The organism is Bradyrhizobium sp. (assembly GCF_050014615.1).
Taxonomy (GTDB): Bacteria; Pseudomonadota; Alphaproteobacteria; order Rhizobiales; family Xanthobacteraceae; genus Bradyrhizobium.
This window is the reverse complement of record NZ_JBEKCZ010000030.1, coordinates 1-55,691: the sequence shown is the minus strand read 5'-3', so window position 1 is coordinate 55,691 and position 55,691 is coordinate 1. Positions and strand designations below refer to the sequence as shown.

Sequence of the window (55,691 nt, the reverse complement as noted above, 5' to 3'; positions counted from 1 at the left end):
GTGCGGGCTGTGGCCTGAGGATCTCGGTCCTTCAATCAAGGACAAGAGCTATTCCGACAACACGGATTATCACAATTTCGGCTGTGCCTATCAGCGCAATATGGCGGCGATGATCGACAATCCAGCGGATCTCGTGCAGCCGCGGTCTGAAACTCCCGCCGATACCATGCGGCGCTCGGAAGGCTTCGAGAAGTATCGCAAAGGCAACTCGACCGCGACCACTTATCCAGAAGCCGACAGGGCCAAACTCAGCGATACAGGCAAATGAGCAGCAACGCGCGTCAAAACTCCAAAGGGCAGCCGGACGCCCCTCCGCCATCGCCACAGGATTACATCAGTCCGGCACCGCGGGTGTCGGTGCAGGCCTTCTGCGTGACCGCGGAGACTTCGGCGGCGATAGAGGCGGCCGGCGTCGACCGACGCCTCGGCAAGGCCCATCTGACCATCAAGAAGGGCGGCATGGCCGCTGCCATCGAAACCTATCGCACGGTGCCCACGCCGAACGTGATCATTATCGAGACCGAGGGCAACAGCGATATCCTTGCCGGCCTCGACCAACTCGCAACCGTATGCGACGCCGGAACGCGCGTCGTCGTGATCGGCAATGAGAACGATGAGGCGCCCTATCGCGAACTGGTGCGTCGCGGAGTCAGTGATTACGTGGTCGGACCGGTCGATACCCTCGATGTCGTCCGTTCGATATGCGGCTTGTTCTCGGTCGCGGAGGAAGTCGCTGTCGGCCGCATGATCGCCATCGTCGGCGCAAAAGGCGGCGTCGGCGCATCCACCGTCGCGCACAACGTCGCCTGGGCCATCGCACGCGATCTCTCGCTGGATTCCGTCGTCATCGATCTCGACCTCGCGTTCGGCACTGCCGGGCTCGACTTCAACAAGGATCCGTTGCAGGGAATCGCGAACGCCGTGTTCGCGGCCGAGCGGCCCGATACCGCCTTCATCGAGCGGTTGCTGGCGAAATGCACCGACCACCTCAGCCTGCTGGCGGCGCCGGCGACGCTCGATCGGGTCTATGACTTCGGCGAGCAAGCCTTCGATGCGATTTTCGATACATTGCGCATGACGACGCCCTGCATTGTGCTCGACGTTCCCCATCAATGGTCGGGGTGGACCAGGCGCGCGCTGATCGGCGCGGATGATATTCTGATCGTTGCCGAACCGGACCTCGCCAACCTGCGCAATACCAAGAACATGCTGAACATGCTGAAGACATCGCGGCCCAATGACCGGGCACCGCTGTATTGTCTCAGTCAGGTCGGCATGCCCAAGCGCCCGGAAATCACCCCGCGCGAATTCGCCGACGCCGTCGAGAGCCCGCCGATCGCGTCTATTCCGTTCGACCCGCGAATGTTCGGCACCGCGGCCAATAACGGCCAGATGATCGCGGAAATCTCCGCCGGTCATCGCGCCAGCAAGATGTTCGTGCAGATCGCGCAACAGATGACCGGCCGCGGCGACGCTAAAAAGCCGCGGGGATCGTTCCTGTCACCGATCATTAGCAAGCTGCGCTCCAAAAAGTAGCAAGCTGCGCTCCAAAAAATCGTAGTCTGGCGCAGCGCGACGCGTCGTCAGCCGCAACAACCGCTGACGCGGCGCGGTGACCTCAATCGGCTCGCGCGGCGGCTTTCGGCGCGACGTTATCCGCCTCGGTCCGCGCATTCGCCTTCAGAGCCAACATGCGCTTCAGATAGGCGACATCCGCCGCCGCTTCCGCGGCCGGCCGATCGGCCTTCAAGATGCTTTCAGCCTCGGCGACCCGGCCCCGCAGGCCAACCACCAAGGCGAGATTCTGCCGCACCCGCGGATCCGCATTCGGGCGGCCATGCGCGCGGCGTAAAGTCTCCTCCGCCTGGGGCAGATCTTTCGCAAGGAGATATGAAAGTCCGAGATTGGACAGCACTGAAGGTTCTTCGGGCGCGATTCTCAGCGCGCTCGCATAGTACTGCCGTGCTTCCTCGCCGCGGCCGAGTTGATCGAGCACCGCGCCCTGAGCCGAAAGAATCCGCCAATCCGGATTTTCCGGGGTATGGGCGCGGCTGAGGACATCGAATGCCTGCTCGAAATTGCCATTGTCCGCCAGCGCCCGCCCGTAGCCCGCCAGCAGGGCTTTGTCGCTGGGGTGAGCGATCGTGGCCTGTTCGAGCACTGCGACCGCCTGGGACCGCTGCCCCGCCGCCCGGAGCGCCTTTCCGTATTGCAGCGCCGCCTCGGTGTCCTCGGGATGGGCCCGAAAGCGATCACGATAGAATTCCACCCGGTGCGCGGGTTCAACGGCGCTGCTGGTTTCGGTTTTCTCGCCCAGCGACCCCGTGATATCCGACATGCCGTCGGTCTGGCAGCTGCAAAGCCCCAGCACCACAATCGCCGACCATGTGGTCGACGCGAGAATTCTTGCGAAGCGATGTCGCTGGAGTAATTTCTGGAGCATTTACTTGACCTGCGGCCGGTGACCGACCCGGAAAAATGCTCACAGGTTAATGCTAATTTTCGATTAAGCTGGCGCCAGGCTCCGACTCTGGCGGCTGCAACTTAGTCGATAAATTGAGCGCCGAATTCATGGCCGATCCGCCATGCCAGCCGACATTGGCGTGGACGGCTTGTCGACAGGATGATGGTGAATTCGGGAGGGATATCGAGATCTTCGGCGATCACCTTGACCCCGCCATCCGATACGTCCGTGACCGTGCAATCGCGCGGCAGCGAACCGGTACCGAATTGGATCTTCGCGAAACTCCTGCACAGGCGCCGCTCGCTTTGACGTCGATTCATTAACATGTCGATCCTTCGCCGTTCCGGTTATGGCTTTTCCAGCACCCCGACAGGTTTACAGAGGAATTATTGGAATCTGCCTAGCGAGATCGCTCGCAATCTATCGGTTCTTTTTGAGTTCTTTTTACCGAGTTGCCCCGATCTGCCCAAAACCCGCGTAAACGGCCTAAAAAGCCGCCGTAAAGATCCCGCCGCTATTCCCGGGCTGCAAATATCCTGAATACAGCAATGCTTTTTACCTTGATGCGTTAACGCTGGATTGCGCTTAGGCAGCGGATTTCCACGGTCGGCATTTTTTCGCCGAGGAGGCCCCTGGGTCCGGTCTCCGACCGCGCGCCAGTGCCCAACGTCGGTGTCGCGCCTTGCCCGACGAACCGCCCCGGATCGCCTTGCGAGAGCGTCGCGCTGCTACATGTTTTGAGCGAATATGCTACAGGGTCGACATCCCGCGCCGGAGACCCGAGTATGACATCCCAGCCCGAACGCCTTGAAGGCACCGTCGATCCCAAATTGCTGGAAATTCTGGTCTGTCCGCTGACCAAGGGTCCGCTTGAATTCGACGCGGCCCGGCAGGAACTGATCTCGCGCAAGGCGAAGCTCGCTTATCCGATTCGCGACGGCATTCCGATCATGCTGCCGGAAGAGGCGCGGAAGATCGAGTAACCCATGCGCGCCAGGACACTCCTTGCTGCGCTCGTTGGTGCGCTCGCTATTCTCGGCCTCTGTGGTGCGATGGCCGGCGCCGGCGCCGAAGAAACAAAAATTCGCGTCGGCGCCATCGACGCCGTGCTGACGACGCCACCCGACGTCGAACGGCCGCCGGTCGTGCTTCTGATCGCGGGCTCCGGATCGACCGACCATGACGGCAATGGACCGCAAGTCAAACCGGCGACGCTGAAGAAACTCTCGGAGCAACTGGTCGCGCGCAAGATCGCAACGCTTCGCTATGACAAGCGCGGTGCCGGTGGCTGGAAACCGGAATTCGGACGACCGGAAGATTTCCGCTTCAAGGACTTTGTCGAGGATGCAACTGCGCTGGTGAACTATCTGCGCAGCAGCGGAAAGTTCTCGCGGATCGTCGTGGCCGGACATAGCGAGGGCGGCCTGGTCGCCATCCTGACCGCGCGGCGCGTACCGATCGACCGCCTTGTTTTGCTGGTGACCGCGGCGCGGCGGCAGGGCGACCTGGTCAAGGCCCAGCTTGAAAAGAAGCTCAGTCCCGACCGACTTGAGCCGATCGTGAAGGCGATCGACGCCATGATGGCCGGGCAGATCGTCGATCCGCCGCCGCAGGGACTGGCGATCGCGCCGTCGATGCAACCCGGCATCGCTTCGGCGTTTACCGAAGACCCGATCGATCCTCTGAAGCTGATCGAACGGCCGACGCTGATCGTCGGAGGCGGCCGTGACCGGCAGGTGGCACGGCTTGATTTCATAGCCCTTTCCGCCGCATCTCCGCTGGCGAAAACGCTGTGGCTCCCGGAGATGAACCACGTCCTGGTCGACGTCACCGATGAGGACGACGATCTGGCCGCCTACAATCAGCCGGAGCGGGCGCTCGACCCGGTCCTGATCGATTCGGTTGCGAATTTCATCCTGGCGAACGACGCGCGCTGATCTTGCTGGATATCGTCCCGTACGTCGTCTCGCATTCGCAGGGCGACTGCGCCTACAGCGCCTCGCCCTTCAGCAGCCGCGGCACCTCGCCCGATAGCCCCGCGGCCTGGCGGATGAACAGATTTTTCAGCGGCGGCGCACGATCGACCAGTCCCAATCCGATGTCGCGCACGGTGCGCAACAACCTTGATTCGTTCGAGAACAGAAGATTGAGCGAATTGGTCGCAAGCCCCATCGCCATGGTGTCGAACCGCCGCCAGCGCTGATAGCGATCGAGCACGTCGGCCTGGCCGAGATCGATGCCGAGCCGCGCCGCATCGACAATCACCTCGGCAAGGGCTGCGACATCCTTCAGGCCCATATTGAGCCCCTGCCCGGCGATCGGATGGATCACATGCGCGGCGTCGCCGACCAGGGCCAGCCGCTCGCCGATAAAGGAGCGCGCCACGAAATAGCCGAGCGGAAACGCGCGCGGGCTGTCCAGCGCCTTGATCTCGCCGAGATGCAGGCCAAAGCGCCGTTCGAGTTCGCCGTGAAATTCGTCCTCGCCCAACGCCACCATGCGCGCCGCCTCGGCGCGCTTCTCGGTCCATACCAGTGACGAGCGTTTGCCGCGCAGCGGCAGGATCGCAAACGGCCCGGAGGGGAGGAAATGTTCTTCGGCGCGGCCATGATGCTCGCGTTCGTGGCCGACCGTAACGACGATGCCGGATTGATCGTAGTCCCAGCCATGGGTGGCGATCCCGGCCCGTTCGCGCAGTTTCGAGCGCGCGCCGTCGGCCGCCACCAGCAAGCTCGCCTCGATCACGCTGCCGTCGGCCAGCGTCACATCGACGCCATCGCTGCGTGCTGCAAAATCCGTCACCGCCGTGGCCCTGAGATCGATACCCTCGGCCGTGGCGCGCTGCACCAACACATCGATCAGATGACGGTTTTCGATCATATGTGCGAACGGCTCGCCCGGCTCGACATTGCCCGCAAACGTCAGAAACACCGGACGGGTCGCGTCATCGAGCCTGGAGTCGGTGACGACCATGTCGAGAATGGGCTGCGCGTCGGCGGCGACCTGATCCCACACCCCGATGGCATCGAACAGCCGGCGGCAGGCGGCAACGATGGCGGTGGCGCGCGGATCGCGGCTCGGCCTTGTCCCCAGCGCCGGATCGGCCACGATGATCGGAAGCTCGGCGCCAAGGCCCTGACGCAGCGCCAGCGCCAGCGCCAATCCGGCAAAGGCGCCGCCGCCGATGACAATACTTCGCTGTGCCGCCATAGTGGACCCTGCTCACGCCAAAAACCGGACTTGGAAACCGGATTTGAGACTTGGAAACTGGACTTGCTACCTGATTATAGCTGGGCGAAACAGGTGCAGGAAACAAGGCCTTGTATCCCTTGATCGTCATTCCCGGCTCAAGGCTTGGTTTTGTCCCGGAATGACTGGGAAACGAAAGCGCTTCGATGTCCAAAGGACTGATCGACCTGATTTCCATTCTCGATCTGGAGCCGATCGAGGTGAATATGTTTCGCGGCAGCAGCCCGAAGACGAGCTGGCAGCGGGTGTTCGGCGGGCAGGTGATTGGACAGGCGATGGTGGCGGCCTGCCGCACCGTCGAGGGCCGGCTGCCGCATTCGCTGCATTGCTATTTCATCCTGCCGGGCGATCCGCAGATTCCGATCATCTACGAGGTCGAACGATTGCGCGACGGCAAGAGCTATTCGACCCGCCGGGTCACCGCGATCCAGCACGGCCACGCGATCTTCTCGATCATGGTGTCGTTTCATGTGGAAGAGCACGGCGCGTTCGACCATCAGGACAAGATGCCCGACGTACCGCCGCCGGAAAAACTGACCGCGGAGGAAATGGCAAAGCAGCCGATGTTCCGTGAGATGCCGGAGTTCATCCGCCGCTATTATGAATCCGATCGTCCGATCGAATTGCGGCCGGTCGAGCTCGGCCGCTATTTCGGCCAGAAGATCGAGGACGGCCGTATCCATGTCTGGATCCGCACCGCGTCAAAACTGCCGGACGATCCGGCGCTGCATATGTGCGCGCTGGCCTATGCGTCGGATTTTTCGCTGCTCGATGCGGCGATGGCGCGCTACGGCCGGACGCTATTCGACAAGCGCATGATGCCGGCGAGCCTCGATCATGCGATGTGGTTTCACCGGCCGTTTCGCGCCGACGAATGGCTGCTTTACGCCCAGGACTCGCCGAGTGCGCAAGGCGGGCGCGGCCTGACCCGTGGCCTGATCTTCAAGCAGGACGGCACGCTGGTGGCCTCGGTCGCGCAGGAAGGCTCGCTGCGCGAGCGCAAGTAGGCGCGGCCTAAGCCGCTGGTTCGACCAGCGCGACTTGCGAGACGTACCATCGCATGTACCAGCGTACCAGCCAGGGAATCGGGATCACCAGCACGCAGCCCCAGCTGAACAGCACGGTCCGCCACAGCATCGCCCATCCGGTCGCGTTGAACACGACCTCACGCCGCGTGCCTTCAATGTGACGGCACATCCATCGAACCTGCGCGGTATAGACCCACGCCCAGCCGATGACGGTGACGACGGACAGGAATCCCAGGATAATCCAGCCCAGATAGCCCCAGATCGACCCCGAGAAGCTGAGCCCGAGCGGCTGCCCGTTCGACGCGATGTTGGCGACCAGCCATTTGATGGCGAGCCAGTACAGTGCGAACTGGATCAGAATCGAGAGGGCGTTGACATACTGGTTTCCGGTCAGGCCGAGACAGATCGAGAGCACAATCGCGCCGAAGTACCACGGAAGAAGGGTGACCGCCGTGCCCGTGAAGGTGAGATTTGGCCGCGCCGGGACGTGGATGCAGGAAACCATCCACCTGCAATACATGACAAAGACCCACGGGAGCGGGATGATGAGCAGAGCGCTAACGATGAGCACCACCGAGCGCCAAATGAACTGCCAAATTCCGAAATCGATCGCGAGCGATCCGTTACCCCAGCCCCCGGCGCTTACCGGCGGCCCACCCGAATCAGACACCGCCGGCGGGCCTGAGGCCGCCGAGAACAGGCCCGGGATAGCCCCCGCCGGCTGCCAGTTCGCCATGCCCTCGCTCCAGACCAGGGTGGTCGCCGTAACGATGCCTCTGGCGATGAAACCCTGGAGCTGAGCCTGCGAGTAAGGGCCTTGCTGCTGGCCTTGGGATGCGAAGAACCAGGCTTGGTTTGACATTCCGTCCCCCCATGGCGTTTTCAGGCGAAACCTGCCCCGGAGCAATATCCGGGGCGGATACCGGTTCGCGCAGAGAAAACGCGTCAAAACGAGAAATTAGAGTATCGCGGGCAGCCGGGCCAGCGAGACGCTGGCCAGAACCTCCAGCCAGGGCCACTGGCAATCAGATCGCATCTTGGCGGATGATCCCCTCACCTGTACAGCAGGCTACCGAGCGAAAGCTCGCCGCCGCAATTGTTTTTCGGTCGGGCCGGCAACTTTTTGTGCCATTGGTGCGGAAAGATGCCAGACTTGCGCGGGACGCAAATCCAGGCGTGACTGACCTTTCGAATCTGAAAAATGAAGGCCTGAACATGAAGCTCGTTGTCGCCATCATCAAACCCTTCAAGCTTGACGAAGTACGCCAGGCGCTCACCGCGATCGGGGTCAGCGGCATGACCGTGACCGAGGTCAAGGGTTACGGCCGTCAAAAAGGTCACACCGAAATCTATCGCGGCGCCGAGTATGTGGTGAATTTCCTGCCGAAGTTGCGGATCGAGATCGCCGTCGCATCGGATCTCGCCGACAAGGCGGTCGAGGTCATCAGCGCCAGTGCGCGCACCGGACAGATCGGCGACGGCAAGATATTCGTGACGCCGATTGATCATGCGTTGCGGATCCGGACCGGCGAAACCGACAGCGACGCGCTCTGATTTCCTGCCCTTCCGTCCCACCCGGCAACCGCGCCTGGCGTGTGATTGATCTGATCACGACAGACCGGAGAAGCTGGAGGCAGCCGTCCCGTGACGTTTCTCGGCGCCGGGGGGCACAGGCCTGAAGGCCTCGATATTTCGCAACACCATATGGCGGGGCGGGAAATTCCCCATCCAAATACCTTTTGTCTGCCCTCCCCATGTGCATCATTATGTCGGCAGCCTGTCATGCCCTCTTTTTAGGCGGCCCTGGCTAGGCTTTAGGCGCGACCGAATAGCGCAGTTTCGAAGGGACCCGACAAACCCCGAAAAGGTCCGCGTTCATAGTCCGTTAGGGAATGCAGCCGATCTGGCACGGCATTTGATTCTACCAGTTCTGGCTGTGCCCGCGTAGTGAACTTCTCCGTGGTGAACCTCAGTCGAGAACGCTCGATCAAGTCGGGATTGGGCCCAAGCGGGGATACGACCCATGAAAATTGTTATGGCGATCATCAAGCCATTCAAGCTCGAAGAAGTCCGTGACGCCCTGACCGCCATCGGCGTTCACGGTCTAACGGTGACGGAAGTCAAGGGATATGGCCGGCAGAAGGGCCATACGGAAATCTATCGCGGCGCTGAATATGCGGTGAGCTTCCTGCCCAAGATCAAGATTGAGGTCGCTGTCGCTACCGATCAGGTCGACAAAACCATTGACGCAATCACGTCAGCTGCAAAAACCGGACAAATCGGCGACGGTAAGATCTTCGTCATCAACCTCGACCATGCGGTCCGCATCCGCACCGGCGAGGCCGATGCCGCGGCCCTCTGATTTCGCGCTCACCCTTATTCAATCAGGAGTAAAATCAATGACGTTCAAGCGTCCCTATAGCGCGGGATTGGCGGCCCTCGCAGTCGGTCTGTTCGCCGCGACCGCTGCCTATGCGGAGCCAACTGTCAACAAGGGCGACAATGCCTGGATGCTGACCTCGACAGTGCTGGTGCTGTTGATGACGATCCCCGGCCTTGCGCTGTTCTATGGCGGCCTGGTCCGCTCCAAGAACATGCTCTCGGTACTGATGCAGGTGTTCTACACCGTGTGCATGGTCACTATCCTCTGGGCGCTTTACGGCTACAGCCTCGCCTTCACCGGAGGCTCCGACTTCATCGGCGGCTTCTCGAAAGCCTTCCTGATGGGCGTGACGCCGGACTCCAAGGCCGCGACCTTCAGCGTCGACGCCAATATCTCCGAGCTGGTGTATGTCTGCTTCCAGATGACCTTCGCGGCCATTACCCCCGCGCTGATCGTCGGCGCCTTCGCCGAACGCATGAAATTCTCCGCGGTTGCCCTGTTCATCCCGCTCTGGGCGACCCTGATCTATTTCCCGATCGCGCACATGGTTTGGTACTGGGCCGGACCGGACGCGATCTCCGATGCGGTCAAGGCTCTTGCTGCGGCCGGTGATGCGGCGGCGAAGACCGCGGCGCAAGCCAAGCTCGATGAAGTCAACGCCGACGCCGGCTGGGTCTTCAAGAAGGGCGCGATCGACTTCGCTGGCGGCACCGTGGTGCACATCAATGCCGGCATCGCAGGCCTCGTCGGCGCGCTGATCATCGGCAAGCGTACCGGTTACGGCAAGGATCTGATGGCCCCGCACTCGCTGACCATGTCCATGATCGGCGCGTCACTGCTGTGGGTCGGCTGGTTCGGCTTCAACGCCGGATCGAATCTCGAAGCCAATGGCGGCGCCGCGCTCGCCATGACCAACTCCTTCGTCGCAACCGCGGCGGCGGCGCTGTCGTGGATGTTCGCGGAGTGGATGATCAAGGGCCATCCCTCGGTGCTCGGCGCCATCTCGGGCGCCGTGGCGGGCCTCGTCGCGGTCACCCCCGCGGCCGGCTACGCCGGTCCGATGGGAGCGATCGTGCTCGGCCTCGTCGTCGGTGTGGTCTGCCTGTTCTTCGTCACCGTGGTGAAGAACGCGCTCGGCTACGACGACTCGCTCGACGTGTTCGGCGTCCACTGCGTCGGCGGAATCATCGGCGCGCTTGGCACCGGCATCCTGGTCAATCCGGCGCTCGGCGGCGCCGGCATCATGGACTACACCACCGGCAAGATCGCCGACTACGACTTCACGGCGCAGATGATCTCGCAGTGCTGGGGCGTCGGCACCACGCTGGTGTGGTCGGGCATCGGTTCGGCGATCCTCTACAAGGTCGTCGACGTCATCGTCGGCCTGCGTGCCAATGTCGAGAGCGAACGCGAAGGTCTCGATATCACCGAGCACACCGAGCGCGCCTACAATATGTGAGTTCTCCCGGGACGCGATCTCCTGAGATCGCGCCCAGAACTACGGTTTGGGCACATACCCGGCAATGCCCCGACCGTTGAGGGGCTCCAGCGCAAGTTGGAGCCCCTTTCTTTTTGAGCAATAAGCATCACTTATGTTTCATCCGCCTGCGGCGCGATCAACCTCGCTGTCGGAAAATAATTTCGATACCGCCGAGCATCGCGCGTCAGCAACGGCAAGCGCTCGACATCAGCATGAGCGCCGATAAACAAGTCCGGTAGTACGCCCGTGCGAATGCCCCCGGCACTGCGGTATTGCGTGAAGGCTTTGCCTGCGAGAAAGAGTGCCATTCGCGGGATTGGCACGACCTTGATGCCCGCAGTGGCCAACGCTGCATCAAAATCTTCGATGCTTCGAAAGCGGACTGAGGTCTCGGCATAAATCACATCATTGATCAGCAGCGGTCCATTAAGGTCCGCGGCCTCCAGCTGCTCCGAGGACCAGCTATACCAACGAGGATCGTCGGTGAAGACGTCGATCAGGACGTTCGAATCCACCAATGTCACGGGGACTACTCCCCGCGGGTCATCGCCATGATCTCATCGGTGGAAAGTCCGGGACCGGCAATGCCGCGCAGCTTCGCGAGTCGGCTTGGCTGACGCGTTCCGTCGGCCTTCTCAATGACGATGCTGCCGTCGGCGGCACGCCTGAACGCGACCTGACTGCCGGGGCCGATTCCCATATGATCGCGGACCGGTTTTGGGATTGTCACTTGGCCCTTGCTCGTGACCGTGGTTGCCATCGCAAGCCTCCAAAAGTAATACTTCGAATTGATATGGTAATACCGAGCAAATTGTCCAGTTCCGTCGATGGTTAATCGTGTCTTAACCTCGCCGTATCTATGGTGGTTTGATCCATTTCCGGCCGGTCTCACCCTACGATCGGCGGCTTCAAGAGTGCTGGCGCGACAAGTATGGCCATGACCGCTTCATCCCGCGCGCCGCAGGGCGCCGGAAGTCCGGAAAGCGAACGCTCGCCATTCGCGCGGTTGACTGAATTGCTGGCGCCGTATCAGCCCGCCAAGCCCTTGATAACGCTATCATTGGGCGAGCCGCAGCATCCGGTGCCGGACTTCGTCGGCCCGGTATTGGCCAGGCACATCGCCGATTTCGGCCGCTATCCCATCGCCAGGGGTATCGAGCCGTTCCGGAAGGCGGCCGCGAACTGGCTTTCCACCCGATTTGACCTGCCGCGGGGAATCGATCCCGAAACCGAGCTTCTGGTGCTCAATGGCAGCCGCGAGGGATTGTTTTTCGCAGCGATCACGGCGGCCCGCTACGTCGGCGAGCGTAAGGGCAGACCGGCCATCCTGCTGCCCAATCCATTTTACCCGGCCTACGGCGCCGGGGCCCGCGCCGCGGGTTGCGAGCCGATTTATCTGCCGACCACGCTGGCCAACGGCTTCCTGCCCGATCTCGATGCGCTCGATGACGCGACGCTGGCCAGAACCGTGGCGATCTACATTGCGTCGCCGGCGAATCCGCAGGGCGCGGTGGCCTCAAGGGAATATTTCGGCCAGCTGAAAAAACTCGCCGATCGCTTCGGCTTCATGATCCTGAGCGACGAATGCTATTCGGAGATCTATACCCAACAGGCGCCCGGCAGCATGCTGGAATGCGCCGGACCCGACTTCACCAATGTGGTCGCGTTTCAGTCGCTCTCGAAGCGCTCGAACCTGCCGGGCATGCGGGTCGGCTTTGCCGCCGGCGATAAGAAATTCCTCGGCATGTATCACGAACTGCGCAATGTCGCCGCGCCCCAGGTGCCGGTACCGCTGCAGCACGTCGCCGTCGCCGCCTATGGCGACGAAGCGCATGTCGAGGAGAATCGAAGACTCTACCGTCTCAAATTCGATCTCGCCGACCAGATCCTCGGCAATCGTTATGGCTATCGTCGCCCGGCCGGCGGGTTCTGCGTGTGGCTCGATGTGTCGGCCCATGGTGGCGACGAAGCCGCGACGGTGAAGCTGTACAGGGACGGCGGCGTGCGCGTGGTGCCCGGAAGTTACCTGGCGCGGCAGCAACCCGACGGCAGCAATCCCGGCGCCGGCTACATTCGGCTGGCGCTGGTACAGGACCGTGAAACAACAGCCGATGCATTGCACCGGCTGGTCGAAATTCTCGATTAATCGCGGGGCCCCATGAGCATGCCAGCGATCGAACGTGTCATCCCCCTGGTCGGCCAGTTGCCGGCGGCCATCCGCGAGGTGCTGGCGCGACGGCTGCGCGAGCTCGCCGGTCTGGGATTGCTGGTACTGTCCGGCGCCACGGCGGCGGCGCTGATGACATGGTCGGTGCAGGATCCGAGCCTCAGCCACGCGACATCGCGCGCGATCCGCAATATCGCCGGCTATCCCGGCGCCATCGGCGCCGATCTCCTGATGCAGATTCTCGGCCTTGGCGCGATCATGCTGATCCTGCCGGTGGCTGTGTGGGGTTGGCGCATGCTGACCCACCGCAGCTTCGACCGCGAAGCCTTGCGGATCGGATGCTGGATCTTGTGCACGGTGATAGCGGCGGGCTTTGCAAGCTGCTGGCCGCACGGCGGAGCATGGCCGCTGCCGACCGGGCTCGGCGGCGTAGTCGGCGACGCGCTGGTGCGCGCGCCCGCGGTCGTGTTCGGCCCTCCCGGGTTTATCTATTGCCTGGTGCTCGGAATCATCCTGGGCGCGGCGATGGTCGCGACCTTCCTCATCGCCAGCGGCATGGGTTCACGACCGCAGGAAGAGGAATTGACGCCGATCGAGGACGACGACACGCCATTCGCAGAAGAAGAAGACGGCGGCTCGGTCTCGCTGGGATGGCTATTCCACGCCGCGATGAGCGCGAAGGCACGGCTCGGATGGTTGCTGTCCCTGGCTTACGGCAGGCTGGTCGCAAGTTCGCCGGCGCCGCGCGCCGCTGCTTTCGAACGCCAGGAACCAAATCTTGGCGGCCGTACGGCTCCCTCGCTGGCACCGCAGGCCGAAGAAGATTCCGAAGACGAGGAAGAGGACGAAATTCCCGCGGCACGCACGCCGCGCAAGAAGGCCGCGCCGAAGGCACCTCAGCGCAAATCATCCGACAGGTTCGAGCTGCCCTCGGTGTCGGTGCTGACGGCCCCCAAGGCCTCGGACCGCCAGCCGCTCAGCAAGTCCGAACTGGAAACCAACTCGCGGGCGCTGGAAGGCGTGCTCGGCGATTTCGGCGTCCGCGGCGACATCGTCAAGGCTCATCCCGGTCCGGTGGTGACATTGTACGAACTCGAGCCCGCGCCCGGCATCAAATCGTCGCGCGTGATCGGGCTGGCTGACGACATCGCGCGTTCGATGAGCGCGCTCTCGGCCCGCGTCGCCGTCGTTCCCGGCCGCAACGCCATCGGCATCGAACTGCCGAACGCCCATCGGGAAAAGGTCTATTTGCGCGAATTGCTGGCGGTCAAGGATGGCAACGAATCCGTCGCCAAGCTTCCGCTCTGTCTCGGCAAGAACATCGGCGGCGAATCCATCATCGTCGATCTCGCGCGCATGCCGCATCTGTTGATCGCCGGCACCACCGGCTCCGGCAAATCGGTCGCCATCAACACCATGATCCTCAGCCTGGTCTATCGGCTGCGGCCGGATCAGTGCCGGCTGATCATGGTCGATCCCAAGATGCTCGAGCTCTCCGTCTATGACGGCATCCCGCATTTGCTGACCCCCGTCGTGACCGACCCGAAGAAGGCCGTGGTCGCGCTGAAATGGGCGGTGCGCGAGATGGAGGAGCGCTACAAGAAAATGTCCAAGCTCGGGGTGCGCAACATCGACGGCTACAATGCGCGTCTGGTGGAAGCCAGGTCCAAGGGCGAGGAGCTGACGCGTACGGTGCATACCGGCTTCGACAAGGAAACCGGCAAGGCGGTCTATGAGGACGAGAAGCTCGATCTCGACCCGCTGCCCTATATCGTCATCATCGTCGACGAAATGGCTGACCTCATGATGGTCGCCGGCAAGGATATCGAAGGCGCGGTACAACGGCTGGCGCAAATGGCGCGTGCCGCCGGGCTGCATGTGATCCTCGCCACCCAACGGCCGTCGGTCGACGTCATCACCGGCACCATCAAGGCCAACTTCCCGACCCGTATCTCGTTTCAGGTCACCTCGAAAATCGACAGCCGCACCATCCTCGGCGAGATGGGCGCCGAGCAACTGCTCGGGCAGGGCGACATGCTCTATATGGCCGGCGGCGGACGCATCAGCCGCGTGCACGGACCCTTCGTCTCAGACGAAGAGGTCGAAAAGGTGGTGCGCCATCTCAAGTCGCAGGGTCAGCCGGAATACCTGGAAGCGGTCACGGCGGAGGAGCCCACCGACGAAGACGGCGCGGTATTCGATTCCACCGGCATGGGTAGCGAAGGCGGCGGCGACCTGTTCTCGCAGGCCGTGGCGATCGTCAAGCGCGACCGCAAGGCCTCCACCAGCTACATTCAACGCCGGCTGCAAATCGGATATAATCGCGCCGCGTCGCTGATGGAGCGTATGGAACTCGAGGGCATCGTCGGCCAGGCCAATCACGCCGGAAAGCGCGAAATTCTGGTCGAAGAGGAAGAAAGCCGCTTTTAAAGGCGGTATCGAGCCAAGAGATCACAACAATTGGGATGACGCGAATTGGCGCCATGCTTTCACGTAAAAACGATATTTCCTTTTGCGGAAAGCGCGATAAAAGGGCGAACAGCCAGGCAGGACGATGCGTTGACTAGAAATCAGAAACATCGAATGGCAGAACAATTCGGGGTCCGCGTTGCGCGTATTGCCTTGGCGTTGCTGATCGCGACATCGATCGGCGCGATGGTGATGCCGTCTCGTGCGCAGACCGTTCCGATTCCCAAACCCGCGCCCAAAGCCCGCGACACGCAGATGAGCGCGTCCGACCAGCAAAGGGGTCCGATCACGACCGGGGCCACGCCGGCTCCCCCGCCCAATCCCGTGATCCCGGATCCGCGCCGGAATGTTCCAGCCAATATTTTTGCGTCCTTCGATGCCAATCAAAAGGCACAGGCCGCCCGGGTGAGCTCCTATCTGTCGTCGCTGCAGACGCTGGCTGGAAACTTCGTCCAGGTCGGGCCCGACGGCAGCAAGACCAAGGGCGATTTCTACATCCAGAAGCCCGGCAAGGTGCGTTTCGAATATGCGGCGCCGAGCCCGATCGCGATCATCGCCGACGGATCGATGGTTGCCGTGCGCGACCGCAATCTGGCGACCCAGGACATCTATCCGCTGTCGCAGACGCCGCTGCGGTATCTGCTGTCGGACCGCATCGACCTGTTGAAAGACACCAATGTCGTGAGCGTGACGGCCGATGATGTTTTCATCAGCGTCACCATCGAAGAGAAGCAGATGCTGATCGGCACCAGCCGCCTGATGCTGATGGTCGGCGCCAAGGACGGCCAGCTCAAGCAGTGGACCGTGACCGACCCGCAAGGCTACGACACCACGGTTGCGGTTTACAATCTGGATACTTCCAAGAAAGTCGATCCCGGCATGTTCAAGATCGATTTCAGCGACCATACGTTCCCGCCAGGCTAGAGCATGATTCAACTGCGTTGAATCATGCTCGTCGTCCATCTTCTTGTTTGAGCATGATCTTTTCGGAAAACCGGTTCCCACTTTTCCGGATCATGCTCTAGAGCCGATTCTCCCGTTCCAGACCGGGCGTTAGAAAATCATTCTTGATTGCGAGGCCAGGACGTGCGTCATCACGCACGTCTTGACGCCTTGCCGGTCCCCATGCGCCTTTCCCTGACAACCTGGAATATCAATTCGGTGCGCCTGCGCATCGATATCGTGGCGAAATTCCTCAAATCGGCGAGGCCGGATGTGCTGTGCCTGCAGGAAACCAAATGCATCGATGATGCATTTCCGCTCAAGCGCTTCAAGCGTCTGGGCTATGAGCACGTCGCGCTGAACGGGCAAAAGGGCTATCATGGCGTCGCGGTGGTCTCGAAACTGCCGTTCGAGACCACCGATATCCGCACCTTCTGCGACAAGATCGATTCGCGTCACATCTCGGTCAGGTTCGGCGAGAGCGCGCAGCTGTCAAAGCCGCTGGTGCTGCACAATTTTTATGTGCCGGCCGGCGGGGATATTCCGGATCCCGCGCTCAATCCGAAATTCGAGCACAAGCTGCGCTTCCTCGATGAGATGAAGACGTGCGAGCCGCTGCATCCGCGCGGTGACGATCGCCATATCCTGGTCGGCGATCTCAATGTGGCCCCGCATGAGAACGACGTCTGGTCGCACAGGCAATTGTTGAAAGTCGTGTCGCATACCCCGATCGAATGCGAGAAGCTACTGGCGGCACAGACCCATGGCGACTGGATCGATGTCGCGCGCGAACGCATCCCGCTGTCGGAAAAGGTCTATACGTGGTGGAGCTACCGCGCCGCGGACTGGACGCTGGCCGATCGCGGCCGCAGGCTCGATCACATCTGGGTATCGCGCGCGCTCAAGGACGGCATCCGCGATTTCCGGATCACCCGGGATGCGCGCGGCTGGGAGCGTCCGTCAGACCACGTTCCGGTGACGGTGACGCTGGAGGTGTGAGCTGCTCCGTCGTCCCCGCCTGGTGCGCAATTGCGCACAGGAGCGGGGACCCATAGCCCCAGGCCATAGTTACGAAAGAAGGTGTTTGACACTGCGTCTCAATCGATAAGCCGCGGCGTATGGGTCCCGGCGTTCGCCGGGACGACCAGATAGATACAACAGCTAAATGCTCAGCTTCGCACCCGCCATCAGGATATCGCTGGCGATCTGGCTGGTCCGATTGGCAAATTCGTCGCGCAGCCGGCGCGCCGCCACCGGATCGCTCTCCAGAACGCGCTGAAACAGACTGCGCGCGACCCGGATCACCGAGGAATGTTCGATGGCGAGCGCGGTGGAGGGTCGTTGCATCGCAACAACCAGGGCCAGTTCGCCGATCAATGCGCCCGGGCCCGCGATGATCTCGGCGCCACTGCTGTCGTCAATGCGGAACGCGCCACGCTGGACGATAAATCCGGCATCGGCATCGTCGCCCGCACTGAAGAGCAAATCGCCCCGCGCGATGTCGCGCTGCTCGGAGCCGATCGCCAGCATGCGCAGAGCCGTGGTCCCCAACAGGCGCAGTGTCGGGACGCGCTCGAGCAGGGCAACATCGTCTTCGATCGACATGGAAAACCGGTTGCGCGATAGCGATTCGTTACCCGAATCGTATCACGGCACCAGCTTGTAGCCACCGGCTTCCGTCACCAATATCTCGGGATTGGCAGCATCTTTCTCGATCTTCTGGCGCAGCCGGTAGATGTGGGTTTCCAGGGTATGGGTGGTGACGCCCGAATTATAACCCCAGACTTCCTGCAGCAGCGTCTCGCGCGATACCGGCAGCTGGCCGGCACGATACAGGAACCGCAGAATCGCGGTTTCCTTCTCGGTCAGACGCACTTTCCGGGCATTGGCGCCGGTCAGCATCTTGGAGCCCGGACGGAAGCTGTAGGGGCCCACCGAAAAAACCGCGTCTTCGCTGGCTTCATGCTGGCGCAGCTGCGCCCGGATCCGTGCCAGCAGCACCGCGAAGCGGAACGGCTTGGCGACATAATCATTGGCGCCCGATTCGAGCCCCAGGATGGTGTCCGAATCGGTGTCATGGCCGGTCAGCATGATGATCGGGGCCTTGAAGCCACCTTTGCGCAGGCTGCGCACGACTTCACGGCCATCGGTATCCGGCAACCCTACGTCCATCAGCACCAGGTCGGGAGCGTCGGCCTTGGCGGCGGTGGCACCTTTGGCGCCGGTGTCGACCGCGGAGGCTTCGAACTCGTCGTGCAGCGATAGCTGCTCCACCAAAGTATCGCGCAGATCGGTATCGTCATCCACGATCAGGATCTTGCGGGCATTGGCCATGGGTAAAATCCTCTAGGGGCGGCGGCGCGAGCGAAAACGGCTTGAGCCAAGTCTTGGTTGGTCTTTTGTCTTGGTTGGCAAAGTCAGGGTTTGACAGGTCTTGTTCGTCTTGAGGTAGGGAACTGTTACGGATTCACAAGCCGAAAGGCAGTCTACTCCAGAATTCGCGGGCATTTAGATGAATGTCCTGTAATGCCGCGAAATAGAATAGTTGCGGGCGGCTGTCGGGAGACTCATGAAGCGCATGGAAACTTCCGGTATTTCAACCGCTTATCAGACAAACCTATGTGATCGGCCGCTTTCCGCGATCTGGATACGCGCCGCCGCGGGCGATCCCCGCCGGGGCTGGCTGATGGCCTCCGGCCAGCCGGTCCCAGTGGCACTTGGTCGCGGGGGCATCATCGCCAACAAGCGCGAGGGTGACGGCGGGACCCCGAGGGGCACCTTCCGGCCGCGGCAATTATGGTGGCGCGCCGACCGTCACCCGCGACCCCGCACGTTTCTGCCCAGCCGCGCCATCCGGCCCGAGGATGCCTGGTGCGAGGACCCTTACAGCCGCCATTACAATCAACCGCTCCGGCTGGATCGCGATCACGGCGGCGACCGGCTGACGCGTGACGACCACCTCTATGATTTCATTGTCGAGATCGATCACAACACTTCTCCGCGCATCGCCGGCCTCGGCAGCGCGGTATTCCTGCATTTGGCCCGCGAGAATTTCGGACCGACCGCCGGATGCGTTTCGATGACGAAATCGGCAATGCTGCAACTGTTGAGGCGACTGGGGCCGCAGACCAGGATTGTCATTGGCTGAGAAACAAGAAGGGCGCGCCAAAACCGCGCTTATCGGGTACCGAAAATCGCCGAGCCGACGCGCACATGGGTCGCACCGAACGCAATCGCGATCGCAAAATCGGCGCTCATGCCCATCGACAGATTCGCAAGGCCGTTGCGCGCGGCGATCTTGGCAGTCAGCGCGAAATGCGGCGCCGGCGCCTCGTCGACCGGCGGAATGCACATCAACCCGGAGATCGTCAAACCGTATTTTTCGCGGCAGCGGGCGATGAAGCCATCCGCCTCGGCGGGTGCGACACCGGCCTTTTGCGGCTCCTCGCCGGTGTTGAGCTGGACGAACAATTGCGGTCGTCGTTTTTGAGAAACGATTTCCTTGGCTAACGCTTCGCAAATGCTCGGACGGTCGACCGAATGGATGGCGTCGAACAGCGCCACGGCTTCCTTCGCCTTGTTGGATTGCAGCGGCCCGATCAGATGCAGCGCGATGCCGGGGTAAGCCGACATTAACCCTGGCCATTTTGCCTTGGCTTCCTGCACGCGATTTTCGCCGAATACGCGTTGCCCGGCGCCGATCACCGGCACGATCGCATCGGCGTCGAACGTCTTGGACACCGCGACCAGCGTTACCGATGCGCGATCCCGGCGCGCTTCGCGGCACGCGCGCGCGATCTCTTGCTCCACCGCGGCAAGCCCGGTTGGTAAATGCGTGGTTATCGAAACGGGGTTTTCGCGCGTCATGTTATCTGCCGGTCGCAAATTTACGGGGTCGTTCGAATTTTATCGGGTTCAAGTAAGGCTTCTTGAACCCTTCCCTCTACCTTGCACTCGGGGTTTGGGGAACAAAGATGTTACGCTTTAGTTTCAGCCGCAAAAGAGTGAAACTCAAAAAGTTTCTCGGAATCCGTGCGCGACTGGTGTTGCTGGCGCTGATCCTGGTGGCTCCATTGATGCTGGTACGGGCTCGTTCGCTCGCGGACGAGCGCGCCCGGCAAATGGCGGCGGCATCCGTCGAATTGACCAATCTCGCGCAGCACAGCGCCAATACCCTCAAGGAAGTCATCTCGTCGGTTGAGACGGTGCTGAAGTCGTCGGCCTATATCCGCGCATCGGCCGGTGGCATCGGTCGCAGTTGCGACATCCTGCGGGCCAGCGTGCCGGCCAATCTTCCGTGGATTCGCAACCTGATGATTGTCGGCGGGGATGGACGGGTGCAATGCTCGACGCTCAACGCCCTGGTCGGTCAGGATCTCAGCGACCGCGGCTATTTCAGGAAGGCGCTGCAAACCAACGACTTCGTCTTCAGCGACTTCATGATCGCCAAATTCGACCACAAGCCGATCATGATGGCGGCCTATCCGGTATCAGCCATCGACAAGGGGGCGGACTCCGTCATTCTCGCCAGCGTGGATCTCGACTGGATATCCAGATTCATGAACAATCTCGGCAGCCGGCCTGGCATTTCGGCGGCTCTGGTCGACGGCACGGGTATCGTGCTGGCGGCGCCCGAGGATCAGGCCGGCACCGTCGGCCGCACGCTGAATACACTGCCGACGCTGTCTCCGATCGCCGAAGCCATTCTTGGCGCGGATCATGCGGATGGGTCGCTTTCCTTCGTCACGCCGGATGGCTCGGAGCGCGCCGTCAACTTCTCCCGCATTGCCGGCACGCAATCGCGCCTGATCGTCAGCGTCAATGAGGCCGAGATGTCGGCCGCCATCAATCGCGAGATTCGCACCGCCTATCTGCAACTGCTGCTGGTGTGTCTGTTCGTGCTGCTCGGCGCCTTGATCGCCGCGGAGAAGCTCATCATCAAGCCGATCGAGACGATCACGACAATGGCCAGGCGGTTCGGGCAGGGCGAATGGACCGAGCGCGCGGCGCATGGCCGGCTGCCGGCCGAATTTGTTCCACTGGCCCGCGCCTTCAATGCCATGGCGGCGCAGCTCACCGCACGCGAGCGTGAACTGATCGCGACCAATGACCGGCTGACGGTGATGGCGTCGATCGACATGCTCTCCGGCCTCGCCAACCGGCGCGGATTCCAGAGCCGGCTCGACTTCGAGTGGATGAAGTCGCAGCAATACGACAGCGAATTGTCGCTGATGATGATCGACGTCGATCACTTCAAGCTGTTCAACGACACCTATGGCCATCCCGAAGGCGACGCCTGTCTCAGCAGGATCGGCGAAACGTTGGCCGCCATCGCCGCCGAGACCATGGGTTTTGCCGGGCGTTATGGCGGCGAGGAATTCTGCCTGCTGCTGCCGAACACCGATGGCGCGCGGGCGCTGGAGATCGGCGAAATCGTGCGCGCAGCCGTTCAGGACCTTGCGATGCCCCACGCCACCTCCAGCCATCAAACCGTCACGGTCAGCGTCGGCGTCGCCAGCACCCGGCCCACCGCCGCGCAGCGGCCGGGCGACCTGATCGAAGCCGCCGACGCCGCCCTCTATGCCGCCAAACACCGTGGCCGCAACGCGGTGGTCGACCACGGATTTGTGCGGATCACCGACGGCGCCGGCCCGATGGCGCTGGCGAGCTAGTCTGTTTCCGGTTGCAGGCGGAACCGTTGACCCCAAAGCCGCTTTTGTGGCCTAGTCCGCCGTCCTTTTGACCGGCCCCCAATCCACGAAAAGCCCTGACGATTCCATGAGCTCCGAACGCTACAACGCACGTGAATCCGAACCGCGCTGGCAACGCCAGTGGGACGAAAAAGCCATCTTCGCCGCCAAAAACGACGATCCACGGCCGAAATATTACGTGCTCGAGATGTTCCCCTACCCGTCCGGGCGCATCCATATCGGGCATGTCCGCAACTACACCCTCGGCGACGTGCTGGCGCGCTTCATGCGCGCCAAGGGGTTCAACGTGCTGCACCCGATGGGCTGGGACGCGTTCGGGCTGCCGGCCGAAAATGCCGCGATCGAGCGCAAGGTGGCGCCGAAGGCGTGGACCTACGACAATATCGCCGCGATGAAGAAGCAGTTGCGCTCGATCGGGCTGTCGCTCGACTGGAGCCGGGAATTCGCGACCTGCGACCCCAGCTACTACAAGCACCAGCAGAAGATGTTCAACGATTTTCTGCGCGCGGGATTGGCCGAACGCGAAAAGCGCAAGCTCAACTGGGATCCGGTCGACATGACCGTGCTGGCCAACGAGCAGGTGATCGACGGCCGCGGCTGGCGTTCCGGCGCTGTCGTCGAGCAGCGCGAGATGAGCCAGTGGGTGTTCAAGATCACCAAATATTCGCAGGAATTGCTGGACGCACTCGACACGCTGGATCGCTGGCCCGACAAGGTGCGGCTGATGCAGCGCAACTGGATCGGGCGCTCGGAAGGCCTGCTGGTGCGTTTCGCGCTCGATGACGCCACCTCGCCCGGCGACGAGAGCGAGCTGAAGATTTTCACGACGCGGCCCGACACGCTGTTCGGCGCGAAGTTTATGGCGATCGCGCCGGACCATCCGCTGGCGCAGGCCGCCGCGGCCAAAAACCCGAAGCTCGCGGAATTCATCGCCGAGGCCAAGCGTCACGGTACCGCGCAGGAAATCATCGATACCGCCGAGAAGCTCGGCTTCGATACCGGCATCCGGGCGATCCATCCGTTCGATCCGAGTTGGAAGCTGCCGGTCTACGTCGCCAATTTCGTGCTGATGGAATATGGCACCGGCGCGATCTTCGGCTGCCCCGCGCATGACCAGCGCGACCTCGACTTCGTCAATAAATACGGGCTCGGCACCACGCCGGTGGTTTGCCCGGAGGGCCAGGACCCGAGCACGTTCGTCATCACCGACACCGCCTATGACGGCGACGGCCGCATGATCAATTCGCGCTTCCTCGACGGCATGACCATCGAGCAGGCGAAAAGTGACGTCGCCAGGCGGCTTGAGGCTGAGGTGCGTGGCAACCTGCCGGTCGGCGAGCGGCAGGTGAATTTCCGGCTGCGCGACTGGGGCATCTCGCGGCAGCGCTATTGGGGCTGCCCGATCCCGGTGATCCACTGCCCGACCTGCGATGTGGTGCCGGTGCCGGACAAGGACCTGCCGGTGGTGCTTCCGGAAGACGTGACCTTCGACAAGCCCGGCAACGCGCTCGACCATCATCCGACCTGGAAGCACGTCAGCTGCCCGCAATGCGGGGCTAAGGCGCAGCGCGAAACCGACACCATGGATACGTTTGTCGATTCGTCATGGTACTTCGCGCGTTTCACCGATCCCTGGAACGAAAACGCGCCGACCACGCGCGCGGTGGTGGATCGCATGATGCCGGTCGACCAGTATATCGGCGGCGTCGAGCACGCGATCCTGCATCTGCTGTACAGCCGCTTCTTCATCCGCGCCATGAAGGCCACCGGCCATATCGGCATGGATGAGCCGTTCGCCGGCATGTTCACGCAAGGCATGGTGGTGCACGAGACCTATCAAAAAGCCGACGGCGGCTACGTCACGCCGGCCGAGGTCAAAATCGAGGCCGGCGCCAACGGCCGCCGCGCCAGCCTGCTGACGTCAGGCGAAGAAGTCGCGATCGGCTCGATCGAAAAAATGTCGAAGTCGAAACGCAACACCGTCGATCCCGACGACATTATCGCGACCTATGGCGCCGACGTCGCACGCTGGTTCATGCTGTCGGATTCGCCGCCCGACCGCGATGTGATCTGGAGCGACGAACGCGTACAGGGCGCCTCGCGCTTCGTGCAGCGGCTGTGGCGGCTGGTCAACGAATCCGCCGAGATGGCCGGCGGGAGTGCGGCCGCAAAGCCGGCGGCGTTCGGCGCCGACGCGCTGGCGCTGCGCAAGGCGGCCCATGGCGCGCTGGACAAGGTCTCGACCGGCATCGAAAAACTGCACTTCAACGTCTGCCTTGCCTATATCCGGGAATTCGCCAATGCGCTGGGCGAGGTGCTGGCGCGTCCGGGGCAGGAGTCGCCGGATCTGGCGCCGGATCTGACTTGGGCGGTTCGCGAGGCCGCGGTCATTCTGGTGCAACTGTTCGCGCCGATGATGCCGCATCTGGCCGAGGAATGCTGGGGCGTACTGGGGCAGGCGGGACTGGTTTCGGAGGCGAATTGGCCCCAAATCGAACGCGATTTGCTGGTTGAAGATACGGTGACGCTGGTGGTTCAGGTCAACGGCAAGAAACGGGGTGAGGTCACGGTGGCCCGCAATGCCCAGAATCCGGAAATTGAGGCTGCCGTTTTGGCCCTCGATGCGGTAAAACAGGCCTTGGGCGGCAACGCCGTCCGCAAAGTGATCGTTGTTCCCATGAGGATCGTGAATGTCGTTGGCTAACACCCGCATCGCCGCTCGGCTTCTGGCTGTAGTCGCCCTGGCGGCGCTGACGGCAGGCTGTTTTCAGCCGATGTATGCCGAACATACCGACGGCACGCCCGGCCTGCGGGAAAAGTTGGCGGGAGTGGAGCTTCCGCCGGTGGAGAAGCCCAATGCCTCGCGCGATGCCCGGCTCGGGGTCGAAATCCGCAACGCGCTGGCGTTCAAGCTGTACGGCAACGCCACCGGCGCATCGCCCACCCATCGGCTGGTGATCAAATTTACGAGCAACCGGACGTCGCTTATCGTCGATCCGACCACCGGGCTGCAAACCAACGAAGACGTTAACGTCGATGCCCAGTACAACCTGATCGAGATCGCGACCAATAAATCCGTCATGACCGGCACGACGTTCTCGCACGTCTCCTACGATCTCCCGGGCAGCTACCAGCGCTTCGCCCGCGCCCGCGCCTACCGGGACGCCGAGGATCGCGCTTGTCAGGAAATCGCCGAGCGCATCCAGACCCGGCTGGCGTCGTTCTTCTACGCCGGCACCTGACCCATCGTCATTTCCTCGTCATTCCGGGTCCACGCCAAGACGCGTGTCCGAGCGTGACGAAGCAAAGGTCTTATCGTGGTCGCGCTGCGCGGAAAAGAAATCGATGCCTTTCTCGCCCGGCCCGATCCGGGGCGTCCCATCATCCTGCTCTACGGTCCGGATGCCGGTCTGGTGCGCGAACGCGCCAACGCGCTGTTGGCGTCGGCGGTCGACGATCCCAACGATCCGTTTTCGCTGGTGAGGCTGGACGGTGACGAGCTTGCAGCCGAGCCGTCGCGGCTGGTCGATGAAGCGATGACGATCCCGCTGTTCGGCGGCCGCCGCGCGATCCGGGTCCGCGCCGGCTCGCGCAGTTTTGCCAGCGGCGTCGACACGCTCGCGGAGCAGCCCCTGAAGGATTGCCGCATCGTGATCGAGGCCGGCGAGCTGCGGCCGGAATCGCCGCTGCGCAAGGCCTGCGAGCGCGCCAAAACCGCGGTCGCGATCGCCTGCTATCCCGACGCCGAGCGCGACCTTGCGAAATTGATCGACGATGAATTACGGGTTTCGAACTTGCGGATCGCGCCGGACGCGCGCGCGTCGTTGATGGCCCTGCTCGGCGGCGACCGCCAGGCCTCGCGCAACGAGTTGCGCAAGCTCGCGCTCTATGCCCATGGAAAAGGCGAGGTCACGCTCGACGACGTGATGGCGGTCGTGGCCGATGCTTCCGAGCTCAAGATCGATCCGATCGTCGACGGCGCCTTCGCCGGAAATGCCGCCGCGGTCGAAACCGAATTCGCCAAGGCGATGGTGGCCGGCACCTATCCCGGGATGATCATTTCGGCCGCGCAGCGCCAGGCCGCGTGGCTGCATAAATCCGCGCTCGCGGTCGCCGACGGAACGCCGGTCTCGACCTTGCTCGACAGCGGATTTCCGCGGCTGCATTTCTCACGAAAATCAAATGTCGAGACCGCGCTGCGCAACTTCAATGCAGCGCGGCTGCTGGCGATCATCGAGCAGCTCGCGACCGCGGCGCTGGAAATGCGCAAGCAGGCCGCGCTGGCCGCCGTAATCGCGCAGCGTGCGCTGCTGTCAATCGCGGTAAATGCGAAACGCAGGGGCTGATACGTGACCGACGAGCGAAAGTCGTTCGCCTCTATTGAGGAAGACCGGGACGTCGTAACTCTTTGGCGTCCGGTTGGGCCGCTTGAACTGGAATTAATCCGGCAAGCGTCCATGCGAGCGTTTCCGCCACGCCTTCCAGATCAGCCAATTTTTTATCCGGTTTTGTCGGAGGAATATGCTGTAAAAATTGCTCGCGACTGGAACGTCCCTGCCAGTGGCTCCGGCTTCGTGACTCGTTTCCAAGTACGACGCAGTTTTCTAGACAATTACAGCATCGAAAAGGCTGGTGGTGCGGCTCATTCGGAGTACTGGATTCCTGCGGAAGATTTGGACTTATTTAATCGTGCGATCGTTGGTAAAATCCAAATCGTTGCCGAGTTTCATCAGCGCAAATAGAACGCACCGCCTGCTCTCTCGCGCCGCTCTTGCAACCAAAGCTAGAGTAAGTCAGCCCGTCGAATCCAGTCGCCGCACGATCTCGTCGAGCTGATCGAGATCGCGGTAACGGATGTGCACGGTACCGCCGGGATCGCGGTGGTCGACACTGACCGCCAGTCCCAGCGCGTCACTGACCCTTTTTTCCAGCGCCACGGTGTCGGGGTCTTTCTCCTTGCCGCCGCGCGGCTTCTGCGGCTTACGGACCGGCACGCCCTCGACATGCGCCAGCGCCTCGGCCTGACGCACATTGAGGCCCTCCTCGACAATGCGTTTGGCAGCCGCCGCCGGATCCGGCACGCCGATCAGCGCCCGCGCGTGGCCGGCCGACAACTGGCCCGACGCGATATAGGCCTGCACCTCGGCCGGCAATTTCGTCAGCCGCATCATGTTGGCGACGTGGCTGCGACTCTTGCCGACGATCTTGGCAATGTCTTCCTGGCTGCGTTTGAATTCATTGGCCAGCGCGTGATAGCCCTGCGCTTCTTCCATCGCGTTGAGGTCTTCGCGCTGCACGTTTTCGATGATCGCGATCTCGAGCGCGTCGGAATCACTGACATCGACCGGCACGACCGGCACTTCGTGCAGGCCCGCGATCTGCGAGGCGCGCCAGCGCCGTTCGCCGGCGATGATCTCGAAGCGGTCCTGCACGCCCTTGACCGGACGCACCACGATCGGCTGGATCACGCCGTGCTGCCGGATCGAATCGGCGAGCTCGCCGAGTTCAGTATCGGAAAATGCACGGCGCGGATTGCGCGGGTTGGGTTTGATGAATTCGATCGGGACCTTGCGCTGCGCGCGTGGCCGCTCCAGATGCGCGGCCTCGCCGCCGACATCTCCGATCAGACTTGCAAGACCGCGGCCCAGTCGCGAACGCGCTTCGTCGGCCATCGCCAGCTCCCTTGGATTCAACTTACGCGCTCCTGTTTCACTGAATCTTCTGATGGGCACGCTTCGCTTTGCCCACCCTACGGTCTGTCTTAATGCGTACGCAGTTCGCGCTCGCGCTGGATCACTTCGGTCGCGAGCTTGAGATAGGCTTCGCTGCCGACGCATTTGAGATCGTAGACCAGCACCGGCTTGCCGTAGGACGGCGCCTCGGAGATGCGCACGTTACGCGGGATCATGGTGTTGTAGACCTTGCTGCCCATGAACTGTCTGACGTCGGCGACAACCTGGTTCGACAAATTGTTGCGCGAGTCGAACATGGTCAGCACGATGCCATGGATCGACAGATTGGGATTGAGCGTCGAGCGCACCTGCTCCACCGTCTGCAGCAATTGCGACAGGCCCTCCAGCGCGAAGAACTCGCACTGCAGCGGCACCAGAATCGCATCCGATGCCGCCATTGCATTGACAGTGAGAAGATTGAGCGACGGCGGACAATCGATCAGCACGTAGGTGTAGTCGGTGTCCTGCGTGGCGTTGGTGTTGAGCGCCGCGATGGCGTCGCGCAGCCGAAACGCACGATCGCGCGTCGATCCCAGTTCGAGCTCGAGGCCTGAAAGATCCATCGTCGAGGCCGCGATATGCAACCGCGGCACCGCGGTCGGCACCACCGCGTCGCGCAACGGCGCCTCGCCGATCAGCACGTCGTAGGTCGAGCAGTTGCGGCTGCGGCGATCGATGCCAAGCCCGGTCGAGGCATTACCCTGCGGATCGAGATCGACAATCAGCACGCGCTCGCCGATCGCGGCCAGCGCGGTACCGAGATTGATCGCGGTCGTGGTCTTGCCAACACCGCCCTTCTGGTTGGCCAGCGCCAGGATGCGCGGATGCCCCCCCGGAGTGGGCGCCTTATCCTCTTGATAAATATGATCAATTACGGTCATGCGCTGACACCATGGGCTCTCGCGGACGGGTTGCGCCGCTCGATCTGGTCGAGTTCGACGATCCAGCCATGTCCGCCGGTGCGGCTGGAATGCAGATGCGGCTTGATATTCCAATATTTAGTGGCTTCGGTCAATTCAGCCTCTACATCTTGGCCCTTGAGAAACAGCGCCTTGGCGCCCTGTCTCACCAGCGGTTCCGCGAAGCCGATGAGCTGATGTAGCGGAGCTACCGCCCGAGCGGTGACGCAATCGACCGTGCCCACGATTCTATCCACACTATCCCCGATGTCAGCCAGATGAATGGTGCCGGGTGAGTCGGTAACCCGCAGGGCCTCACGCAGGAAAGCCGCCTTCTTGGCGTTGCGCTCGACCAGATGGACCCGCGCCCCCGGGATTTCCGCCAGCGCGCAGGCCAGCACGACGCCGGGAAAGCCGCCGCCGCTGCCGAGATCGGCCCAGGCTTTTGCCGATGGAGCAAGCGCCAGGAGTTGCAGCGAATCCGCGATGTGCCGGGTCCAGAGATGAGGAAGCGTCGACGGCGCGACCAGATTGGTTTTCGCCTGCCACTCCAGCAATAGTTCGACATAGCGATCCAATCGCAGCTCCGTTTCACGTGAAACGGGCGTCAACGCCAGGGCTGCGGCCTTGTCGGGACCGAGGATCGGGGATCGCGTTTGGTTGGAGGCTGACGGCATTGGCTCAGTCGGTCGGAGTTGTCATTCTCTCAGGGCGTGATGAGATTAGGTAGAGCTGGTAGCTACGACTGAAGCATGCCCCCTCTGCCGCTTGCGGGGTAGGGTTGGGCGGGGGTGCCTCCGCAAAACACGCTGGTTGAGGGGATAGGCTTCCCCCACCTGCCGCGCTTCACGCGTCGGCCTCCGCAAGCGGGAGAAGTAAAGCAAAATCGCTGGCAGGCCGTTGGCCGCCCGAACCTTTCAGAGTAGCGCCAAGAGCTGTTTCACGTGAAACAGCCCCCTATGCGGATGCAATTGTCGTCTTCCGACGAGCTTCCCGACGCAGATATGCCGCCAAAATCCCGAGCGCGGCCGGAGTCAGGCCATCGAGCCGGCCCGCCTGCCCCACGGTTCGCGGTCGCGCGGCCTCCAGCTTCGAGCGCGCCTCGTTGGAAAGCCCAGGTACCTGACTGTAGTCGACATCGCTCAGGATCAGTCCCTCGTCGCGACGGAAAGAATCGACGTCAGCGGTCTGGCGCTTGAGATAGACATCGTATTTGGCATCGATCTCGAGATGGACAGCGATCGATGGGTCAATGGCCGACAATTCCGGCCAGATCGCACGGACCTCCGCCCAGCCGATCTCGGGATAGGCCAATAGCTCAAAGGCCGAGCGGCGTTGGCCGTCTCTGTTGAGTGCCAACCCATATCGCGCGGCCTCATTCGGCGTGACCGCGAGCGATTTTGTCAGCGACTTTGCGGCGTTGAGCGCGGCCATCTTGATGCCGTGACGCAGCGACCGCGCCTGCGCGACGCAGCCCAGTGCCATTCCCTTGTCGGTCAGACGTTGATCCGCATTATCAGCCCTCAGCGTCAGGCGATATTCGGCGCGTGAGGTGAACATCCGATAGGGTTCGGTGATGCCGCGGGTGACGAGATCGTCGATCATCACGCCCAGATAGCCGTCGGCACGATCGAATACGATGGCATCAGCCCCGCTGGCGGCCAAAGCGGCGTTAAGACCCGCAACAAGCCCCTGCGCGGCAGCCTCTTCATAGCCCGTGGTGCCATTGATCTGTCCGGCCAGGAACAATCCCGGCAATCGCCTGGCCTGCAAGGTGGGATCGAGTTCGCGCGGATCGACGTGATCGTATTCGATCGCATAGCCCGGCCTGACCATCCGCACCCGCTCGAGACCGGGAATCGTCGCCAGGATCGCCAGCTGAACCTCTTCCGGCAGCGACGTGGAGATACCATTCGGGTAGACCGTCGGGTCATCGAGACCTTCCGGCTCCAGAAAGATCTGATGCCCGTCGCGATCGCCGAAGCGAACGATCTTGTCCTCGATCGAGGGGCAATAGCGCGGCCCACTGCTCTTGATCTGGCCCGAATACATCGGCGAGCGATGCACATTGGCCCGGATCACCTCATGGGTCGCTGGCGTCGTGCGGGTAATGCCGCACTGGATCTGTGGCGTCGTGATGCGGTCCGTCATGACCGAAAATGGCTCTGGCGGATCGTCGCCCGGCTGCATTTCCACAGCCGACCAGTCGATGGTGGTGCCATCGAGGCGCGGCGGGGTTCCGGTCTTCAGCCGACCCAGCGTGAAGCCGACGCGCTCGAACGATTTCGACAGGCCCATCGCCGGCGCCTCATTGACCCGGCCTGCCGGCCAATTCTTCTCGCCGAGATGGATCAGTCCCCGCAGGAAGGTGCCCGTGGTGATGACAACGGACCCAGCGGAGAGCGTGCGTCCGTCGGCGAGCCGAATACCGGTGACACGGCCGTTCGAGACCATCAGTTCGTCCGCCTCGGCTTCGATAACACCGAGATTGGGGGTCTCCAGGATCGCGGCCTGCATTGCCGCGGCGTAGCGGCGGCGATCCGCCTGGGCGCGCGGTCCCCGAACGGCCGGACCCTTGCGCCGATTGAGCATGCGAAACTGGATGCCGCCGGCATCGGCGACCCGGCCCATCAACCCGTCCAGCGCGTCGACCTCGCGGACCAGGTGACCCTTGCCCAACCCTCCGATCGCGGGGTTGCAGGACATCGCGCCGATGGTCGCGAAGCGATGGGTTACCAGCACCGTCTTGGCGCCGAGGCGCGCCGCCGCACTGGCGGCCTCGCAGCCCGCGTGGCCCCCTCCGATGACAATGACGTCGAATGATTGCTGTGATTCTTGCCTGGCGATCATGGCCGGCGTTTTATAACGGCGCGCTTCAACCCGGAAGCGGTAAGTTCAAGCACACGGGTGTTTCACGTGAAACGCTCGACATACCCAGTGATTCGCGGATGATTCGCGCATCGTTTCACGTGAAACAACTCAAACAAAGAAATGAATATAAAGAATGAACTAAGAAATATTACTTACCTACACAGAACTCACGGAAGATTACATCAAGTATATCCTCGACATCGACCCGACCCAGCAGCCGCCCCAGCGCAACCGCGGCCCCGCGCAATTCCTCGGCCGCGAGTTCCTCGCCTTTCCCGATCACCTCAATGCTGCGACGCAACATAACCTCCGTTTCCTGCAGCAATTTTCTTTGCCGCACCCGTCCGATCAGACCATCTTCTCCCGAGCCGAAAAAATCCTGCGCAAACATCACCAGCGCCGTCATCAGCTCCTGGACCCCATCCCCGCGGGCCGCCGAAACCCCAAATTCGATCCCGCGATCAGCCATTCCCGACCCATTGGCCGAGTCGCGCCGACTAGCCGTTCCGTCACCTTCGAGATCAATCTTGTTGCGCACCACCCACGCCGACGCCGCTGCCTCGCCGCGGGCTGATTCGTGCTGCGCATCGATCATCCACAACACCAGGTCGGCTTCCGCCGCGCGCGCCCGCGCCCGTCGCACACCCTCCTGCTCCACCGGATCGTCGGTCTCGCGAATTCCGGCGGTGTCGATCACCGTCACCGGATAGCCGTCGAGATCGAGTTGAACCTCGATCACGTCGCGGGTGGTGCCGGCGTGCGGCGAGACGATCGCCACCTCGCGCCGCGCCAGCTGATTCATCAGGGTCGATTTTCCGACGTTCGGCGGACCCGCAATCGCGACCACCAGTCCTTCCCGCAGGCGCTCACTTCGTCCCTGCGCCGCAAGGACTTGCTGAATTTCGCCGTGCAGCGCCTTGATCTTTTCCAGCGCCGGTTCGATCAATTCCCGGGGCACGTCGCCCTCGTCGGAGAAATCGATGCCGGCTTCGATCAGGGCTGATGCCTCGATAATCTGCGCGCGCCAGTCGCGCGCCCGATCGCCGAGCAGGCCTTTCATCTGACGCAGCGCCTGGCGGCGTTGCCGATCGGTGTCGGCATGAATCAGATCGTCGAGCGCTTCGGCCTCGGTGAGATCGAGCTTGCCGTTTTCGAATCCGCGGCGGGTAAACTCGCCTGGCTCCGCGGCACGAACATTTTCAAAAGCCGCCAGTGCGACCAACAACGCCGCCAGCACCGCACGCCCGCCATGGATATGAAACTCTGCGACATCCTCGCCGGTGGCGCTCGCCGGTCCTGGAAACCACAACACCACCGCATCGTCGATCGGCTGTTGGCCGGCATCGCGCAACTGCACCCGCGTCGCCATCCTTGGCGTCGGGAGCTTGCCCGCCAGCGCCGTCACCGCGATCCCGGCCAGCGGACCGGAAACCCGCACCATGGCGATGGCGCTCGGCGGGCGGCCCGACGACAGCGCGAAGATGGTTTGTTCTCGCGGATGCATCGCCTATTTGTCCCCGGACCCTTGAAAACGCAACGTAATTTCCACTCGCCGGTGCTGCGAATCGCAAGGGGCAAAGCTGCGGGCAAGCGCGGCCCATATTGCAGCCCAGCCGCAGCGTTTATGCTGCAGAAATCGAGCGATTTCCGCGGGGGACTTCCAAATCCAATATAAAGTGTAGCTATTTCAAATACTTAAATAACATATGACGCCGATAGCTGACCCCCGCCATGTTGCGGCTTTGCTGCAGCAAACGCCCAATCCGGGATCTTTGCCCGGAACACGAAAAAGGGGCGCCCTGCTCGCAGGACGCCCCCATTCAAAGCCGCTGAACGCGCTCAGGTATTCATCGATTCGAAGAATTCCGAGTTGTTCTTGGTGTTGCGGAGCTTGTCGAGCAGGAAGTCGATCGCATCCATCGTCCCCATCGGATTGAGGATTCGGCGCAGCACGTACATTTTCTTGAGCAGCTGCGGATCGGTGATCAGCTCTTCCTTACGGGTGCCCGAGCGCGAGATGTCGATCGCGGGGAAGGTACGCTTGTCCGAGACCTTGCGATCGAGAATCAGTTCGGAATTGCCGGTGCCTTTGAACTCTTCGAAAATCACTTCGTCCATGCGGCTGCCGGTATCGACCAATGCGGTCGCGATGATGGTGAGCGAGCCACCCTCCTCGATGTTGCGCGCGGCACCGAAGAAACGCTTCGGCCGCTGCAACGCGTTGGCATCGACACCGCCGGTCAGTACCTTGCCGGATGACGGCACTACAGTGTTGTAGGCCCGCCCCAGCCGCGTGATCGAGTCCAGCAGGATCACCACGTCGCGGCCGTGTTCGACCAGCCGCTTGGCCTTCTCAATGACCATCTCGGCGACCTGGACGTGACGCACCGCGGGCTCGTCAAAGGTCGACGAGACAACTTCGCCCTTCACCGAACGCTGCATGTCCGTGACTTCTTCCGGACGCTCGTCGATCAGAAGCACGATCAGATAGCATTCCGGGTGATTGGCGGTGATCGAATGCGCGATATTCTGCATCAGCACGGTTTTGCCGGTGCGCGGAGGCGCCACGATCAGGGCGCGCTGGCCTTTGCCGATCGGGGCAACAATGTCGATAACCCTTGCAGAAAGGTCCTTTCTGGTGGGGTCCTCGAGTTCAAGCCGGAACCGCTGATCGGGAAACAGCGGCGTCAGATTGTCGAAATTGACCTTGTGCTTGGACTTTTCCGGGTCCTCGAAATTCAGCGTGTTGACCTTCAGCAGCGCAAAATAGCGTTCGCCTTCTTTCGGGCTGCGAATATGGCCTTCGATGGTGTCGCCGGTACGAAGCCCGAAGCGTCGGATCTGCGAGGGCGAGACATAGATATCATCCGGCCCCGGCAGATAATTGGCATCAGGTGAGCGCAAAAAGCCGAAGCCGTCGGACAGAACCTCGACGACGCCTTCGCCGATAATATCGGTTTCCTGGATCGCGAGTTGTTTGAGAATAGCGAACATCAGCTCCTGCTTGCGCATCGTGCTGGCGTTTTCGACCCCTTTTTCTTCCGCAAACGAGACAAGCTCGGCTGGCGTCTGGGCTTTGAGGTCTTGAAGTTTCATTTCCCGCATTGGGATGGTCCTGTGGAGTAGCAAGGGAGGGGGGTGCAAGGTGGCTTTACGAAAATGCGGACGCAAGAAAAGGAAGGTCCGCAGGTCTGAGCTAGGAAAGTGCCGGAGAGGCTTCAAACCTGATGTGGCGGCCGGTTCAACGAGGAAACCGGAACGCAACCACATCCGCCTGCGTGGGGTGGGATTTGGCTAATATAGAAAATCAACTGGCTTTCTGCAAGACGCGTCGAAGAGGAGCTATCAAAGACCATTGCCGTCAAAACGGCTTGACCACCACCAGGATCACAATCCCGATCATCAAAACGGTAGGTACCTCATTGATAACACGGTAAAATTTCTGGCTGCGGGCATTTCGATCCGCGCCGAAATCCCTGACGCAGCGGGAAAAAAAGCCGTGGACGCCCGACAGCAGCAGCACCAGCAAAAGCTTGCCGTGCAACCAGGGCGCGGCAAACCAGTGACCGGCCCAGGCCAGATAGAGCCCGGCCAGCCAAGTCACGATCATGGCCGGATTGATAATCGCCTTCAGCAACCGCCGTTCCATGATCTTGAACGTCTCGGACTGCTTCGATCCCGCCTGCGCATCGCAGTGATAGACGAACAGCCGCGGCAGATAGAGCATCCCCGCCATCCAGGCGATGACGGCGATCACATGCAGCGCCTTGATCCATTCGTACATCGTGCCTCACTCGTTCGCGAAGATGCTGCTGCGCGCTGTCCGCAAACCACCGGAACGACTCGGCTGTTTGTTGCGTTTCATCGAGATCTGTCTTGCCCTTGACCGAGACATATCCGCAAGCCGCCCTTTTCTAAAACAATAATTTTAGATTCTTAGGTTTGAGTCTAAGTAGCGGTGGATTAGGCCCACGCAAAACTGTCCCGCAATTACCGAGGGCTTGTTCACATCCATCAACAAATTTTGCGGAAAGGTCGATCAGATAAATAACGCTACTGGCTTCAAGCATTTGCCTGCCATCCGCGTCGGCTTATACAGAGACAAGTCCACATAACCTCACTATCATCGCGATCCGGAAACGACTTATCCCAGCTTCGAGCCCTGTGTAGAAAAAGACGGGTTATCCCGGATCGTTCGACCCGGGCCCGATTCTCTCGGATAAGCTCCACAACGATTCACAGGATACACAGGGGTCCAGGTGCCCACGACCGGCAACTATTTTCATCTTCACCTGGTGTCTGATTCGACCGGTGAGACACTGATCACGGTGGCGCGCGCGGTGGCGGCGCAATACGCCAACGTGACGGCGGTCGAACATGTCTATCCGTTGGTGCGCAGCCAGAAGCAGCTTGATCGCGTGTTGAGCGAGATCGAGGAAGCACCCGGAATTGTGCTCTTCACCCTGCTGGAGAAGGACCTGGTTGGCCGGCTGGAAGCCAAGTGCCAGGAGATCAACATACCGAGCCTGTCGATCATCGGTCCGGTCATGCAGCTGTTTCAGGCCTATCTCGGAGCTCCGACGACGGGACGAGTAGGCGCCCAGCACACGCTGAATGCGGAATATTTCAAGCGGATCGACGCGCTGAATTACACCATGATCCATGATGACGGTCAGCACGTCGAAGGACTGGAAGACGCCGATGTCGTTCTGGTCGGCGTATCCCGCACCTCGAAAACGCCGACCTCGATCTATCTCGCCAACCGCGGCATTCGCACCGCCAATGTCCCGCTGGTGCCGGGCATCGCGGTCCCGCAACAACTTGAAATGCTGAAGAAGCCGCTGGTGGTCAGTCTTCACGCGGCCCCCGAACGCCTGATCCAGGTCCGGCAAAACCGGTTGTTGAGCATGGGCGATCGGGACAACGATACCTATATCGACCGCCAGGCGGTGACGGACGAAGTCGCATTCGCGCGGCGATTGAGCGCCAAATTCAATTGGGCGCAGCTCGACGTGACACGGCGATCGATCGAGGAAACAGCGGCCGCCATCATGAAGCTGCTCTCCGACCGGCAACGGCAACGGCTCGCCGAATGAAGCTGTGGCTCGGAAAAAAGCCGCTGGTCCTGGCCTCGCAAAGCCGTGCGCGGCAAACGCTTTTGGCCAATGCCGGAATCGACTTTGAAGCCATCCCGGCCGAACTCGATGAGCGGGCTGTACAGCAAGCATCAGGCATGACGTCGCCCGGCGAGGTCGCTGCTCTGCTGGCGCGGGAGAAATCCCTTTCGGTATCGTCGCGGCTGCCGGACCGGCTTGTCGTCGGCGCGGACCAGACCTTGGCGCTGGGGTCCCGGCTTTTCAGCAAGCCGGCCGGCCGCGCGCAGGCCGCCGAACAGCTGCGCGCGCTCGCCGGTGGTGTTCATGAATTGCACTCCGCCGTTGCGGTGGCGCGCGACGGCAAGATATTGTTCGCAGCCGCTACCAGTGCGCGCATGACGATGCGAAAGTTGGATGAAGCCGATATTGAGGCCTATCTGGATGAAGCGGGCGACGCGGCGACGTCAAGCGTTGGCGCCTACCAGCTGGAAGGGCTGGGAGTCCATTTGTTCGAGCGTATCGAGGGCGATTATTTCACCATCCTCGGCCTGCCACTTTTGCAATTGCTGGCATTTCTGCGCCGCGAACGGCTGCTTGGGGTGTAAGAACTATTCCTGATAGGGCAGCAAATGGCGATATCGCAATGATCATCCTCCAATGATAATTCTTGGGCTGACCGGCTCGATCGGGATGGGCAAATCGACCACCGCAAAATTGTTCGCGGAAGCCGGCGTTCCCGTCTACGACGCCGACGCGGCAGTTCACAGACTGTATGAGGGCGAGGCGGTGCCGGCGATCGAAGCGGCATTTCCGGGCACCACCGCTGACGGCAAGGTCGATCGTACCAGGCTCTCGGCGCAAGTGGTGCATGATGCGGCCGCCATCAAGCGGCTCGAGCAGATCGTTCATCCGATGCTGGGCGCGTCGCGTCAAAAATTCCTTGATGACGCCGAGCAATCCGGAGCGCCGGTGGCCGTGGTGGATGTGCCGCTGTTGTTCGAGACCGGCGGCGAAAAACGCGTCGATGCGGTGGTGGTGGTCACGACCACGCCGGAAATCCAGCGCCAGCGAATTCTGGCGCGCGACAACATGACGCCCGAGAAGCTCGACGCCATCCTGGCCCGGCAACTGCCCGATGCCGAAAAACGCCAACGCGCGGATTTCGTGGTGGATACATCGCACGGTCTTGACCCCGTGCGGGCGCGAATCCGGGACATTCTGGCGCAGGCTGGTAAGATGCCGCAGCGACGAGCCTGATTCGTCGCTCTCAGCGCTCTGCAATCCCGGTCGGCCAATCATGCGTGAAATCGTTCTCGATACCGAGACCACCGGGCTTGACCCGCTGCGCGGCGACCGGCTGGTCGAAATCGGCTGCGTCGAGATTTTCAACCGCATGCCGACCGGCCAGACCTTTCATCGGCATCTCAATCCCGAGCGCGACATGCCGGCCGAAGCCTTCGCCGTGCATGGCCTTTCCAGCGAGTTCCTCGCCGACAAGCCGCTATTCGCTGGCGTGGTCGAGGAGTTCCTTGAATTCATCGCCGACGCGCCGCTGGTGATTCACAACGCCTCGTTCGATATCGGCTTCATCAACGCCGAACTCGACCGAATCAAGCGCCCGGCGATTTCGCGCGATCGGCTGGTCGACACGCTGCTGCTGGCGCGGCGCAAACACCCGGGCGTGTCGAATCGCCTCGATGATCTCTGCTCGCGCTATGCGATCGACAATTCCCGCCGCACCAAGCACGGCGCGCTGCTCGACGCCGAGCTTTTGGCCGAGGTCTATATCGATCTGATCGGGGCCCGGCAGTCGCAATTGATTCTGGCCGCGGAATCCCGCGACACGCGCGCCAGCGGGCATGGTGAAATGCCGCGGCGGCAGCGGCTGGAACCGCTGAAACCGCGGGTCACCGAAGCTGACCGCGTGGCGCATTGGGAGTTTGTCGTCACCCTGGGCGAGAAGGCGATCTGGAACGATTTTCTGTAACGCGCGCCTGGTCGGATGCGATCGGTATCTAGCTTGGCTTGACTTGCGCCGCCTGGGCGGCTTGTCGTTCCATATTCTGGCGGTACAGGCCGACAAAATCGACGGGATCCAGCATCAGCGGCGGGAACCCGCCATCGCGCACCGAGGTTGCGATGATCTCGCGGGCGAACGGGAACAACAGCCGCGGGCATTCGATCATGACCAGCGGATGCAGGTTTTCCTGGGGCACGTTCATGATCCGGAACACACCGGCATAGGCGAGATCGAAGCTGAACATGACCTTGCCGGCGTTTTCCGCCTTGCCTTCGACCGAAAGCGTCACTTCGAATTCATGTTCGGAGATATTGTTGGCGCTGACGTTGATCTGGATATTGATCGCGGGCTGCTGCTGTTGCGGTGCCAGCGAGGCCGGCGCGTTCGGATTCTCGAACGAAAGGTCCTTGGTATACTGCGCCAGTACGTTCAGCTGCGGAGGAGGGGCCGCCTCGGGAGGCGCGCCGTTGCCGTTGGTCATGGAAGTCTCTCCTGGAACTTTACGCGAGCGGGCCGGTTTGCAGCTGAATTCGCTCGTGAGGTGCGAAATGCCGTGTCGGGGCGAGTGGCTATCATAGCCCCGCCTCATTCCACAAGGACGACAATCGCGGCTGGCCTGCCGGGACCTGGCCCCTTCGGATCGGCCGGCGCGGCCGATCTTTGCAAGGTCGGCGGGCCAGAGCCGGAGGGTACACTCTAAATTGTTGAATATGCGCGATTTCCGGGCACTATCGGGGTTTCCCCTTGCTGCGAAAACGCGCTACAATTCGAGCCGTGGCTACCGGGTAAGCGTATCGGCTTGGGCTGTTTTAATTGGCCTGTTTTAATTGTCATGGCTTTTTCATGCCAGGACGTGCCATTGGCCAGGCCAAGTTTCGTGCCTACATGCTGCAGACCCATCCATGATGTAATATCTGCCGTTCCCTGAGGGGAACGCTCTACCGCCGGACCTCTTGCCGGCGCAGACCAGAAAGCGAATGCGACGTGGATATTTACACCATCATCTTCCTGGCGCTGGCCGTCTTCATCTTCCTGCGGCTGCGCAATGTGCTCGGACAGCGCACCGGAAACGAGCGGCCGCCCTATGATCGCACGGCGCGCAATGTGGTGCAGGGCGCACAGGACAATAACGTCGTTCCGATGCCGGGCGCGGTCATCGATCAGGCGCCGCTGGCGCCGACCGCCGATGTCGTGCCGCCTACCGATCGCTGGAAAGGCCTGACCGAGCCGGGCACCGCGCTCGCCCAGGGTCTCGATGCCATCGCGGTCCAGGATTCCTCATTCGATCCCCGTCATTTCATCAGCGGCGCGCGCAGCGCCTATGAGATGATCGTGCTGGCGTTCGCCAACGGCGATCGCCGGGCGCTGAAGGATCTGTTGTCGTCCGAGGTCTATGACAGCTTCGATGCCGTGATCAAGGATCGCGAGAAACAGGAGCAGAAGACCGAGACGCGCTTTGTTTCGATCGACAAGGCCGAACTGGTGGGCGCGGAAGCCCGCGATCGCGCGGCGCAGCTGACGGTCCGGTTTGTATCGCAGATGATCTCGGTCACCCGCGACAAGGCCGGCACCATCGTCGACGGCAATCCGGACAAGGTCGCCGATATCACCGATGTTTGGACATTCGCCCGCGACACGACCTCACGCGATCCGAACTGGAAGCTGGTTGGCACCGGAAGCGCTCACTAACGCGCGTGGGATCAAACACTACGCCGCCGCGTTTTGTGTGATCGCCGTGGCGTTGGCGCTCGCTCCGTTTGCCGCCGATGCCGCGCGTAGAGCGCGCGTCCATCTTCCGGATGCCCGTTCCATCCCGTATCCGCGCCTCGAGTGGCCGCTTGAGATCAGCGGCAGCCAATATGCGCCGGTCGCGTGGTCCGATATCGCGGGCTGGAGCGACGATGATCATCTGGCGGCCTACAAGGCTTTTCGCGCCAGCTGTATGTCGATCGCCGAGCAGCGAAACGGGCTAGCCAATCCCAAGGCGTTGGGCACGTCGCTGCGCGAGCCCTGCCGCGCGGCCAAGGCGCTCGACATGACCGACGGCGCCAAAGCGCGGGCGTTCTTCGAAGAGTATTTTCTGCCGTTGCGAATTTCGCGGCTCGGGGAAAACGACGGCTTCGTCACCGGCTACTACGAGCCCGTGATCGACGGATCACGGATCCAGACCGACGTTTACAACGTGCCGGTCTATCGCCGCCCGTCGAATTTATTCGTCCGCGGCTTCAAACAGGACGCCGTGGGCTTGCCGAATAAAGGGCAGGTGTTTCGCAAGATCGGTCGCCGCAAGCTGGTGCCCTATTACGATCGGGCCGAGATCGAAGACGGCGCGATTGCCGGCCGCGGCCTCGAAATCTGCTGGCTGAAGGATCAGACCGATCTGCTGTTCACGCAGATCCAGGGTTCGGCACGGGTCCGTCTCGAAGACGGCTCGACCGTTCGCATCAATTACGACGCACATAATGGCTACCCCTATACGGCGGTCGGCCGCATCCTGATCGATCGCGGCATCGTCCCGAAAGAGCAGATGTCGATGCAGCGGATCAGGGAATGGATGGATCAAAACCCCGACGGCGCCAAGGAATTGCGCCGTGCCAACCGGTCATACGTGTTCTTTCGCGAAGTGAACCTCTCCGACAAGGATGAAGCGGTAGGCGCGCAGGGCGTGCCGCTGACGCCGGGCCGCTCGATCGCGGTCGACAAGGCCCTGCATGTCTACGGCACGCCGTTTTTTATCGAAGGTGAGCTGCCGATCGAATCGGAGCAATCGAAGACGCCGTTTCGCCGGCTGATGGTGGCGCAGGACACCGGCTCGGCGATCACGGGACCGGCGCGCGCCGACATCTATTACGGCGCGGGCGCCGATGCCGGACGGGTGTCCGGCCGCTTCCGGCACAATATGCGCTTCGTGATCCTGGTGCCGAAAAGCCTCGATCCGGCGGCCCGCGGCCGCAAAATGCCGCTGCCGGATCCGCGGCCTTCGGAGAAGATCGCAAAACTGTTTCCGCAGGTCGATCCATCGAAGGATCAGCAAAAGGATCCGAAGAGTAGCGCGAAGCCATCGGACGCTTCTGTCGCCGCGCCGCCGCAGCCTTCAGCGGCAGTAACTGCACAAGCGGTACCGCTGCCTGAGCCGCGGCCCATGATCGAACCGGATCGCGAGGGGCGTCGCCACCATCGCATCCATCATTATCGCCGCAGATGAAACGCCCGCCGTTAATCCCGGAATTGCCTGCCCCGCCACGGCGCAAACGCGGCTTGAGTGAAGAAGAGCGCGCATTGTGGGAGAGTGTCGCCAGGCAAACCAAGCCGCTGGGCAAAAGACATCGCGCGGCAAAGCCGCAGGCCGTCGCACCCGATGCGCAAGCACCTGTGGCCGCGAAACCGGAGGCTTCGCCCAAATCACATCCATCGGCCAACATTGCGCGGGCACCAAAGCCAACGGTGCCACCGCCGCCGCCACCGCTGGCGCCGCTTGGACGCCGCGAGCGCTCGCATCTGTCGCGCGGCCGCAAGGAAATCGAAGCCCGGCTCGATCTGCACGGGATGACGCAGACGCGCGCGCACCGCGCGCTATCGGGCTTTTTGCAGCGCGCCCACATCGACGGCCTGACCTTTGTGCTCATCATCACCGGCAAAGGCCGCACCGTCGGCGCCGAATCCGAGCGCGGGGTGCTGCGCCGCCAGGTGCCGCTATGGCTCAACCTGCCTGAATTCCGCTCGCTGGTGGTCGGTTTTGAGGAAGCGCATATCGGGCATGGCGGCGAGGGCGCGCTCTACGTTCGGATCAGGCGATCGAGAATATAACAAAGCGTTTTCGAGCCAACGGGTCGCGCGAATGCGCGCCCGATGACAGGCCCCGTGGGTACCGGTTCGCGTAAAGAAAACGCGTCAAAATAAAAATCAAAACGGCCGGACGATCCCGACGCGTGGAACAAGCGTCACGATCCAGCCGAGAATTGTGGTCTTGCGATCCGTAGCGGATATCGGCGCCGCCCGTGAGGCCGGCAAAGTCTTGACCGCATGCAGGATCAGGAACATGCAGACCGCCCAGTTCGATATCCAGCGCGAATAGTCGAACACGATCGCGAACATGACGAGATAGGCGAGACTTACCATGATGATGCCGGCGATGACGATGCGCCGGTGCAAATCTTCCGCGAGCGATCGGATCAGATCGGCAAAGTATTGCCACAGCGGGGTATGCAGCAAGATCAGCAGTGCAAACACCGGCACGCCCAGAATATTGGAGGGCATCCGCTCCCAGGTATCGTGAAGTTCTTGCGCCAGCGACTGGTACCAGATGTAGGCAAAGCTCAGGAGATTGGTGCGCGTTGGGTCGGCCATCCTGCCATGCAGATAACGAACGAACTCGTCCTGCGGCACCGTCATCGATCCATAGAACTGTGCCGCGAGAAAAAGGAGGCCGATAGTTGCGGCCGCGGCAATTCCGACCGCTGCATTCAGCCCGGTCAGGCGCTGCACCAGATAATAGCGCAGCACCACGATGACCGCGATGGTCGGCACATACATCAGGAGATGGATGTGGTGGATCAGAACCAGGATCATCGAGCCCAGCGCCGCCAGGATCACGAAAGCCAGGGAACGCGCCGGCACCAGCAACAGACAGATCGCCAGCGCGCAGCCGTAGATGTCGAAATGCCCCAGCGTATGCATGAAGTTCTTCAAGAAGAACGGCGAGCCGGCGATGAACACGAACAGCGGCATGTGCGCGTCGTCGAAGCCGAAAGTCCGCTGAAACAGTTTTGTGAAGAGCCCGAGCGTGATCAGCCATACGACGCCGCCGAGCGCGAATACCAGCCACACCGGCACTTTGGAGAAAAACAGTCCTACGACGGCGCCGATCAGCGCGCGCTTGGTGAAGCCGAAATGATAATCGACCAGCAGATGGACATAGGGGACGTAGGGTTCGCGGGTGATCTTGTAGAGAAGAACCCCGATGACAACGGCGACGTTGACGGCGAGCATCAGGCGCCAGGGGTTTTCCCGCACAAGCAGATTCATTTAGCACCCGGAAGCGAGGATCAGTCCCGAACCATCGCACAACGGAAGCTTGCCGTGCAACGCGCCACTATCTCCGCCGTCGTCCCGGCCAAGCGAAGCGCGAGCCGGGATCCATAACCACCAATGTATATTGTTGTACCAAGCTGGAGCGGCTATCTCGTTTACAACCAACATCGGTGGTTATGGGTCCCGGCGTTCGCCGGGACGACGGTCTAAACCTACAAAATAAACCGGCTCAGATCCGCGTTCTTGGCGAGATCGCCGACGTGCTTCTGGACGTAATCGGCATCGATCCGGATGGTCTCGCCATTACGGTCGGGCGCGGCGAAGGAAATCTCGTCGAGCACCCGCTCCATCACGGTCTGGAGCCGCCGGGCGCCGATATTCTCCACTGTCGAGTTCACCGCGACCGCGACGTCTGCCAGCGCATCGATGGCGCCGTCGGTAATATCCAGCGTCACGCCTTCGGTCTGCATCAACGCGATATATTGCTTGATCAGCGAAGCCTCGGGCTCGGTCAGGATGCGGCGCATGTCGTCGCGGGTCAGCGCTTCCAATTCGACGCGAATCGGCAGCCGGCCCTGCAATTCGGGCAGCAGGTCTGACGGCTTGGCGATGTGAAACGCGCCGGAGGCGATGAACAGGATATGGTCTGTCTTGACCGCGCCGTGCTTGGTCGAAACCGTGGTGCCCTCAATCAGGGGCAGAAGATCGCGCTGCACGCCCTCGCGCGACACATCGCCGCCGCTGCGGCCGTCGCGCACGCAGATCTTGTCGATCTCGTCCAGAAACACGATGCCGTTGTTCTCGACCGCGTTGATCGCTTCCTGCACCAGCTGTTCGTTATCCAGCAGCTTGTCGGATTCCTCGTTGACGAGGGTTTCGTGGGAATCCACGACCGTGAGCCGGCGGGTCTTGGTCCGGCCGCCCATCTTGCCGAAGATATCGCCGATCGATATCGCGCCCAGCTGCGCCCCCGGCATCCCCGGAATTTCAAACATCGGCATGCCGCCGCCCGAGGACTGGGTCTCGATCTCGATTTCCTTGTCGTTGAGTTCGCCGGCGCGCAGTTTCTTGCGAAATGAATCCCGCGTCGCGGCGCTGGAATTGGCGCCGACCAGCGCGTCGAGCACACGATCCTCGGCGGCGAGCTGGGCGCGGGCCTGCACGTCCTTGCGCTTGCGTTCGCGCGTTTGCGCGATCGCGACTTCGACGAGATCGCGGATGATCTGCTCGACGTCGCGGCCGACATAGCCGACCTCGGTGAATTTGGTGGCCTCGACCTTGATGAACGGCGCGCCCGCGAGTTTCGCCAGCCGCCGCGCGATCTCGGTCTTGCCGACCCCGGTCGGCCCGATCATCAGGATGTTTTTCGGCAGCACTTCCTCGCGCAGGGAGCCGGTGAGCTGCAGCCGCCGCCAGCGGTTGCGCAGCGCAATCGAGACTGCACGCTTGGCGTCGGTCTGGCCGACGATGAAGCGGTCGAGTTCGGAGACGATTTCACGGGGGGAAAAGTCGGTCATGGGTCCTAGGTAGGTTGTAATGTTGCTGACACAAGCGGTGTCAGATGATGGGTGGTCCCGCTTGCCACTGCCGTATGGCCTCAAACGGGTGGATCAACATGATGATATTCAGGGTGAGATTATCGCGAATATGAAGCCCGACCAAAATCTCGAATAAGAGCGCGAGGGCGACGGTCAGCGCAACCGGAAGCTTTCTGGCCAGCAAGAAGCCTGCGATCATCGACAGCGTATCGGATACCGAGTTGACGATGCTGTCACCAAAGTAGTCCAGCGACACCGTGGCGGCGCGATATCGCTCGATAATCCAGTTGGAATTTTCAACGACCTCCCAGCTGCCTTCGATCAACATCGCCGCAATCAGCCGGGCGGGCCAGGGCGCGCGCGGCAGCAATAGCCAGGTTGCAGCGTAAAACAGGAAGCCGTGGATGATGTGCGAGAAGGTGTACCAGTCGGTGATGTGCTGCGAATTCTCCGAGCTCTGCACCGCGCCGTGCCAGAATTTCACATAACCGCAGGCGCAGATCGGCAGCCGGCCCATCGCAAACAGGATCGAGGCCTGAAGCGCGATCAATCCGGCCGCGATCAACAGCCAATGCCATGGTGAAAGTCCTGTGCGGGCGGACGTATCGCGCTGAAGCGTCATGAGCCACGGACCATCAGCAGGGACTGGCCGTCCGGCGTCTCGATCAGGCGATTGCCGTGGAAGCCGGCCCTGGCACAGGCGCGCACGGCGCGGCGGTTTTCCGGATCCGGGTCGGTGACCACGCGTGGCGTACCCGATGCCAGCAGACTGTCGACGAACTGACGGATGAAGCCGGAGCCGTGACCACGCCCGATCATGTCCGGGACCCCGATGAACTGGTCGATACCGCGCGTCCTGGAGGGATGCGGACCAAAACCCTGGTTCCAGGTGCCGAGCGCGTAGCACTGGATGTAACCGAACGCATGATCGTCAAGCGTGACAATGAACTGATCCATATCCGGATGATCGAGATCGCCGCTCACCAGCGCATATTGTTCGTCGGGCTGTCCCCACCAGCGCACGACCTCAGGCGTTTCGAGCCAGCAGCGGATCGTCGAGAGGTCGCCGACAGACATCGGGCGGAAGACGTAGTCCGGCGCCACGATCAGCCTTCCTGCAGCGTCTCGATGGTCACATTGCGATTGGTATAGACGCAAATGTCGGCGGCGATATCGAGCGCCCGGCGCACGATGGTCTCGGCATCCTTGTCGGAATCGACCAGAGCGCGGGCGGCCGCCAGGGCATAATTGCCGCCGGACCCGATCGCCATCACGCCAGCTTCCGGCTCCAGCACGTCACCGGTGCCGGTCAGGACCAGCGACACCTCCTTGTCGGCGACGATCATCATCGCCTCCAGCCGCCGCAGATAGCGGTCGGTGCGCCAGTCCTTGGCGAGTTCGACCGCGGCCCGGGTCAATTGCCCCGGATACTGCTCAAGCTTGCTTTCCAGCCGCTCGAACAGCGTAAAGGCGTCGGCGGTGGCGCCGGCAAAGCCGCCGATGACGTCACCCTTGCCGAGTTTGCGGACCTTTTTGGCGTTGGATTTGATGACGGTCTGGCCGATCGACACTTGCCCGTCGCCCCCGATCACCACCTTGCCGCCCTTGCGGACCGTTAAAATCGTGGTGCCGTGCCAGACCGGCGACTGGGATTCTGATGCCTGCATGAAGTACCTCGCGTTGGCAGGGATTTAGGGATTCGGGCGCGGGGTTGCAATCGGCACGGTCCGGAGCGGTTTGGAGCGAAATTCCGGTCACCATAGGCCGAAGTTCGGTCGTTACCGGCCTATCCCGCAGTAGCGAAGGTGGGATGGGCCTGTTAAAAGGGCCGCGTTTTCGGCCCGAACCTGGCCAAGGGAAGCCCTTTTTCATGCGCACAGCGACCATCAAGCGCAAGACCAAAGAGACCGACATCGAGGTGACGGTAAACCTCGATGGGACAGGCATATCCAATGTCGCGACCGGCATCGGGTTCTTCGACCATATGCTCGATTTGCTGGCCCGGCATTCGCGCATCGATCTCACCGTGAAGGCGGTGGGCGATCTTCATATCGACCACCATCACACCACAGAGGATGTCGGGATTGCGCTGGGGCAGGCGGTGAAGCAGGCACTGGGCACCATGGCCGGGATCACCCGCTATGCCGGCATCCACATGCCGATGGACGAGACCCTGTCGCGGGTCGTGATCGACATTTCCGGCCGGCCGGTACTGGTGTTCAAGGTCGAGTTCCCACGCGACAAGGTGGGCCAATTCGACACCGAACTGGTGCGCGAATGGTTCAACGCGTTCGCTATCAATGCCGGCGTGACTTTGCACGTCGAAACCCTATATGGCGAGAACAGCCATCATATCGCCGAATCCTGCTTCAAGGGTCTGGCGAGGGCGCTGCGTGCGGCGGTCGCGATCGATCCGCGCGCCGCGGGCGAGGTGCCGTCCACCAAGGGTCAGCTCGGCGGCTGATTTTGGTTTTCATCGGCGGAGAGGTACGATGCCGGTTTACACAGTTCATGCTCCGGTCAGCAACAACGCGGATCTTCGCGCGACCGATCGCTTTGCCTTCGTGCGCGACGGCTTTCATCTCTGGGCCGCGGTTCTCGGCGTGGTGTGGCTCGCCTGGCATCGCCTGTGGCTGGCGCTGATCGGCTGGATCGTGCTGATGACCGTGCTTGATGTCGGCATGGTGCGCCTTGGCGTCCCCGCAACGGCGGTCTTTCTGGTCGATGCGTTGCTGGCGCTCCTGATGGGATTCGAAGCCGCGAGCCTGCGGCGCTGGACCCTGTCGCGGCGCAACTGGCGTCAGCTCGATATCGTGGTGGCCGACGACGAGGAGGCGGCCGAGCGGCGCTTTTTCGATCGCTGGACCGCCAAGCAGCGCGCGCTCAGTAACGATCAATCGGCGGTCGATCGCGGCGGACCGCCGCCGACGCGGGATGTTCCGGGCCAGGCTTTTTCACGGCCGCCGCCGCTGCCGCAGAGCGAGATCATCGGGTTGTTTCCAGAGCCGGGAGCGTCGCGTTGAGCGTTGCCATCATCGATTACGGCTCCGGCAATCTGCATTCGGCCGCCAAGGCGTTCGAGCGTGCCAGCCGGAGCATGGAACAACCGGAAAAGATCGTCGTGACCCGCGATCCCGAAACGGTGTTTCGTGCCGATCGCATCGTGCTGCCCGGGGTTGGCGCCTTCGCCGATTGCCGCAGGGGTCTCGATGCGCTCGACGGCATGATCGAGGCGATGACCGAGGCGGTGCGCAGCAAGGCGCGGCCGTTCTTCGGCATCTGCGTCGGCATGCAGCTGATGGCGACCCGCGGCAAGGAGCATGTCACCACCGACGGCTTTAACTGGATCGCCGGCGATGTCGAAAAAATTTCGCCGCGCCAGGAGAATCTGAAGATTCCCCATATGGGCTGGAATACGCTCGATGTGGTCAGGGAACATCCGGTGCTGGAGCGTCTGCCGCTGGGCCCGAAGGGACGCCACGCTTATTTCGTGCACTCCTATCACCTCAATGCGACCAATGAGGCGGACGTGCTGGCGCGGGCCGATTACGGCGGACCGGTGACGGCGATGGTCGGCAAGGATACCGCCATCGGCACCCAGTTTCACCCGGAGAAGAGCCAGCGTTTCGGGCTGGCCCTGATTTCGAACTTTTTGAAATGGAAGCCGTGATTCTCTTTCCCGCCATCGATCTGAAGAACGGCCAGTGCGTGCGGCTCGAGCAGGGCGACATGGCGCGCGCGACCGTGTTCAACCTCGATCCGGCGGCACAGGCGCGCAGCTTTGCCGCGCAGGGATTCGAGTATCTCCATGTGGTCGATCTCGACGGCGCCTTTGCCGGCAAGCCGATGAACGCTGGGGCGGTCGAGGCGATGCTGGCGGCGGTCACGATGCCGGTGCAGCTCGGCGGCGGTATTCGCGATCTGAAAACGGTGGAGGCCTGGCTCGCCAAAGGCGTGGCGCGGGTGATCATCGGCACCGCGGCGGTGCGCGATCCCGAACTGGTCAAGGGTGCGGCGAAAAAATTTCCCGGCCGCGTCGCGGTGGGCCTCGACGCCCGCGACGGCAAGGTCGCGGTCGAAGGCTGGGCGGAAACCTCGCAGGTCACCGCGCTTGAAATCGCGCAGCGGTTCGAGGATGCCGGTGTCGCCGCGATCATCTTTACCGATATTGCGCGGGACGGTCTGTTGAAGGGCCTCAATCTCGACGCCACCATTGCGCTGGCCGAGCGGATATCGATCCCGGTGATTGCCTCCGGCGGATTTGCTTCGATCGAGGATGTGAAGGCATTGCTGCAGCCGCGCGCCAAGAAACTCGCCGGTGCGATCGCGGGCCGCGCGCTTTATGACGGTCGGCTCGATCCTTCTGCTGCGCTGGCGCTGATCCGCAACGCGCGCACTGCGGCCTAGGAGTTCTCAAATGTTCAAGGTGCGCGTGATTCCCTGTCTCGACGTCAAGGACGGCCGCGTGGTCAAGGGCGTCAATTTTATCGATCTGCGCGACGCCGGCGATCCCGTCGAGGCGGCGATCGCCTATGACGCCGCCGGCGCCGACGAGCTCTGCTTCCTCGACATTACGGCGACCCATGAAAATCGCGGCATCATGCTGGACGTGGTCCGGCGCACGGCGGAGGCCTGCTTCATGCCGCTGACGGTGGGCGGCGGCGTGCGCACCGTCGACGATATCAAGACGCTTCTGCGATCGGGCGCCGACAAGGTTTCGATGAACAGCGCGGCGGTCAGCCGCCGCGAATTCGTCAAGGAAGCCGCCGAGAAATTCGGCGAGCAGTGCATCGTGGTCGCGATCGACGCCAAGCGGGTGAAGCGCGGCGGCGGGTCGGAGCGCTGGGAAATCTTCACCCATGGCGGGCGCAATTCCACCGGGATCGATGCCATCGAATATGCCCAGGAAGTCGTCTCGCTCGGCGCCGGCGAAATCCTGCTGACCTCGATGGACCGGGACGGCACCCGGCAGGGTTTCGACATCCCGCTCACGCAGGCCGTGGCGGACAGCGTCGCCGTCCCGGTGATCGCCTCCGGCGGCGTCGGCAATCTCGATCATCTGGTCGACGGTATCCGGGAAGGGCACGCGACCGCGGTGCTGGCAGCCTCGATCTTTCATTTTGGCGAATTTACCATACGTGAAGCCAAGGATCACATGGTTCGCGCCGGGCTGCCGATGCGGCTCGATCCCTGACGACTCTTTGTAACGGAAGTGCTACATCCCCAAGGGGATGAGAAGGGGATGGGCCCTTCCTTGCGGGCCGGCTTATTGAGTTCAGGCGATGTCGCGTTTCACGATCCATGATCTGGCCACCACCATCGATGCCCGCGCGGCGTCGGGAGGCGAGGGGTCCTATACCCGCAAGCTGCTGGACAAGGGTTCGGAGCATTGCGCCAAGAAGTTTGGCGAGGAAGCGGTGGAAACCGTAATCGCCGCGGTCGAGAATAATCGCGATCATCTCATCGCCGAAAGCGCGGATCTGCTGTTTCACCTGCTGGTGCTGTTGAAATCGCGCGGCGTGAAGCTGGAGGATGTCGAGGCTGCGCTTGGGCAGCGCACGGCGATGTCGGGACTTGAGGAGAAGGCCGCGCGCAAGCGCGACTAGAAGGCGGCGCTCATGGACATGCGGGCAACGGACCAGCAGTATAATCCCTACCGGGTGTTCTCCCGGGAACAGTGGGCGCGGCTGCGCGACGGCGCGCCGATGACGCTGGACGCCGACGAGGTCGCGAAGCTGCGCTCGATGCACGACCGGCTCGATCTCACGGAGGTCGAGGAAATCTACCTGCCGCTGTCGCGCCTGCTGTCGATCTATGTCGATGCCATGCAGCGGCTGTATTTCGCGCAACGGCGCTTTCTCGGCATCGAAGACCGCAAGATGCCCTACGTCATCGGCGTCGCCGGATCGGTGGCGGTGGGCAAATCCACCACCGCGCGCGTGCTGCAGGCGCTGCTGGCGCGATGGTCGCCGCGCCCGAAGGTCGATCTGGTCACGACCGACGGTTTTCTGTTTCCCAACGCGGTGCTCGAGCGGCAGGGCCTGATGCAGAAGAAGGGCTTTCCGGAGAGCTACGACCTGCCGACGCTGCTGTCGTTCCTGAGCGACATCAAGGCAGGACGGCGGCCGGTGCGTGCCCCGGTCTATTCGCATCTGACCTATGACATCATTCCGAACGAATGGATCGAGGTCGACCGGCCGGACATCCTGATCGTCGAAGGCGTCAATGTGCTGCAGACCGGCCGGCTGCCGCGCGACGGCAAGGCGGTTCCGGTGGTGTCGGACTTCTTCGATTTCTCGGTCTATATCGACGCCGACGAATCGGTGCTGCGCGACTGGTATGTCAGGCGCTTCCTGGCGCTGCGCGACACCGCGTTTCATGATCGCCGATCCTATTTCAATCGCTACGCGCTGCTCTCCGACGAGGAGGCCACGGCCACCGCGCTGGCGATCTGGGAACGCACCAACCTTGCCAATCTCGAGGATAATATCCTGCCGACCCGGCCGCGGGCCAAGCTGATCCTGAAAAAGGGCGCGGACCATGTGGTTGAAACCGTGGCGCTGCGGCGGCTGTAATCCAACGCAGCTCTCAAGTCGCGCGTACGGCGTATTCTTCAACTGCCTGAAATAGACCTGCGCCAAATCGCTGATATCTGCCGAGTCCGTTTATGCGGACGAAATGCTCTGCGCATGCTCGGGGAGAATCATCGGATGCGTCAAGGGCGACGTGGGCGCGGAAGCAATCAGGCGGCGAGATGCCGCGACGCGGCGAGGCCCGCCAGCGCATCGATCAGCTTGTCGCGATCGAGCGGCTTGATCAGGAAGCCGTCCATGCCGGCCTCGAAGCAGGCGTAGCGATCCTCCACCAGCGTGTTCGCGGTCAAAGCGAGGATCGGGGTCTGACGGCCGGGCTGTCCGGCTTCGCGGGCGCGGATGCGCTTGGTGGTTTCAATGCCGTCGAGCCGCGGCATTTGGATGTCCATCAGCACCAGATCATAGGGCGCGCCGGCGGATTTCGCCGCCAGCCACGATTCCAGCGCCTCTTCGCCATTGGTGGTGATCACCACATGGTGTCCCAACCTCGTCAACAGCGAACGCATCAGGAGCGCGTTGATCTCGTTGTCTTCGGCCACCAGCACCGAAAGCCCGCGCGCGGCTGCGACCGGCGGCGTCTCGGGATGCTCGGGCGCCTCGATCAGCGCATCGCCGGCGATTTCCGGCGCGGCAATTTCCGGCGCCATCGTCAGGCGCGCCGCGAGCGAGGCCGCGCGCAGCGGCTTGACCAGATAGCCCGTAAAGGCCGAGGCCTCCGCGGAGAGCTGAAGTTCCTGCCGCGTCGCCGGCGTGAACATCACTATCCGATGCATCGCATGTGTGCGCGCCATCTCGCCCAGCAACGCGACCTGGTCGGTGCCGAGCGCGCGATCCAGCAGCACCGCGTGCCAGGAACGCTCGGGCAACAGCGCCTCCGCGACGCCGATGTCCGAAACCACGCAGGTCTGGCCGCCCCAGCGCTGCAGCCGGCGGGCGACCAGCGACGCCTCGATACTCTGCGGCGACACCAGCATGATCGACTGTCCCGCCAGATCCGGTGCCTTAAACGCCGGTTGTACGCCGCCCGTGCTGTCGGAGGCGGGCAACGGAATCGACACCTCGAAGGTCGAGCCGGTACCGGGCTGGCTCTCCAGCGTGATGCGGCCGCCCATGCGCTTGACGATGCGCTCGGAGATGCTGAGGCCGAGCCCAGTGCCGCCATAGCTGCGGGCGATGCGCTCATCGGCCTGTTCGAACTCGCGGAAGATCCGCTGCTGCGCTTCGGGCGCGATGCCGATGCCGGTGTCGCGCACCAGGAAGCTGATTTCATTGGGCCAGATGCCGGGCTCGACGATCAACGCCACGCCGCCAGTCGCGGTGAACTTGATGGCGTTGCCGGCCAGATTTAGCAGCACCTGACGCAACCGCGCGGCGTCGCCGGTCACCTCCAGCGGCAGCCGTTCGTCGACATAGGCCGCGATTTCGAGCTGTCGCGCTTGCGCGCGCGGCGCCAGCAACTCGGTGATGTCCTCGATCAGCGCGGTCAGCGCGAATGGACGATGTTCGAGATCGATCTTGCCGGCCTCGATCTTGGAATAATCCAGGAGCTCCTCGATCAGCGCCAGCAGCGCATCGCCGGAGGTTTTCACCGCCTTGGCATAGGTCATCTGCTCCGGCGTCAGCGGCGTATCCAATAGCAACCCGCTCATGCCGAGGATGCCGTTGAGCGGCGTGCGGATTTCATGGCTGGCCATCGCCAGGAAGCGCGATTTGGCGCGGTTGGCGGCGTCGGCCTGATCGCGCGCGTCGGCGAGCGCGCGTTCGGTCTCGGTGCGGTCGGTGACGTCGCGGCCGACGCATTGCATCTCCGCAGGCTGCCCCGCGTCGGATCGAACCAGGCCTTCGCGCCAGGCGATCCATCGCGGTCCGAGCGCAGTCTCGATCCGCTGGTCATGAATCCGCGTGCCGTTGGTCTCGAGCGCGGTGTCGCCCTGCTCGAGCACCTGCAATGTGAAGGGGCTGCCGATCAGCGCGCTGCGGGGTTGCCGGGCGAGCTCGCAATAGGCATCGTTGACGAAGGTGATGCAGCCCTGCGCATCGCGCAGCACGATCAGGTCGCCCTGCGATTCGAACAGGCTGCGGGCGCGCTCCTCGGCTTCCTTCAATTCCCAATTGCGGTCGGCCAGCGCTTCATTATGCAGCGCGATCCGGCGCAGCCGTCGCTTCATGAACCGCAGCCGCATGCTCAGCGTCGCCAGCGCGACGCAGGCAATGGCGAACAGGAAGCTCGCGCCGAGCGCAAAGTTGCGGGCGTCGTATTGTCCGGACCGGCTTCCGGCGATGAAACCATAGGAGCCGCCGAACGCGGCGGAAAAGATCGTGAACGAGCGGATCGCGGACAGGATCAGCGGATAACGCCGCATGAAGCGGCGGATGCCTAACCTGATCCGGGGAATCCGTCCCATCGCCGACCACCCCTGAGTTTGCAGCGCGATTATTTCGCGCGGTCAGGCATTTGAGGATGCCGCGATTCGCGCTGTTGGCTTGCCGGCGACGATGCCGTGGCGACCTTGCAAAGTGCTTGAGAAGCGGCGGCGTTCCGCGCTCCGCTGCGAACAGGGTTGATGAAACGTTAACAGCCGGTTCAGAGCGATGCGGCTTCCAGCGGATGGTGCCCGGCGCTGACACCCACGCCTGCACCGACGCCTGCGCCCGCGCCGACCACGAGCGCGGCCGCATCGCGCAGGCTGAAGCTCTTCGACCGCACGAAAATCCGGTAATCGGCGGGACCGTCATGCGTGAGGTAGATCACGGGCGCGCTGCCGTCGGGCGTGGCGGAGATCGCCACCAGCCGGGTCGCGGGGTTGGCCTCGCAGGCGCTGGCCTCGGCGCTGTCGACATCATCGACCACGGCGAAATCGGCGGTTTCGGCGCTATCGGCGATCTGCACCCGCACGGTTGCGGCTGAGGGATCGTCGGTGAAGGCGACATGAAGATCGGCACGCCAGGGCATCGATGCGATCTGGACTGAAGTGTCGGCGATCGCGATGCAGGGATGCGAGCCGGGTAGCACGCCGCGCGCCAGCACGGCGGCGGCGATCAGTGGAATCGAGGAGGCCAGAATCTTGAAACGCAACATGTCGGGCGGCTCGCTGTTCCCAGGCCCGGATACGCAGGGCCTATGGTTCGCGAATCGTAAACAAAACTCGTTACCGCCGGGTTGACGGCGGGGGAGTGGGGAAAGGAGAGCCATACCCCGCGCATGCGGGGTATCCAGTACGCCGCGGCTTCTCGGTTCCATCCCTGGCGCCTCGGAATACTGGATCACCCGCATTCGCGGGTGATGACGAGAGGTGGGCTTAGCCAGCGCTTTTCCAGATTTAAATGTCAAACAGCCACGACGGTTCCAACACCGTCATTGCGAGCGAAGCGAAGCAATCCATTGCGCCGAGCAAAGAAAGAATGGATTGCTTCGTCGCTTTCGCTCCTCGCAACGACGTTAGAATATGACTCCGCATTCCCGCGGCGCGATGCGCCCGAGTTATGCCTGCATTTTTCGCCCCTGAAATCAGAGGGCGCAGGGAATGCCGGGTGCCCGCTGCACCCGCAGCCCCCTGTGCAACAGAAAAGCACAGGGGTAGAAGCCACAGGTACACCGGAAATCACCCGGCATTCCCCGCGCAATGGTTTTAACGGGTTCCTTCGTGCTCTCCCTGGTGACCGGGCTTGTTTGCCACCATCGCCTCGCGGGAATCATCCCGCGAAACTTGACGCCAGCGTCGGGGCGTCAGGACCACACGACTTCGCCGTCCGCGTCACGCGCTGTACGTCTGCAGCGCCAAAGCGTCCACCGCATCCCGCCTCACGTCCGTGACGTTCGCGAAACGCCCCTCTGGGAGGCGGGACGGTGCAACTATGAATTTGATTTGGGTTGATCGCGAAGCGATATATTTTTTCAATTAGATCTGGACGGGTAGAATCACGTTGATCGCGCTGGCGTTTTCGTCCTCAAGCCGCACGCCTTAAATCCTCGGCCAGCGCGCGATATGACAGCGCCTCGGCCAGATGCAGCCGGCCG

56 protein-coding genes (1 of these 56 running past the window's edge) are annotated in these 55,691 nt (G+C 62.2%); 32 read left to right on the top strand and 24 right to left on the bottom strand.

The features are described 5' to 3' along the window. A protein-coding gene (locus ABR948_RS07450; protein ID WP_428115251.1) for a CpaD family pilus assembly protein crosses the window boundary here: on the top strand, positions 1–268 show its final stretch. 488 nt of this gene lie to the left of the window's left edge; the window shows 268 of its 756 coding nt (coding positions 489–756); the start codon falls outside the window, past its left edge; it ends in the stop codon at positions 266–268. Further along, positions 265–1,536 carry a CpaE/TadZ family protein gene (locus ABR948_RS07445; protein ID WP_428115249.1) on the top strand — a complete coding sequence of 424 codons (1,272 nt, stop codon included), beginning with the start codon at positions 265–267 and terminating at the stop codon, positions 1,534–1,536. Before ABR948_RS07450 ends, ABR948_RS07445 begins: the two co-directional genes overlap by 4 nt. An 82-nt stretch (positions 1,537–1,618) precedes the next feature. On the opposite strand, the gene ABR948_RS07440 is transcribed toward ABR948_RS07445, so the two are convergent. Together ABR948_RS07440 and ABR948_RS07435 are read right to left on the bottom strand one after the other, a co-directional pair. Then, complete coding sequence (locus ABR948_RS07440; RefSeq protein WP_428115246.1) at positions 1,619–2,443, bottom strand: tetratricopeptide repeat protein; 825 nt, start codon at positions 2,441–2,443, stop codon at positions 1,619–1,621. Between the two features lie 101 nt (positions 2,444–2,544). Continuing rightward, on the bottom strand, positions 2,545–2,790 hold the full coding sequence (locus ABR948_RS07435; RefSeq protein WP_428115243.1) for a PilZ domain-containing protein: 246 nt from the start codon (positions 2,788–2,790) through the stop codon (positions 2,545–2,547). A 459-nt stretch (positions 2,791–3,249) separates the two neighbouring features. On the opposite strand from ABR948_RS07435, the gene ABR948_RS07430 reads away from it, so the two are divergent. Then, the gene (locus ABR948_RS07430; RefSeq protein WP_428115240.1) at positions 3,250–3,447 is read left to right on the top strand and encodes a Trm112 family protein; all 198 of its coding nucleotides are present in this window, start codon (positions 3,250–3,252) and stop codon (positions 3,445–3,447) included. 3 nt (positions 3,448–3,450) lie between these two features. After that, positions 3,451–4,401 (top strand): alpha/beta hydrolase family protein, encoded by a 951-nt coding sequence (locus tag ABR948_RS07425; protein ID WP_428115238.1) that lies wholly within the window; start codon positions 3,451–3,453, stop codon positions 4,399–4,401. A gap of 52 nt (positions 4,402–4,453) precedes the next feature. Here ABR948_RS07425 and ABR948_RS07420 read toward each other — a convergent pair whose 3' ends face one another. Further along, a complete protein-coding gene (locus tag ABR948_RS07420) occupies positions 4,454–5,674 on the bottom strand; it encodes a ubiquinone biosynthesis hydroxylase (protein ID WP_428115235.1) in 1,221 nt (406 codons plus the stop codon). Between the two features lie 185 nt (positions 5,675–5,859). On the opposite strand from ABR948_RS07420, the gene tesB reads away from it, so the two are divergent. Further along, positions 5,860–6,720: an acyl-CoA thioesterase II gene (tesB, locus tag ABR948_RS07415; protein WP_428115233.1), complete on the top strand. Its 861-nt coding sequence runs from the start codon at positions 5,860–5,862 to the stop codon at positions 6,718–6,720. A 7-nt stretch (positions 6,721–6,727) separates the two neighbouring features. Here the strand turns inward: tesB and ABR948_RS07410 are convergent, their stop codons facing one another. Next, entirely contained in the window at positions 6,728–7,603 is an 876-nt protein-coding gene (locus tag ABR948_RS07410) for a DUF4339 domain-containing protein (protein WP_428115230.1), read from the bottom strand. Positions 7,604–7,956: 353 nt separating this feature from the next. Here ABR948_RS07410 and ABR948_RS07405 point away from each other — a divergent pair, with 353 nt between their 5' ends. The 3 genes from ABR948_RS07405 (at position 7,957) to ABR948_RS07395 (ending at position 10,583) form a co-directional block, all read left to right on the top strand. After that, positions 7,957–8,295, top strand: coding sequence for a P-II family nitrogen regulator (locus tag ABR948_RS07405; RefSeq protein ID WP_428115228.1), 339 nt, complete (start codon positions 7,957–7,959; stop codon positions 8,293–8,295). A gap of 469 nt (positions 8,296–8,764) precedes the next feature. Next, positions 8,765–9,103 (top strand): P-II family nitrogen regulator, encoded by a 339-nt coding sequence (locus ABR948_RS07400; RefSeq protein WP_008539518.1) that lies wholly within the window; start codon positions 8,765–8,767, stop codon positions 9,101–9,103. 37 nt (positions 9,104–9,140) lie between these two features. Continuing rightward, on the top strand, positions 9,141–10,583 hold the full coding sequence (locus ABR948_RS07395) for an ammonium transporter (RefSeq protein ID WP_428115226.1): 1,443 nt from the start codon (positions 9,141–9,143) through the stop codon (positions 10,581–10,583). 131 nt (positions 10,584–10,714) lie between these two features. Here the strand turns inward: ABR948_RS07395 and ABR948_RS07390 are convergent, their stop codons facing one another. Both ABR948_RS07390 and ABR948_RS07385 read right to left on the bottom strand, forming a co-directional pair. Continuing rightward, positions 10,715–11,128, bottom strand: coding sequence for a type II toxin-antitoxin system VapC family toxin (locus tag ABR948_RS07390; RefSeq protein ID WP_428115223.1), 414 nt, complete (start codon positions 11,126–11,128; stop codon positions 10,715–10,717). 5 nt (positions 11,129–11,133) lie between these two features. Next, positions 11,134–11,364 (bottom strand): AbrB/MazE/SpoVT family DNA-binding domain-containing protein, encoded by a 231-nt coding sequence (locus tag ABR948_RS07385; protein ID WP_428115221.1) that lies wholly within the window; start codon positions 11,362–11,364, stop codon positions 11,134–11,136. A gap of 171 nt (positions 11,365–11,535) precedes the next feature. Between ABR948_RS07385 and ABR948_RS07380 the strand changes: the two genes are divergently transcribed. The 4 genes from ABR948_RS07380 (at position 11,536) to ABR948_RS07365 (ending at position 17,181) form a co-directional block, all read left to right on the top strand. Continuing rightward, a complete protein-coding gene (locus ABR948_RS07380) occupies positions 11,536–12,750 on the top strand; it encodes an aminotransferase class I/II-fold pyridoxal phosphate-dependent enzyme (protein ID WP_428115218.1) in 1,215 nt (404 codons plus the stop codon). A gap of 12 nt (positions 12,751–12,762) precedes the next feature. Further along, positions 12,763–15,201 (top strand): DNA translocase FtsK, encoded by a 2,439-nt coding sequence (locus tag ABR948_RS07375; RefSeq protein ID WP_428115216.1) that lies wholly within the window; start codon positions 12,763–12,765, stop codon positions 15,199–15,201. A gap of 153 nt (positions 15,202–15,354) precedes the next feature. Further along, entirely contained in the window at positions 15,355–16,164 is an 810-nt protein-coding gene (locus ABR948_RS07370) for an outer membrane lipoprotein carrier protein LolA (RefSeq protein ID WP_428115213.1), read from the top strand. Between the two features lie 201 nt (positions 16,165–16,365). Continuing rightward, positions 16,366–17,181 carry an exodeoxyribonuclease III gene (locus ABR948_RS07365; protein ID WP_428115210.1) on the top strand — a complete coding sequence of 272 codons (816 nt, stop codon included), beginning with the start codon at positions 16,366–16,368 and terminating at the stop codon, positions 17,179–17,181. 162 nt (positions 17,182–17,343) lie between these two features. Here ABR948_RS07365 and ABR948_RS07360 read toward each other — a convergent pair whose 3' ends face one another. Both ABR948_RS07360 and ABR948_RS07355 read right to left on the bottom strand, forming a co-directional pair. After that, positions 17,344–17,787, bottom strand: a complete 444-nt coding sequence (locus tag ABR948_RS07360) for a Crp/Fnr family transcriptional regulator (protein WP_428115208.1) — start codon at positions 17,785–17,787, stop codon at positions 17,344–17,346. 42 nt (positions 17,788–17,829) lie between these two features. Next, positions 17,830–18,516, bottom strand: a complete 687-nt coding sequence (locus ABR948_RS07355) for a response regulator transcription factor (protein WP_213735849.1) — start codon at positions 18,514–18,516, stop codon at positions 17,830–17,832. A gap of 244 nt (positions 18,517–18,760) precedes the next feature. Here ABR948_RS07355 and ABR948_RS07350 point away from each other — a divergent pair, with 244 nt between their 5' ends. After that, the gene (locus ABR948_RS07350; protein WP_428115270.1) at positions 18,761–19,330 is read left to right on the top strand and encodes a L,D-transpeptidase family protein; all 570 of its coding nucleotides are present in this window, start codon (positions 18,761–18,763) and stop codon (positions 19,328–19,330) included. A gap of 29 nt (positions 19,331–19,359) precedes the next feature. Here ABR948_RS07350 and ABR948_RS07345 read toward each other — a convergent pair whose 3' ends face one another. Further along, on the bottom strand, positions 19,360–20,049 hold the full coding sequence (locus tag ABR948_RS07345) for a YggS family pyridoxal phosphate-dependent enzyme (RefSeq protein WP_428115204.1): 690 nt from the start codon (positions 20,047–20,049) through the stop codon (positions 19,360–19,362). 107 nt (positions 20,050–20,156) lie between these two features. Here ABR948_RS07345 and ABR948_RS07340 point away from each other — a divergent pair, with 107 nt between their 5' ends. The 5 genes from ABR948_RS07340 (at position 20,157) to ABR948_RS07320 (ending at position 26,635) form a co-directional block, all read left to right on the top strand. Then, positions 20,157–21,854, top strand: coding sequence for a diguanylate cyclase domain-containing protein (locus ABR948_RS07340; protein ID WP_428115202.1), 1,698 nt, complete (start codon positions 20,157–20,159; stop codon positions 21,852–21,854). A gap of 106 nt (positions 21,855–21,960) precedes the next feature. Beyond that, on the top strand, positions 21,961–24,597 hold the full coding sequence (leuS, locus tag ABR948_RS07335) for a leucine--tRNA ligase (RefSeq protein ID WP_428115200.1): 2,637 nt from the start codon (positions 21,961–21,963) through the stop codon (positions 24,595–24,597). Then, positions 24,584–25,135 carry an LPS assembly lipoprotein LptE gene (gene lptE / locus ABR948_RS07330; protein ID WP_428115198.1) on the top strand — a complete coding sequence of 184 codons (552 nt, stop codon included), beginning with the start codon at positions 24,584–24,586 and terminating at the stop codon, positions 25,133–25,135. The genes leuS and lptE overlap by 14 nt, the downstream gene beginning before the upstream one ends. 75 nt (positions 25,136–25,210) lie before the next feature. Next, positions 25,211–26,239 (top strand): DNA polymerase III subunit delta, encoded by a 1,029-nt coding sequence (holA, locus tag ABR948_RS07325; protein ID WP_428115196.1) that lies wholly within the window; start codon positions 25,211–25,213, stop codon positions 26,237–26,239. 111 nt (positions 26,240–26,350) lie between these two features. Continuing rightward, positions 26,351–26,635 carry a hypothetical protein gene (locus ABR948_RS07320; RefSeq protein WP_428115267.1) on the top strand — a complete coding sequence of 95 codons (285 nt, stop codon included), beginning with the start codon at positions 26,351–26,353 and terminating at the stop codon, positions 26,633–26,635. Positions 26,636–26,686: 51 nt separating this feature from the next. Here the strand turns inward: ABR948_RS07320 and ABR948_RS07315 are convergent, their stop codons facing one another. The 7 genes from ABR948_RS07315 to hemJ form a co-directional block, all read right to left on the bottom strand. Continuing rightward, positions 26,687–27,565 carry a ParB/RepB/Spo0J family partition protein gene (locus ABR948_RS07315; RefSeq protein WP_428115193.1) on the bottom strand — a complete coding sequence of 293 codons (879 nt, stop codon included), beginning with the start codon at positions 27,563–27,565 and terminating at the stop codon, positions 26,687–26,689. Between the two features lie 89 nt (positions 27,566–27,654). Further along, complete coding sequence (locus ABR948_RS07310) at positions 27,655–28,506, bottom strand: ParA family protein (RefSeq protein ID WP_428115191.1); 852 nt, start codon at positions 28,504–28,506, stop codon at positions 27,655–27,657. Then, positions 28,503–29,201, bottom strand: a complete 699-nt coding sequence (rsmG, locus tag ABR948_RS07305) for a 16S rRNA (guanine(527)-N(7))-methyltransferase RsmG (RefSeq protein ID WP_428115189.1) — start codon at positions 29,199–29,201, stop codon at positions 28,503–28,505. Before rsmG ends, ABR948_RS07310 begins: the two co-directional genes overlap by 4 nt. A gap of 280 nt (positions 29,202–29,481) precedes the next feature. Further along, positions 29,482–31,374 (bottom strand): tRNA uridine-5-carboxymethylaminomethyl(34) synthesis enzyme MnmG, encoded by a 1,893-nt coding sequence (gene mnmG, locus ABR948_RS07300; protein ID WP_428115186.1) that lies wholly within the window; start codon positions 31,372–31,374, stop codon positions 29,482–29,484. Positions 31,375–31,543: 169 nt separating this feature from the next. Next, a complete protein-coding gene (gene mnmE / locus ABR948_RS07295; RefSeq protein ID WP_428115184.1) occupies positions 31,544–32,899 on the bottom strand; it encodes a tRNA uridine-5-carboxymethylaminomethyl(34) synthesis GTPase MnmE in 1,356 nt (451 codons plus the stop codon). 335 nt (positions 32,900–33,234) lie between these two features. Further along, the gene (gene rho / locus ABR948_RS07290; protein WP_079606624.1) at positions 33,235–34,500 is read right to left on the bottom strand and encodes a transcription termination factor Rho; all 1,266 of its coding nucleotides are present in this window, start codon (positions 34,498–34,500) and stop codon (positions 33,235–33,237) included. Positions 34,501–34,756: 256 nt separating this feature from the next. Then, a complete protein-coding gene (gene hemJ, locus ABR948_RS07285) occupies positions 34,757–35,179 on the bottom strand; it encodes a protoporphyrinogen oxidase HemJ (RefSeq protein WP_428115181.1) in 423 nt (140 codons plus the stop codon). Between the two features lie 475 nt (positions 35,180–35,654). Between hemJ and ABR948_RS07280 the strand changes: the two genes are divergently transcribed. The 4 genes from ABR948_RS07280 to dnaQ are packed head-to-tail and all read left to right on the top strand — an operon-like array spanning position 35,655 to position 38,478. Further along, a complete protein-coding gene (locus ABR948_RS07280) occupies positions 35,655–36,491 on the top strand; it encodes a pyruvate, water dikinase regulatory protein (protein WP_428115179.1) in 837 nt (278 codons plus the stop codon). After that, positions 36,488–37,096, top strand: a complete 609-nt coding sequence (locus tag ABR948_RS07275; RefSeq protein ID WP_428115176.1) for a Maf family nucleotide pyrophosphatase — start codon at positions 36,488–36,490, stop codon at positions 37,094–37,096. Before ABR948_RS07280 ends, ABR948_RS07275 begins: the two co-directional genes overlap by 4 nt. Before the next feature lie 52 nt (positions 37,097–37,148). Then, positions 37,149–37,748 (top strand): dephospho-CoA kinase, encoded by a 600-nt coding sequence (coaE, locus tag ABR948_RS07270; RefSeq protein ID WP_428115174.1) that lies wholly within the window; start codon positions 37,149–37,151, stop codon positions 37,746–37,748. Between the two features lie 40 nt (positions 37,749–37,788). Then, positions 37,789–38,478 carry a DNA polymerase III subunit epsilon gene (gene dnaQ, locus ABR948_RS07265; RefSeq protein ID WP_428115172.1) on the top strand — a complete coding sequence of 230 codons (690 nt, stop codon included), beginning with the start codon at positions 37,789–37,791 and terminating at the stop codon, positions 38,476–38,478. Positions 38,479–38,506: 28 nt separating this feature from the next. On the opposite strand, the gene secB is transcribed toward dnaQ, so the two are convergent. Further along, a complete protein-coding gene (gene secB / locus ABR948_RS07260; RefSeq protein ID WP_428115169.1) occupies positions 38,507–38,992 on the bottom strand; it encodes a protein-export chaperone SecB in 486 nt (161 codons plus the stop codon). Positions 38,993–39,495: 503 nt separating this feature from the next. On the opposite strand from secB, the gene ABR948_RS07255 reads away from it, so the two are divergent. From ABR948_RS07255 to ABR948_RS07245, 3 genes are read left to right on the top strand one after another with little or no spacing between them, the layout of a single operon-like run. Next, entirely contained in the window at positions 39,496–40,200 is a 705-nt protein-coding gene (locus ABR948_RS07255) for a Tim44/TimA family putative adaptor protein (RefSeq protein ID WP_428115166.1), read from the top strand. Further along, positions 40,178–41,716 carry a murein transglycosylase A gene (mltA, locus tag ABR948_RS07250; RefSeq protein ID WP_428115164.1) on the top strand — a complete coding sequence of 513 codons (1,539 nt, stop codon included), beginning with the start codon at positions 40,178–40,180 and terminating at the stop codon, positions 41,714–41,716. The genes ABR948_RS07255 and mltA overlap by 23 nt, the downstream gene beginning before the upstream one ends. Further along, positions 41,713–42,318: a Smr/MutS family protein gene (locus ABR948_RS07245; RefSeq protein ID WP_428115162.1), complete on the top strand. Its 606-nt coding sequence runs from the start codon at positions 41,713–41,715 to the stop codon at positions 42,316–42,318. The genes mltA and ABR948_RS07245 overlap by 4 nt, the downstream gene beginning before the upstream one ends. Before the next feature lie 96 nt (positions 42,319–42,414). Here ABR948_RS07245 and ABR948_RS07240 read toward each other — a convergent pair whose 3' ends face one another. The 5 genes from ABR948_RS07240 to hslV form a co-directional block, all read right to left on the bottom strand. Next, positions 42,415–43,536, bottom strand: a complete 1,122-nt coding sequence (locus ABR948_RS07240; protein ID WP_428115159.1) for a hypothetical protein — start codon at positions 43,534–43,536, stop codon at positions 42,415–42,417. 218 nt (positions 43,537–43,754) lie between these two features. Further along, positions 43,755–45,059 carry an ATP-dependent protease ATPase subunit HslU gene (gene hslU / locus ABR948_RS07235; RefSeq protein WP_428115157.1) on the bottom strand — a complete coding sequence of 435 codons (1,305 nt, stop codon included), beginning with the start codon at positions 45,057–45,059 and terminating at the stop codon, positions 43,755–43,757. Positions 45,060–45,099: 40 nt separating this feature from the next. Further along, the gene (locus ABR948_RS07230; RefSeq protein WP_428115154.1) at positions 45,100–45,702 is read right to left on the bottom strand and encodes a DUF2585 domain-containing protein; all 603 of its coding nucleotides are present in this window, start codon (positions 45,700–45,702) and stop codon (positions 45,100–45,102) included. Further along, a complete protein-coding gene (locus ABR948_RS07225; RefSeq protein ID WP_428115152.1) occupies positions 45,699–46,184 on the bottom strand; it encodes a GNAT family N-acetyltransferase in 486 nt (161 codons plus the stop codon). The genes ABR948_RS07230 and ABR948_RS07225 overlap by 4 nt, the downstream gene beginning before the upstream one ends. 2 nt (positions 46,185–46,186) lie before the next feature. Next, positions 46,187–46,747 (bottom strand): ATP-dependent protease subunit HslV, encoded by a 561-nt coding sequence (gene hslV, locus ABR948_RS07220; protein ID WP_428115149.1) that lies wholly within the window; start codon positions 46,745–46,747, stop codon positions 46,187–46,189. A gap of 203 nt (positions 46,748–46,950) precedes the next feature. On the opposite strand from hslV, the gene hisB reads away from it, so the two are divergent. The 7 genes from hisB (at position 46,951) to coaA (ending at position 51,655) form a co-directional block, all read left to right on the top strand. Beyond that, complete coding sequence (hisB, locus tag ABR948_RS07215) at positions 46,951–47,544, top strand: imidazoleglycerol-phosphate dehydratase HisB (RefSeq protein ID WP_428115146.1); 594 nt, start codon at positions 46,951–46,953, stop codon at positions 47,542–47,544. Between the two features lie 28 nt (positions 47,545–47,572). Continuing rightward, the gene (locus ABR948_RS07210) at positions 47,573–48,103 is read left to right on the top strand and encodes a DUF2628 domain-containing protein (RefSeq protein ID WP_428115144.1); all 531 of its coding nucleotides are present in this window, start codon (positions 47,573–47,575) and stop codon (positions 48,101–48,103) included. Continuing rightward, a complete protein-coding gene (gene hisH, locus ABR948_RS07205; protein ID WP_428115141.1) occupies positions 48,100–48,750 on the top strand; it encodes an imidazole glycerol phosphate synthase subunit HisH in 651 nt (216 codons plus the stop codon). The genes ABR948_RS07210 and hisH overlap by 4 nt, the downstream gene beginning before the upstream one ends. Continuing rightward, positions 48,738–49,487, top strand: a complete 750-nt coding sequence (gene hisA / locus ABR948_RS07200) for a 1-(5-phosphoribosyl)-5-[(5-phosphoribosylamino)methylideneamino]imidazole-4-carboxamide isomerase (protein WP_428115139.1) — start codon at positions 48,738–48,740, stop codon at positions 49,485–49,487. The genes hisH and hisA overlap by 13 nt, the downstream gene beginning before the upstream one ends. Before the next feature lie 10 nt (positions 49,488–49,497). Continuing rightward, complete coding sequence (gene hisF, locus ABR948_RS07195) at positions 49,498–50,274, top strand: imidazole glycerol phosphate synthase subunit HisF (protein WP_428115137.1); 777 nt, start codon at positions 49,498–49,500, stop codon at positions 50,272–50,274. Between the two features lie 88 nt (positions 50,275–50,362). Next, a complete protein-coding gene (locus ABR948_RS07190; protein WP_428115134.1) occupies positions 50,363–50,686 on the top strand; it encodes a phosphoribosyl-ATP diphosphatase in 324 nt (107 codons plus the stop codon). Between the two features lie 12 nt (positions 50,687–50,698). Then, the gene (coaA, locus tag ABR948_RS07185; RefSeq protein ID WP_428115132.1) at positions 50,699–51,655 is read left to right on the top strand and encodes a type I pantothenate kinase; all 957 of its coding nucleotides are present in this window, start codon (positions 50,699–50,701) and stop codon (positions 51,653–51,655) included. A 167-nt stretch (positions 51,656–51,822) separates the two neighbouring features. Here coaA and ABR948_RS07180 read toward each other — a convergent pair whose 3' ends face one another. Beyond that, positions 51,823–54,078 (bottom strand): response regulator, encoded by a 2,256-nt coding sequence (locus ABR948_RS07180; RefSeq protein WP_428115130.1) that lies wholly within the window; start codon positions 54,076–54,078, stop codon positions 51,823–51,825. 179 nt (positions 54,079–54,257) lie between these two features. Continuing rightward, positions 54,258–54,752 carry a hypothetical protein gene (locus tag ABR948_RS07175; protein ID WP_428115127.1) on the bottom strand — a complete coding sequence of 165 codons (495 nt, stop codon included), beginning with the start codon at positions 54,750–54,752 and terminating at the stop codon, positions 54,258–54,260. Positions 54,753–55,691 lie beyond the last annotated feature (939 nt).

What these genes read in the sequence shown, in the direction of transcription:
- ABR948_RS07445 (WP_428115249.1), top strand. Translation starts at nt 265, where the DNA reads ATGAGCAGCAACGCGCGTCAAAACTCCAAAGGGCAGCCGGACGCCCCT.
- ABR948_RS07440 (WP_428115246.1), bottom strand. Translation starts at nt 2,443, where the DNA reads ATGCTCCAGAAATTACTCCAGCGACATCGCTTCGCAAGAATTCTCGCG.
- ABR948_RS07435 (WP_428115243.1), bottom strand. Translation starts at nt 2,790, where the DNA reads ATGTTAATGAATCGACGTCAAAGCGAGCGGCGCCTGTGCAGGAGTTTC.
- ABR948_RS07430 (WP_428115240.1), top strand. Translation starts at nt 3,250, where the DNA reads ATGACATCCCAGCCCGAACGCCTTGAAGGCACCGTCGATCCCAAATTG.
- ABR948_RS07425 (WP_428115238.1), top strand. Translation starts at nt 3,451, where the DNA reads ATGCGCGCCAGGACACTCCTTGCTGCGCTCGTTGGTGCGCTCGCTATT.
- ABR948_RS07420 (WP_428115235.1), bottom strand. Translation starts at nt 5,674, where the DNA reads ATGGCGGCACAGCGAAGTATTGTCATCGGCGGCGGCGCCTTTGCCGGA.
- tesB (WP_428115233.1), top strand. Translation starts at nt 5,860, where the DNA reads ATGTCCAAAGGACTGATCGACCTGATTTCCATTCTCGATCTGGAGCCG.
- ABR948_RS07410 (WP_428115230.1), bottom strand. Translation starts at nt 7,603, where the DNA reads ATGTCAAACCAAGCCTGGTTCTTCGCATCCCAAGGCCAGCAGCAAGGC.
- ABR948_RS07405 (WP_428115228.1), top strand. Translation starts at nt 7,957, where the DNA reads ATGAAGCTCGTTGTCGCCATCATCAAACCCTTCAAGCTTGACGAAGTA.
- ABR948_RS07400 (WP_008539518.1), top strand. Translation starts at nt 8,765, where the DNA reads ATGAAAATTGTTATGGCGATCATCAAGCCATTCAAGCTCGAAGAAGTC.
- ABR948_RS07395 (WP_428115226.1), top strand. Translation starts at nt 9,141, where the DNA reads ATGACGTTCAAGCGTCCCTATAGCGCGGGATTGGCGGCCCTCGCAGTC.
- ABR948_RS07385 (WP_428115221.1), bottom strand. Translation starts at nt 11,364, where the DNA reads ATGGCAACCACGGTCACGAGCAAGGGCCAAGTGACAATCCCAAAACCG.
- ABR948_RS07380 (WP_428115218.1), top strand. Translation starts at nt 11,536, where the DNA reads ATGGCCATGACCGCTTCATCCCGCGCGCCGCAGGGCGCCGGAAGTCCG.
- ABR948_RS07375 (WP_428115216.1), top strand. Translation starts at nt 12,763, where the DNA reads ATGAGCATGCCAGCGATCGAACGTGTCATCCCCCTGGTCGGCCAGTTG.
- ABR948_RS07370 (WP_428115213.1), top strand. Translation starts at nt 15,355, where the DNA reads ATGGCAGAACAATTCGGGGTCCGCGTTGCGCGTATTGCCTTGGCGTTG.
- ABR948_RS07365 (WP_428115210.1), top strand. Translation starts at nt 16,366, where the DNA reads ATGCGCCTTTCCCTGACAACCTGGAATATCAATTCGGTGCGCCTGCGC.
- ABR948_RS07360 (WP_428115208.1), bottom strand. Translation starts at nt 17,787, where the DNA reads ATGTCGATCGAAGACGATGTTGCCCTGCTCGAGCGCGTCCCGACACTG.
- ABR948_RS07355 (WP_213735849.1), bottom strand. Translation starts at nt 18,516, where the DNA reads ATGGCCAATGCCCGCAAGATCCTGATCGTGGATGACGATACCGATCTG.
- ABR948_RS07350 (WP_428115270.1), top strand. Translation starts at nt 18,761, where the DNA reads ATGGAAACTTCCGGTATTTCAACCGCTTATCAGACAAACCTATGTGAT.
- ABR948_RS07345 (WP_428115204.1), bottom strand. Translation starts at nt 20,049, where the DNA reads ATGACGCGCGAAAACCCCGTTTCGATAACCACGCATTTACCAACCGGG.
- ABR948_RS07340 (WP_428115202.1), top strand. Translation starts at nt 20,157, where the DNA reads ATGTTACGCTTTAGTTTCAGCCGCAAAAGAGTGAAACTCAAAAAGTTT.
- leuS (WP_428115200.1), top strand. Translation starts at nt 21,961, where the DNA reads ATGAGCTCCGAACGCTACAACGCACGTGAATCCGAACCGCGCTGGCAA.
- lptE (WP_428115198.1), top strand. Translation starts at nt 24,584, where the DNA reads ATGTCGTTGGCTAACACCCGCATCGCCGCTCGGCTTCTGGCTGTAGTC.
- ABR948_RS07320 (WP_428115267.1), top strand. Translation starts at nt 26,351, where the DNA reads ATGCGAGCGTTTCCGCCACGCCTTCCAGATCAGCCAATTTTTTATCCG.
- ABR948_RS07315 (WP_428115193.1), bottom strand. Translation starts at nt 27,565, where the DNA reads ATGGCCGACGAAGCGCGTTCGCGACTGGGCCGCGGTCTTGCAAGTCTG.
- ABR948_RS07310 (WP_428115191.1), bottom strand. Translation starts at nt 28,506, where the DNA reads ATGACCGTAATTGATCATATTTATCAAGAGGATAAGGCGCCCACTCCG.
- rsmG (WP_428115189.1), bottom strand. Translation starts at nt 29,201, where the DNA reads ATGCCGTCAGCCTCCAACCAAACGCGATCCCCGATCCTCGGTCCCGAC.
- mnmG (WP_428115186.1), bottom strand. Translation starts at nt 31,374, where the DNA reads ATGATCGCCAGGCAAGAATCACAGCAATCATTCGACGTCATTGTCATC.
- mnmE (WP_428115184.1), bottom strand. Translation starts at nt 32,899, where the DNA reads ATGCATCCGCGAGAACAAACCATCTTCGCGCTGTCGTCGGGCCGCCCG.
- rho (WP_079606624.1), bottom strand. Translation starts at nt 34,500, where the DNA reads ATGCGGGAAATGAAACTTCAAGACCTCAAAGCCCAGACGCCAGCCGAG.
- hemJ (WP_428115181.1), bottom strand. Translation starts at nt 35,179, where the DNA reads ATGTACGAATGGATCAAGGCGCTGCATGTGATCGCCGTCATCGCCTGG.
- ABR948_RS07275 (WP_428115176.1), top strand. Translation starts at nt 36,488, where the DNA reads ATGAAGCTGTGGCTCGGAAAAAAGCCGCTGGTCCTGGCCTCGCAAAGC.
- coaE (WP_428115174.1), top strand. Translation starts at nt 37,149, where the DNA reads ATGATAATTCTTGGGCTGACCGGCTCGATCGGGATGGGCAAATCGACC.
- dnaQ (WP_428115172.1), top strand. Translation starts at nt 37,789, where the DNA reads ATGCGTGAAATCGTTCTCGATACCGAGACCACCGGGCTTGACCCGCTG.
- secB (WP_428115169.1), bottom strand. Translation starts at nt 38,992, where the DNA reads ATGACCAACGGCAACGGCGCGCCTCCCGAGGCGGCCCCTCCTCCGCAG.
- ABR948_RS07245 (WP_428115162.1), top strand. Translation starts at nt 41,713, where the DNA reads ATGAAACGCCCGCCGTTAATCCCGGAATTGCCTGCCCCGCCACGGCGC.
- ABR948_RS07240 (WP_428115159.1), bottom strand. Translation starts at nt 43,536, where the DNA reads ATGAATCTGCTTGTGCGGGAAAACCCCTGGCGCCTGATGCTCGCCGTC.
- hslU (WP_428115157.1), bottom strand. Translation starts at nt 45,059, where the DNA reads ATGACCGACTTTTCCCCCCGTGAAATCGTCTCCGAACTCGACCGCTTC.
- ABR948_RS07230 (WP_428115154.1), bottom strand. Translation starts at nt 45,702, where the DNA reads ATGACGCTTCAGCGCGATACGTCCGCCCGCACAGGACTTTCACCATGG.
- hslV (WP_428115149.1), bottom strand. Translation starts at nt 46,747, where the DNA reads ATGCAGGCATCAGAATCCCAGTCGCCGGTCTGGCACGGCACCACGATT.
- hisB (WP_428115146.1), top strand. Translation starts at nt 46,951, where the DNA reads ATGCGCACAGCGACCATCAAGCGCAAGACCAAAGAGACCGACATCGAG.
- ABR948_RS07210 (WP_428115144.1), top strand. Translation starts at nt 47,573, where the DNA reads ATGCCGGTTTACACAGTTCATGCTCCGGTCAGCAACAACGCGGATCTT.
- hisA (WP_428115139.1), top strand. Translation starts at nt 48,738, where the DNA reads ATGGAAGCCGTGATTCTCTTTCCCGCCATCGATCTGAAGAACGGCCAG.
- hisF (WP_428115137.1), top strand. Translation starts at nt 49,498, where the DNA reads ATGTTCAAGGTGCGCGTGATTCCCTGTCTCGACGTCAAGGACGGCCGC.
- ABR948_RS07190 (WP_428115134.1), top strand. Translation starts at nt 50,363, where the DNA reads ATGTCGCGTTTCACGATCCATGATCTGGCCACCACCATCGATGCCCGC.
- coaA (WP_428115132.1), top strand. Translation starts at nt 50,699, where the DNA reads ATGGACATGCGGGCAACGGACCAGCAGTATAATCCCTACCGGGTGTTC.
- ABR948_RS07180 (WP_428115130.1), bottom strand. Translation starts at nt 54,078, where the DNA reads ATGGGACGGATTCCCCGGATCAGGTTAGGCATCCGCCGCTTCATGCGG.
- ABR948_RS07175 (WP_428115127.1), bottom strand. Translation starts at nt 54,752, where the DNA reads ATGTTGCGTTTCAAGATTCTGGCCTCCTCGATTCCACTGATCGCCGCC.